Annotated in this window: 58 protein-coding genes, 4 tRNA genes and 3 pseudogenes (2 of these 65 only partly in view); 57 read left to right on the forward strand and 8 right to left on the reverse strand. The window is 56.4% G+C overall.

Annotated features, from left to right (window positions below):
* The 4 genes from AC0L8N_RS13260 to AC0L8N_RS13275 all read left to right on the forward strand — a co-directional run.
* Nucleotides 1-170: the 3' end of an NAD-dependent succinate-semialdehyde dehydrogenase gene (locus AC0L8N_RS13260; protein WP_473670157.1), read on the forward strand. It extends 1,288 nt beyond the left edge of the window; the window shows 170 of its 1,458 coding nt (coding positions 1,289-1,458); the start codon falls outside the window, past its left edge; it ends in the stop codon at nt 168-170.
* Between the two features lie 182 nt (nt 171-352).
* Nucleotides 353-1,804 carry an AlkA N-terminal domain-containing protein gene (locus AC0L8N_RS13265; RefSeq protein ID WP_473668157.1) on the forward strand — a complete coding sequence of 484 codons (1,452 nt, stop codon included), beginning with the start codon at nt 353-355 and terminating at the stop codon, nt 1,802-1,804.
* On the forward strand, nt 1,805-2,302 hold the full coding sequence (locus AC0L8N_RS13270; protein WP_473668158.1) for a methylated-DNA--[protein]-cysteine S-methyltransferase: 498 nt from the start codon (nt 1,805-1,807) through the stop codon (nt 2,300-2,302).
* A 226-nt stretch (nt 2,303-2,528) separates the two neighbouring features.
* Complete coding sequence (locus AC0L8N_RS13275) at nt 2,529-4,706, forward strand: TonB-dependent receptor (protein ID WP_473668159.1); 2,178 nt, start codon at nt 2,529-2,531, stop codon at nt 4,704-4,706.
* 117 nt (nt 4,707-4,823) lie between these two features.
* Here AC0L8N_RS13275 and AC0L8N_RS13280 read toward each other — a convergent pair whose 3' ends face one another.
* The 3 genes from AC0L8N_RS13280 to AC0L8N_RS13290 all read right to left on the reverse strand — a co-directional run bounded on the left by AC0L8N_RS13280 (nt 4,824) and on the right by AC0L8N_RS13290 (nt 8,067).
* Nucleotides 4,824-5,843 (reverse strand): NADP-dependent oxidoreductase, encoded by a 1,020-nt coding sequence (locus AC0L8N_RS13280; RefSeq protein WP_473668160.1) that lies wholly within the window; start codon nt 5,841-5,843, stop codon nt 4,824-4,826.
* A 72-nt stretch (nt 5,844-5,915) separates the two neighbouring features.
* Nucleotides 5,916-6,584 (reverse strand): pyridoxamine 5'-phosphate oxidase family protein, encoded by a 669-nt coding sequence (locus AC0L8N_RS13285; protein WP_473668161.1) that lies wholly within the window; start codon nt 6,582-6,584, stop codon nt 5,916-5,918.
* Nucleotides 6,585-6,600: 16 nt separating this feature from the next.
* On the reverse strand, nt 6,601-8,067 hold the full coding sequence (locus AC0L8N_RS13290) for an SLC13 family permease (RefSeq protein ID WP_473668162.1): 1,467 nt from the start codon (nt 8,065-8,067) through the stop codon (nt 6,601-6,603).
* A 506-nt stretch (nt 8,068-8,573) separates the two neighbouring features.
* On the opposite strand from AC0L8N_RS13290, the gene AC0L8N_RS13295 reads away from it, so the two are divergent.
* Together AC0L8N_RS13295 and AC0L8N_RS13300 are read left to right on the forward strand one after the other, a co-directional pair.
* Nucleotides 8,574-10,553 (forward strand): OPT family oligopeptide transporter, encoded by a 1,980-nt coding sequence (locus AC0L8N_RS13295; RefSeq protein WP_473668163.1) that lies wholly within the window; start codon nt 8,574-8,576, stop codon nt 10,551-10,553.
* Nucleotides 10,554-10,659: 106 nt separating this feature from the next.
* The gene (locus tag AC0L8N_RS13300) at nt 10,660-11,454 is read left to right on the forward strand and encodes a DUF4437 domain-containing protein (RefSeq protein ID WP_473668164.1); all 795 of its coding nucleotides are present in this window, start codon (nt 10,660-10,662) and stop codon (nt 11,452-11,454) included.
* Nucleotides 11,455-11,549: 95 nt separating this feature from the next.
* Here the strand turns inward: AC0L8N_RS13300 and AC0L8N_RS13305 are convergent, their stop codons facing one another.
* From AC0L8N_RS13305 to cmoA, 3 genes are all read right to left on the reverse strand, one after another.
* The gene (locus tag AC0L8N_RS13305; RefSeq protein ID WP_473668165.1) at nt 11,550-12,071 is read right to left on the reverse strand and encodes a GbsR/MarR family transcriptional regulator; all 522 of its coding nucleotides are present in this window, start codon (nt 12,069-12,071) and stop codon (nt 11,550-11,552) included.
* Nucleotides 12,072-12,156: 85 nt separating this feature from the next.
* A complete protein-coding gene (gene cmoB / locus AC0L8N_RS13310) occupies nt 12,157-13,122 on the reverse strand; it encodes a tRNA 5-methoxyuridine(34)/uridine 5-oxyacetic acid(34) synthase CmoB (protein WP_473668166.1) in 966 nt (321 codons plus the stop codon).
* Between the two features lie 6 nt (nt 13,123-13,128).
* Nucleotides 13,129-13,854: a carboxy-S-adenosyl-L-methionine synthase CmoA gene (gene cmoA, locus AC0L8N_RS13315; protein WP_473668167.1), complete on the reverse strand. Its 726-nt coding sequence runs from the start codon at nt 13,852-13,854 to the stop codon at nt 13,129-13,131.
* 144 nt (nt 13,855-13,998) lie between these two features.
* On the opposite strand from cmoA, the gene AC0L8N_RS13320 reads away from it, so the two are divergent.
* The 49 genes and pseudogenes from AC0L8N_RS13320 to AC0L8N_RS13560 form a co-directional block, all read left to right on the forward strand.
* Complete coding sequence (locus tag AC0L8N_RS13320; protein WP_473668168.1) at nt 13,999-14,511, forward strand: M15 family metallopeptidase; 513 nt, start codon at nt 13,999-14,001, stop codon at nt 14,509-14,511.
* 191 nt (nt 14,512-14,702) lie between these two features.
* Nucleotides 14,703-14,787, forward strand: a tRNA-Tyr gene (locus AC0L8N_RS13325).
* A 414-nt stretch (nt 14,788-15,201) separates the two neighbouring features.
* A tRNA-Gly gene (locus AC0L8N_RS13330) sits at nt 15,202-15,275 on the forward strand.
* A gap of 31 nt (nt 15,276-15,306) precedes the next feature.
* Nucleotides 15,307-15,381: transfer RNA gene (locus AC0L8N_RS13335), tRNA-Thr, on the forward strand.
* Between the two features lie 111 nt (nt 15,382-15,492).
* Nucleotides 15,493-16,683, forward strand: coding sequence for an elongation factor Tu (gene tuf / locus AC0L8N_RS13340; protein ID WP_473668170.1), 1,191 nt, complete (start codon nt 15,493-15,495; stop codon nt 16,681-16,683).
* 239 nt (nt 16,684-16,922) lie between these two features.
* A tRNA-Trp gene (locus AC0L8N_RS13345) sits at nt 16,923-16,998 on the forward strand.
* Nucleotides 16,999-17,131: 133 nt separating this feature from the next.
* Complete coding sequence (secE, locus tag AC0L8N_RS13350) at nt 17,132-17,512, forward strand: preprotein translocase subunit SecE (RefSeq protein ID WP_068613580.1); 381 nt, start codon at nt 17,132-17,134, stop codon at nt 17,510-17,512.
* Nucleotides 17,513-17,540: 28 nt separating this feature from the next.
* Complete coding sequence (gene nusG / locus AC0L8N_RS13355; RefSeq protein ID WP_473668171.1) at nt 17,541-18,074, forward strand: transcription termination/antitermination protein NusG; 534 nt, start codon at nt 17,541-17,543, stop codon at nt 18,072-18,074.
* Nucleotides 18,075-18,230: 156 nt separating this feature from the next.
* Nucleotides 18,231-18,665, forward strand: a complete 435-nt coding sequence (gene rplK, locus AC0L8N_RS13360) for a 50S ribosomal protein L11 (RefSeq protein WP_473668172.1) — start codon at nt 18,231-18,233, stop codon at nt 18,663-18,665.
* Nucleotides 18,665-19,360, forward strand: a complete 696-nt coding sequence (gene rplA / locus AC0L8N_RS13365) for a 50S ribosomal protein L1 (RefSeq protein ID WP_473668173.1) — start codon at nt 18,665-18,667, stop codon at nt 19,358-19,360. Before rplK ends, rplA begins: the two co-directional genes overlap by 1 nt.
* A 325-nt stretch (nt 19,361-19,685) precedes the next feature.
* Nucleotides 19,686-20,210, forward strand: a complete 525-nt coding sequence (rplJ, locus tag AC0L8N_RS13370; protein ID WP_473668174.1) for a 50S ribosomal protein L10 — start codon at nt 19,686-19,688, stop codon at nt 20,208-20,210.
* A 54-nt stretch (nt 20,211-20,264) separates the two neighbouring features.
* Nucleotides 20,265-20,642, forward strand: a complete 378-nt coding sequence (gene rplL / locus AC0L8N_RS13375; protein ID WP_473668175.1) for a 50S ribosomal protein L7/L12 — start codon at nt 20,265-20,267, stop codon at nt 20,640-20,642.
* A gap of 253 nt (nt 20,643-20,895) precedes the next feature.
* Nucleotides 20,896-24,975 (forward strand): DNA-directed RNA polymerase subunit beta, encoded by a 4,080-nt coding sequence (gene rpoB / locus AC0L8N_RS13380; protein WP_473668176.1) that lies wholly within the window; start codon nt 20,896-20,898, stop codon nt 24,973-24,975.
* A complete protein-coding gene (rpoC, locus tag AC0L8N_RS13385) occupies nt 24,975-29,237 on the forward strand; it encodes a DNA-directed RNA polymerase subunit beta' (protein WP_473668177.1) in 4,263 nt (1,420 codons plus the stop codon). Before rpoB ends, rpoC begins: the two co-directional genes overlap by 1 nt.
* 280 nt (nt 29,238-29,517) lie before the next feature.
* A complete protein-coding gene (gene rpsL, locus AC0L8N_RS13390) occupies nt 29,518-29,892 on the forward strand; it encodes a 30S ribosomal protein S12 (RefSeq protein WP_068618920.1) in 375 nt (124 codons plus the stop codon).
* A gap of 107 nt (nt 29,893-29,999) precedes the next feature.
* Complete coding sequence (rpsG, locus tag AC0L8N_RS13395) at nt 30,000-30,479, forward strand: 30S ribosomal protein S7 (protein WP_068613608.1); 480 nt, start codon at nt 30,000-30,002, stop codon at nt 30,477-30,479.
* Between the two features lie 37 nt (nt 30,480-30,516).
* Nucleotides 30,517-32,610: an elongation factor G gene (gene fusA, locus AC0L8N_RS13400; protein WP_473668178.1), complete on the forward strand. Its 2,094-nt coding sequence runs from the start codon at nt 30,517-30,519 to the stop codon at nt 32,608-32,610.
* A 65-nt stretch (nt 32,611-32,675) separates the two neighbouring features.
* Nucleotides 32,676-33,866: an elongation factor Tu gene (tuf, locus tag AC0L8N_RS13405; RefSeq protein WP_473668170.1), complete on the forward strand. Its 1,191-nt coding sequence runs from the start codon at nt 32,676-32,678 to the stop codon at nt 33,864-33,866.
* Between the two features lie 134 nt (nt 33,867-34,000).
* Entirely contained in the window at nt 34,001-34,315 is a 315-nt protein-coding gene (gene rpsJ / locus AC0L8N_RS13410; RefSeq protein ID WP_473668179.1) for a 30S ribosomal protein S10, read from the forward strand.
* Between the two features lie 627 nt (nt 34,316-34,942).
* Nucleotides 34,943-35,608: a 50S ribosomal protein L3 gene (gene rplC / locus AC0L8N_RS13415; protein WP_473668180.1), complete on the forward strand. Its 666-nt coding sequence runs from the start codon at nt 34,943-34,945 to the stop codon at nt 35,606-35,608.
* Nucleotides 35,608-36,210 carry a 50S ribosomal protein L4 gene (gene rplD, locus AC0L8N_RS13420; protein ID WP_473668181.1) on the forward strand — a complete coding sequence of 201 codons (603 nt, stop codon included), beginning with the start codon at nt 35,608-35,610 and terminating at the stop codon, nt 36,208-36,210. Before rplC ends, rplD begins: the two co-directional genes overlap by 1 nt.
* A complete protein-coding gene (gene rplW, locus AC0L8N_RS13425) occupies nt 36,207-36,515 on the forward strand; it encodes a 50S ribosomal protein L23 (RefSeq protein WP_473668182.1) in 309 nt (102 codons plus the stop codon). Before rplD ends, rplW begins: the two co-directional genes overlap by 4 nt.
* Before the next feature lie 34 nt (nt 36,516-36,549).
* The gene (gene rplB, locus AC0L8N_RS13430) at nt 36,550-37,380 is read left to right on the forward strand and encodes a 50S ribosomal protein L2 (protein WP_473668183.1); all 831 of its coding nucleotides are present in this window, start codon (nt 36,550-36,552) and stop codon (nt 37,378-37,380) included.
* Nucleotides 37,381-37,467: 87 nt separating this feature from the next.
* Entirely contained in the window at nt 37,468-37,737 is a 270-nt protein-coding gene (gene rpsS, locus AC0L8N_RS13435; protein WP_473668184.1) for a 30S ribosomal protein S19, read from the forward strand.
* A 9-nt stretch (nt 37,738-37,746) separates the two neighbouring features.
* Nucleotides 37,747-38,079: a 50S ribosomal protein L22 gene (gene rplV, locus AC0L8N_RS13440; protein WP_068613631.1), complete on the forward strand. Its 333-nt coding sequence runs from the start codon at nt 37,747-37,749 to the stop codon at nt 38,077-38,079.
* 24 nt (nt 38,080-38,103) lie between these two features.
* On the forward strand, nt 38,104-38,799 hold the full coding sequence (rpsC, locus tag AC0L8N_RS13445) for a 30S ribosomal protein S3 (RefSeq protein ID WP_473668185.1): 696 nt from the start codon (nt 38,104-38,106) through the stop codon (nt 38,797-38,799).
* Nucleotides 38,800-38,814: 15 nt separating this feature from the next.
* Nucleotides 38,815-39,228, forward strand: coding sequence for a 50S ribosomal protein L16 (gene rplP, locus AC0L8N_RS13450; protein ID WP_068613637.1), 414 nt, complete (start codon nt 38,815-38,817; stop codon nt 39,226-39,228).
* Nucleotides 39,228-39,431 carry a 50S ribosomal protein L29 gene (gene rpmC / locus AC0L8N_RS13455; protein ID WP_473668186.1) on the forward strand — a complete coding sequence of 68 codons (204 nt, stop codon included), beginning with the start codon at nt 39,228-39,230 and terminating at the stop codon, nt 39,429-39,431. The genes rplP and rpmC overlap by 1 nt, the downstream gene beginning before the upstream one ends.
* A complete protein-coding gene (gene rpsQ, locus AC0L8N_RS13460) occupies nt 39,428-39,712 on the forward strand; it encodes a 30S ribosomal protein S17 (RefSeq protein ID WP_068613643.1) in 285 nt (94 codons plus the stop codon). The genes rpmC and rpsQ overlap by 4 nt, the downstream gene beginning before the upstream one ends.
* A gap of 50 nt (nt 39,713-39,762) precedes the next feature.
* A complete protein-coding gene (gene rplN, locus AC0L8N_RS13465) occupies nt 39,763-40,131 on the forward strand; it encodes a 50S ribosomal protein L14 (protein ID WP_068613645.1) in 369 nt (122 codons plus the stop codon).
* A 28-nt stretch (nt 40,132-40,159) separates the two neighbouring features.
* Nucleotides 40,160-40,474: a 50S ribosomal protein L24 gene (rplX, locus tag AC0L8N_RS13470; protein ID WP_473668187.1), complete on the forward strand. Its 315-nt coding sequence runs from the start codon at nt 40,160-40,162 to the stop codon at nt 40,472-40,474.
* Nucleotides 40,475-40,536: 62 nt separating this feature from the next.
* On the forward strand, nt 40,537-41,076 hold the full coding sequence (gene rplE / locus AC0L8N_RS13475) for a 50S ribosomal protein L5 (RefSeq protein WP_473668189.1): 540 nt from the start codon (nt 40,537-40,539) through the stop codon (nt 41,074-41,076).
* 11 nt (nt 41,077-41,087) lie between these two features.
* On the forward strand, nt 41,088-41,393 hold the full coding sequence (gene rpsN, locus AC0L8N_RS13480; RefSeq protein ID WP_473668190.1) for a 30S ribosomal protein S14: 306 nt from the start codon (nt 41,088-41,090) through the stop codon (nt 41,391-41,393).
* Nucleotides 41,394-41,406: 13 nt separating this feature from the next.
* Nucleotides 41,407-41,802: a 30S ribosomal protein S8 gene (rpsH, locus tag AC0L8N_RS13485; RefSeq protein WP_473668191.1), complete on the forward strand. Its 396-nt coding sequence runs from the start codon at nt 41,407-41,409 to the stop codon at nt 41,800-41,802.
* 33 nt (nt 41,803-41,835) lie between these two features.
* Nucleotides 41,836-42,369, forward strand: a complete 534-nt coding sequence (gene rplF, locus AC0L8N_RS13490) for a 50S ribosomal protein L6 (RefSeq protein ID WP_473668192.1) — start codon at nt 41,836-41,838, stop codon at nt 42,367-42,369.
* A gap of 49 nt (nt 42,370-42,418) precedes the next feature.
* Entirely contained in the window at nt 42,419-42,772 is a 354-nt protein-coding gene (gene rplR, locus AC0L8N_RS13495) for a 50S ribosomal protein L18 (protein WP_473670159.1), read from the forward strand.
* 47 nt (nt 42,773-42,819) lie between these two features.
* Nucleotides 42,820-43,326, forward strand: coding sequence for a 30S ribosomal protein S5 (rpsE, locus tag AC0L8N_RS13500; RefSeq protein ID WP_473668193.1), 507 nt, complete (start codon nt 42,820-42,822; stop codon nt 43,324-43,326).
* Nucleotides 43,327-43,369: 43 nt separating this feature from the next.
* The gene (gene rpmD / locus AC0L8N_RS13505) at nt 43,370-43,558 is read left to right on the forward strand and encodes a 50S ribosomal protein L30 (RefSeq protein ID WP_068613668.1); all 189 of its coding nucleotides are present in this window, start codon (nt 43,370-43,372) and stop codon (nt 43,556-43,558) included.
* Between the two features lies 1 nt (nt 43,559).
* Nucleotides 43,560-43,994 carry a 50S ribosomal protein L15 gene (rplO, locus tag AC0L8N_RS13510; protein ID WP_473668194.1) on the forward strand — a complete coding sequence of 145 codons (435 nt, stop codon included), beginning with the start codon at nt 43,560-43,562 and terminating at the stop codon, nt 43,992-43,994.
* 20 nt (nt 43,995-44,014) lie between these two features.
* A complete protein-coding gene (secY, locus tag AC0L8N_RS13515; protein WP_473668195.1) occupies nt 44,015-45,379 on the forward strand; it encodes a preprotein translocase subunit SecY in 1,365 nt (454 codons plus the stop codon).
* A 27-nt stretch (nt 45,380-45,406) separates the two neighbouring features.
* The gene (gene rpmJ / locus AC0L8N_RS13520; protein WP_082989877.1) at nt 45,407-45,523 is read left to right on the forward strand and encodes a 50S ribosomal protein L36; all 117 of its coding nucleotides are present in this window, start codon (nt 45,407-45,409) and stop codon (nt 45,521-45,523) included.
* A gap of 16 nt (nt 45,524-45,539) precedes the next feature.
* Nucleotides 45,540-45,896, forward strand: coding sequence for a 30S ribosomal protein S13 (rpsM, locus tag AC0L8N_RS13525; protein ID WP_068613676.1), 357 nt, complete (start codon nt 45,540-45,542; stop codon nt 45,894-45,896).
* 97 nt (nt 45,897-45,993) lie between these two features.
* Nucleotides 45,994-46,377 (forward strand): 30S ribosomal protein S11, encoded by a 384-nt coding sequence (gene rpsK, locus AC0L8N_RS13530; RefSeq protein WP_068613679.1) that lies wholly within the window; start codon nt 45,994-45,996, stop codon nt 46,375-46,377.
* Nucleotides 46,378-46,388: 11 nt separating this feature from the next.
* Complete coding sequence (gene rpsD, locus AC0L8N_RS13535; RefSeq protein WP_473668197.1) at nt 46,389-47,009, forward strand: 30S ribosomal protein S4; 621 nt, start codon at nt 46,389-46,391, stop codon at nt 47,007-47,009.
* An 18-nt stretch (nt 47,010-47,027) separates the two neighbouring features.
* A pseudogene (locus AC0L8N_RS13540) lies at nt 47,028-48,028 on the forward strand (DNA-directed RNA polymerase subunit alpha).
* A gap of 75 nt (nt 48,029-48,103) precedes the next feature.
* Nucleotides 48,104-48,487, forward strand: coding sequence for a 50S ribosomal protein L17 (gene rplQ / locus AC0L8N_RS13545; RefSeq protein ID WP_473668198.1), 384 nt, complete (start codon nt 48,104-48,106; stop codon nt 48,485-48,487).
* Between the two features lie 295 nt (nt 48,488-48,782).
* Complete coding sequence (locus tag AC0L8N_RS13550) at nt 48,783-49,088, forward strand: hypothetical protein (RefSeq protein ID WP_473668199.1); 306 nt, start codon at nt 48,783-48,785, stop codon at nt 49,086-49,088.
* Between the two features lie 151 nt (nt 49,089-49,239).
* Nucleotides 49,240-50,085 (forward strand): SDR family NAD(P)-dependent oxidoreductase, encoded by an 846-nt coding sequence (locus AC0L8N_RS13555; protein ID WP_473668200.1) that lies wholly within the window; start codon nt 49,240-49,242, stop codon nt 50,083-50,085.
* Nucleotides 50,086-50,132: 47 nt separating this feature from the next.
* Nucleotides 50,133-50,351: pseudogene (locus tag AC0L8N_RS13560) on the forward strand (4a-hydroxytetrahydrobiopterin dehydratase); the annotation flags it as partial.
* On the opposite strand, the gene pepQ reads toward AC0L8N_RS13560, so the two are convergent.
* Complete coding sequence (gene pepQ / locus AC0L8N_RS13565) at nt 50,297-51,832, reverse strand: Xaa-Pro dipeptidase (RefSeq protein ID WP_473668202.1); 1,536 nt, start codon at nt 51,830-51,832, stop codon at nt 50,297-50,299. The pseudogene AC0L8N_RS13560 and the gene pepQ overlap by 55 nt on opposite strands.
* 184 nt (nt 51,833-52,016) lie before the next feature.
* Between pepQ and ggt the strand changes: the two are divergent.
* Nucleotides 52,017-53,730: pseudogene (gene ggt / locus AC0L8N_RS13570) on the forward strand (gamma-glutamyltransferase).
* 3 nt (nt 53,731-53,733) lie between these two features.
* A complete protein-coding gene (gene trpS / locus AC0L8N_RS13575) occupies nt 53,734-54,744 on the forward strand; it encodes a tryptophan--tRNA ligase (RefSeq protein WP_473668203.1) in 1,011 nt (336 codons plus the stop codon).
* Between the two features lie 24 nt (nt 54,745-54,768).
* On the opposite strand, the gene AC0L8N_RS13580 is transcribed toward trpS, so the two are convergent.
* Nucleotides 54,769-55,625 carry the 3' portion of an integron integrase gene (locus AC0L8N_RS13580; protein ID WP_473668204.1) on the reverse strand. Its footprint extends 145 nt past the window's final position, so only the last 857 of its 1,002 coding nucleotides appear in the window; the start codon falls outside the window, past its right edge — the gene reads right to left on this strand; its stop codon occupies nt 54,769-54,771.

The following is a 55,625-nucleotide window of genomic DNA, read 5'->3' on the forward strand; positions in this document are numbered from 1 at the left end:
GTGAAGGCCTGGAGTACGGAATAGTTGGTATTAATACGGGCATCATCTCCAACGAGACAGCGCCGTTCGGCGGAATCAAAGAATCGGGTCAGGGTCGTGAAGGTTCGAAGTACGGCCTGGATGATTACCTCGAAATGAAGTACCTGTGCATGGGTGGCGTGAGCCGCTGACTTAGTCGAACACCGCAGCGTTAGAAGCAGGCTTGTTGCGCCCGGTCACTCGCGTTGCGTGTGACCGGGTTGTTCGCTCGCGGTGTCTGCCCGCCTCGCACAGCCCGGTGTTGAGGTCCGATTCCGGCTAATTCGGTGTTCGCCGCCACGTATACTGCTCGCCACGATTCAGGAGTGGCCGTATGCACAGTGAGACTCTAGAACGCGCCCGACTCGCTCGCGATGCACGTTTCGACGGCCGCTTTTTTGTTGGCGTGCTGACGACCGGAATTTACTGCCGGCCTATCTGCCCGGCGGTCGCGCCGAAACGCGAGAACGTGCAGTTCTACCCCAGCGCGGCGGCAGCCGGCGAGGCCGGCTTTCGACCGTGTTTGCGTTGCCGTCCCGAGTGCTCGCCGGGTACCCCGGCATGGGCGGGTACCTCCACAACGGTCAGTCGCGGTCTGCGGTTGATTGATGGCGGGGCACTGGACGACGGCAATGTCGAGGTACTCGCGGCCAAACTCGGCGTAACGAGCCGGCACTTGCGTCGACTTTTTACGCAGCATGTTGGCGCTTCACCGCAGGCGGTCGCGCATACACGCCGTCTGCATTTCGCGAAGCGGCTGATTGACGAAACTGCGTTGCCCATGAGTGATGTTGCGATCGCAGCGGGCTACGGCAGTGTGCGTCGGTTTAATGCCGCCTTCCGCTCGACCTACGACCGGACGCCTCGTGAGCTGCGACAATCACGGACCGGAAAATCACCGCGTAGAGAGCGTGCAGGCCTCAATGTTCGGGTGCCGTACCGGTCTCCCTACAGCTGGACTGACGTATTGCGGTTCTATGGCATGCGTGCCATCCCAGGCGTGGAAGAGATTTCTGGTGAGGTTTATCGCCGCAGCCTGCGGCTGGGTGACGCTGAATGCATCATCGAATTGCAGGCACATGCCAGTGACGGTTTTCTATCGTTACAAATGCAGAACGTGCCTACTGAGCGCATCTACGAAGTAGTACAAAAGGTGCGCGATGTCTTCGACCTTGATGCGCCGATAGATGATATTCGTGCCGCGTTGTCGACCGACGATCGCTTGCGGGCATTGCTCAGTACGCAGGCGGGTGTTCGGGTTCCAGGTTGCTGGGATGGCTTCGAACTGGCCGTGCGCGCAATACTGGGCCAGCAAATTTCGGTCAAAGCGGCGACCACGTTGTCTGGTCGGGTCGCGAGTCGCTACGGTACGCCTCTGCGTGAGCCTGTTGGCAGTTTGACGCATATTTTCCCGGATGCTGCTCAGCTGGTTCGTGCCCGGTTCAACAACATTGGCATTGTGCAAAACAGGGCAGATACCTTGCGCCGGCTTGCCCGTGCGGTCCTCACTGAGGATGTCAGCTTCGACCCACTGCAGGACATGCAGAATTTTCACCAGCAGTTGACCGCCATCAAGGGCATTGGCGACTGGACGGCGCAGTACGTAATGATGCGAGCGTTGAAGAATCCGGACGCGTTTCCGGCGTCTGACCTCGGGCTCGTCAAGGCACTGTGTCCGGGAGAGCGGGTTAGTCCTGCTGCATTGTCGGCACGTGCGGAGCACTGGCGGCCCTGGCGCGCGTACGCAGCAATGCTGCTTTGGGGTTCGAGCAACAGTGGAGGCTGAATGATGTACTACTGCTACCTGACAACCCCGATTGGGGATTTACTGCTCGCGGGAGACGCTAAGGCACTACACGTCATTAGCTTTCCGGAAGGGCCGAAACGCCGCGACCCGGATCCGGAATGGATTTTTTGCGAATCGCCGTTTTCTGACGCTCGTACCCAGCTACTGGAGTATTTCAGCGGGACCCGCAAAGCCTTCGATCTGGCACTCGCACCGTCCGGTACTGACTTTCAGCTTGCTGTCCTCGCAGCGTTGCAGGCGATCCCCTACGGCGATACAGCAAGCTATGCCGACATTGCGCGCCGGGTCGGACGGCCCAAAGCCGTTAGGGCAGTCGGGGCAGCGAACGGGCGCAACCCCATTCCTATCGTGATTCCCTGTCACCGCGTCATAGGCAGCAACGGCAAACTCACCGGTTTCGGTGGCGGCCTGCCGGCAAAAGAAGCGCTTCTGCGCCTTGAACTGGAGCACAGCCAGTTTTCCCTGGTCACAACCTGAAAGTCGTGTTGCTTGACAGCAACAAATGTAGATTCTGGACTCGGTAGCTACTGGGAAAGCGGAACCGTTGTTGTTACATTACCCAATGAGTTTCAGGACCATACGTGCTTTCGGTAATACGAAACGGTAGCCGTTGGCACGGGGGAGCCAGTGTTGTGCTTGTACCCAAGCAGGGCTCGATATATCGAAAATGGATGGAGATCCACTTATGCAGATTCTTACCAGGATGAGTAAGGGAATATTGTTGACGGCGTTTGTCGTCGCCGCATTTCCTGCAACGGCGATCAGCCAGAATCGCACGGCTGATGCATTACTTGAAGAGATCATCGTTACCGGCACCAAGCGCGCTGGCGGCATCGATGTACAAGATGCCGGCGTTGCCATCACTGCTTACAACGAGACACAACTGGATGCGATGCACCTGCGTGATGTGCAGGCTATCGGTTATTCAGCGCCCAGCGTACAACTCGAAGATATTGGTACGGCACGTGGCACAGCTAACTTCTCCATTCGAGGGCTCGGTATTAACAGCTCGATTCCCTCCATCGATCCGACCGTGGGTGTTTTCGTCGATGGCATGTACCTCGGCATCAACGCTGGCGTCGTGCTCGATATTTTTGATCTGGAAGGCATCGAAGTATTGCGTGGACCGCAAGGTCTGCTGTTTGGCCGCAACGTAACTGGCGGCGCGGTCCTGCTCAGAACGACGAAGCCGAGCGACACCTTCCGCTTCAAGGGCAAGATGGCAATGGAGACCGGCGACAATATCTATGCCTCCGGCCTGGTTACCGGGCCGTTAAGTGATTCCTGGCGCGGCAAGTTTGCGCTGTACCGCAACCATGACAGCGGCTGGCATACGAATCTACTGACGGGTGAGGATCACGGCAAAGCAGAAACGACCATGGTTCGCGGCGGCCTTGAGTATTTGCCCAACGACATGATGAGTTTCCTGTTCCGAATGGAGCACGGTGAGGCGGAAGGTGATGGCCCGGCGTCGCAGAATGAAGGTCTGTTCGGAGATGACGGTTTCGGTTTTTCAATTGACGAGCCAGGTTACTACGACAATGAATGGAATCAATTTACCTTTGAGTCCACGTTTGACGTGAACGCCGGTGACGGCGAAATCGTCAACATCCTTGGCTGGCGCGAATACTCATCAATGACTTTGAGCGACATTGATTCGTCGCCGATCTTCCTGTTCCACGCACCAGCACGTACCGACCAGGATCAGTTTTCGAATGAATTGCGTTACTCCGGTTCGTACGACAATCTTTACGTGACAACCGGTGCCTATTTCTTCAAGCAGGATCTGCTCTACCTTGAGCGTCGGCTCATTCAGGGCGGTGCACTGGATATCACGGGTGGCGGCAATCAGGAATCCGAAACATTCGCGGTTTTCGCCTCTCTCGATGTGGTCCTGAATGACGTATTCACCCTGAACTTTGGCGGCCGCTATACGCGTGAGGAAAAGACGGCACGTATCGCGTCAATTCCGCTGAACCTGTGCACGATCGATGCGGGCTGTGCTGCCGCGGACCTCAATGATTCCCGCAGCTGGAAGAATTTTACGCCGAAAATCGGTATGCAGATCAAGCCAAATGACACGACTCAGTTGTACGGCTTCTGGACCAAGGGCTTCCGCAGCGGCGGTTACAACATGCGCCACACAGCGGTTGCCATTCCGAACCGGAGCTTCGACGAAGAAGAACAATCGTCGTTTGAAGTTGGCGTTAAGAAAGACTTTGCCGACGGTCGCGTGCGTTTGAACGCAGCGGCTTATCACAACACGATCGAGGACATGCAGCGCGAGGTTAACCTTACTGACCCGATCGTTGGTGTAGTGCAAATCATTCAAAACACGGCTGACGCGACAATTACTGGCATCGATATCGAAGCAAGCTTTGTGCTGTCCGATTCGTTGTTCCTGTCGACTTCCCTTGGGTATGTTGACGGTCAGTACGACGAAGTGAATTTCGACATATCCAGCGATGGCGTGATTGACAGCGGCGATCGGCAGCTGGAATTGCCGCGTCTTGCTCCGTGGTCCTATGGCGCGCAGCTGGTTTATACGCGTGATTATTCCTGGGGCAGTATGTCAATGCAGGCCAGCGGCTATCGTCGCGATACGGCTAAATACACGGACAACAACCGCGGTTCGTTGCGGGCCGCCGACATGTTTGATGCCAGTATCAATCTCGGCTTCAATGATGACCGCGTAACGTTGTCACTCTATGGCAAGAACCTGAAGGACGAGTCCACGATCGGTGGTGATACTCAGTTGCCGGGCAACTTCCCGGGCAGTCCGGGTTTCCCGGTACCGGGTCTGTCGGGCAACAAAGCGACGTTCTCGCCATTGAACAAAGGTCGCGTGTACGGTCTGGAAATTATCTACGACTACGAATAAGTGCGATTCGCAAAACAAAAAAGCCCCGGCTGGTCCGGGGCTTTTTTTATGCTCTGGGCTTACAATTCGTATATGGGCCGCATCCCAAGACGATCAATGCGTCGGGCAGGCTGCGCGCTACTCGGGATCCGCGAGGTGTACGATCTGCTTGCCTACGTTCTTGCCCTGCAATACGTCAATCAATGCCTGTGGCGCATTCTCGATACCTTCAGCCACGGTTTCCCGATAGTTCAGGCGACCTTCGGCCAGCCAGCCACTCGCTTTGCGTACGTACTCCATACAGGCATCGCGATCGTCACTGACAATGAAACCCTTAATCGTCAGCCGCCTTGCGATTATCAACATCATGCCGCGTGGACCCGGTTCCTGATGTTCATCGTTGTAGTTGGAAATCATCCCGCAAAGTGCAACGCGGCCAAAGTTACGCATGTTCCAGAGTGCGGCTTCGAAAATTTTCCCACCGACGTTTTCAAAATTGACGTCGATACCGTCCGGGCACATTCTGGCGATACTCTTGGCAATGTTGTCGCTGGTCTTGTAGTTGAACATCGCGTCATAACCAAAATCGCTTTCACACAATGCGATTTTTTCGTCTGAGCCGGCGCAGCCGGTTACGCGACAGCCGTGAATCTTGGCGAGTTGTCCGACGATACTGCCGACAGCACCTGAAGCTGCCGATACAAATACTGTGTCACCGGATTTCGCGGCGGCTGTCTTCATCAGACCGACCCAGGCGGTCATGCCGGGCATACCCAATATGCCGAGATGGTAGGAAAGTGGCACAGGGCCCTGCGTAACCTGGTGCAGTCCAGTGCCGTCTGAGATTGAGTAGTTTTCCCAGCCCAGCATGCCGCTGACAAAGTCGCCCTTTTCGAACGAATCATTGCGGCTTTCCATTACCTGGCCAACAGCGCCTGCTTGCAGAACTTCACCAATCTGAAATGCCGGCACGTAAGACTTTGTATCGTTCATGCGCCCGCGCATATACGGGTCCACTGACATGAACAGGTTGCGTACCAGCAATTCGCCCTCGGCAGGCTCTGTGACCGGAGCGTCGGTTAACGTGAAATTGTCCGCGCTTACCCAGCCGTCAGGTCGGCTGGCCAGGCGAATCTGGCGATTGATCATGTTAGCCATGGCAACGATGCTCCATGTGATGTGGTGAATGCGTACCGGCGTCTACTGTACCGCAGATGCCACGCGCATGGTTTATAGCTGCCGATTTTGCAGGGCAAGCACGGCGGGCGATGGCTTCGCACCAGGCTGCAGGCGTTCGTCGTTGATCAATTGTCCCAATGTCGAGACCAGCGGCAGAGTGCCTGCCCAGATGGGAATGTTGTAGTCGTCTTCCTCATCTTCCGCCAATCCGCTTGCCACCTTGGCGGCGGCGCTGTCGATCGACACGGCGATGACACCGGTCATCTTGACCTCGCGTTCGAGTGGCTCGCGCAGTTCATCCCAACGGCCCGGCGTCAGGTGTTCACTGATGCATTTCATTGCGTGCAACTTATCCTGCTTCGCTTCGACGAGCATGGGCTTGCCGTGCACCGTTACCGAACGATAATTCATCGACGAGTTAAACGCCGAGCGCGCCAGCACTATGCCGTCAACCAGGGTGACGTTGATGCAGACGCTACTGGTCTCGGCGAGCAAGCGGATCACTCGCGCTTTGCGCGCACCGTGCAGGTACAGCGTTTCTCCGTCACGAGCGTGAATCATGGGAACGATAACTGGCTGGCCGTCCTGAACGAATGCAGTGTGTGCGACCAGCCCGGTGTCCAGAATGCGGTGCACAAGCTCTCGATCGTAGCTCGCCTTGTCGCGCAACTGCCGGACTTTGTTTTGCTTGCCGACTGAGTAGTTGTCGTTTTGCGTCATGGCGGCCTCTCGCGAGTTAGTGAAGAAATTTTGGCGCCAGCGTCAGGGCAACGAGTGTTACCAACGCGATGCCTATGAGGTTGAGCGCGAAACCGGCGCGGACCATTTTGGGGATTGTGAGCAGCCCCGAGCCGAATACGATGGCATTGGGTGGTGTCGCAACAGGCAGCATAAATGCGCAACTGGCGGCAAATGTTACCGGTACCGCCAGGACCACCGGGTCAATGCCCGCCTCAATGGCAATGGCGCCAACCACGGGAAGGAAAGTAGCGGTCGTTGCGATATTGCTGGTGAGCTCGGTGAGGAAAATTATCAATGCTGCGACCAGCATGACCAGAATCGCGATAGGTAATGCGCCGAAGGCGTTGAGGCTGCTGCCGAGCCAGGCGGCGAGTCCGGTGCTGCTGAATGCGCCAGCAAGCGACAGTCCACCACCGAACAGCAGCAAAATGCTCCACGGCAACTTTTCGACGTGTAACCAACGTATGAGGAAGGGGTCGCTGCGATCGCCACTGGGTATCAGGAACAGGGCGACGGCGCCGGCCATGGCTATGCCCGAATCATCCAGCCCCGACAAAGCGGGCAGTTGAATGAGTAACGGTCGGAAAATCCAGGCCAGAGCGAGCACCAGGAAGACTATGCCGACGCGCTTTTCCGGCACAGAGATTTGTCCCATGTCGTCTTTCATCGCACGCAATGCAGCGCGGCCTTCGCCGGAGGTCTTGAAGTCAACGCGGAAGACCCAGCGCGTCAACGACAACCACGCCAGCGGCAGCAACAACGCACTCATCGGTATCCCCACCATCATCCAGCTCGCGAAGTCGATCGTTGTACCGTAGCTCTCCTGCATGAACGCGGCCATCAGTGCATTCGGCACGGTTCCCACCAACGTGGCCATGCCGCCTATCGAGGATGCGTAGGCAATACCCAGCAACAAGGCGTACTGAAAATCGTGGCGAGCCCGGTCGTCGAGGCTGCCGACAGTTGTGTGAATGACGCCGATGATGGACACAGCAATGGGCAGCATCATCATGGTTGTCGAGGTGTTCATCACCCACATGCTCAGCAATGCACTGGCAATCATAAAGCCGCCAATCAGAGAGCGGCCGTTGCCTCCCGCATGCTGCAAGATGGTCAGGGCTATTCGGCGATGCAGATTCCAGCGTTGCATAGCGAAGGCCACGATGAAGCCGCCGAGAAAAAGATAAATAACCTTGTTCGCGTACGGAGAGGACGTGGTTTGCATATCGGCTATGCCGAGCAGCGGGAACGCGACCAGCGGAAGCAGTGCGGTCACAGCGATTGGGACGGCCTCTGTTGCCCACCAAACGGCCATGAGCAATGCCATCGCGGCTGTTCGCCATGCCGCGATCGACAAGTCGCCTGGCGGGCTCGTGAGCAGAACGGTCAGAGCCAGTAAGGGGCCCAGGATGAGCCCTATCGTCTGGTGCGTACTCCGGCCATCTAACGCTGATTCACTCAATACCTTTCCCCCGGGCGTTCGTCTTGAAGCAGCGAAGCGTACCTTGCCCTTCGTCCGGGTACGAGTTTGGCTCGCGAGATCAGCGCGCGAAAGCGCAACGTGGCCCACATCTTGTGCAGCTATCGCAGTGGCCTACAAGATGTAGTAGCATCCCCGTCGTACCATACCGGTACGCACGGAGATGGAGTGTTATCAGGGCAGATCCGAGGTCACTGCAGGCAGGAATGCCAGTCAGGTTTTCGGTAGCGCGTTTCCTCTCAATTCACGCGACCGTCGCCGCTCCTGGAGTGGCAGCCGACTAGCGGTACATCGATTCGGCACTGTAGAACGGAGATTAATGCTGACGCACGGAGCGTCGCAGTGATCAGCATCCGCGCAGCGCCAGCCGGGTAACATCCGCGCTTCAATGCCGCCCAGTTTCTGGGCGGCTTTTTTATTGGTGAGCGCTGTGCCTGATGTAAGTGTTTTGTGTATCGTGTCCTTCCGGTCCCGGGAGGTTCAGGCGCATGAGCAGCACGCAGAAAAAAAGGGCGGGCCTGTCGCCGCTCGCCTACGTAGTGCCGACAGAAGGACAAGTGTACGAACCGTACGTACCGGCTGCCACGTCACTGCCGGAGCTGACACTAAAATCCGTATTGCTCGGCATCTTTTTTGGCATCGTTTTTGGTGCCGCGAATGCGTATCTCGGTCTGCGCGCGGGCCTGACCATCAGTACCTCTATTCCGGTCGCGGTGATGACTGTCGCTGCATTCAAGGCGTTGGAGTCGGCCGGCTACTCCGGCAATATCCTCGAAGCCAACTTGTCGCAAACCATCGGCTCGGCATCGAGCTCGCTGGCCAGTGGCGTGATCTTTACGTTACCGGCTTTGTTCCTGTGGGGGCTCGCGCCGGACTTGCTGCAAATGACCCTGTTGGCAATGTGCGGCGGGCTCGTCGGCATACTGTTCATGATTCCGTTACGCCGTTTGCTGATCAAGGGCGAACACGGTCGTCTGCCGTACCCGGAAGGAACGGCCTGCGCTGAAGTTCTGGTTGCGAACGAGGTGGGTGGCCAGAACGCGCGTTACGTGTTTTACGGGCTGGGACTTGGAGCGATGTTCAAGTTTCTGACCTCATGGCTGCAGGTCATTCCCGCGCACGTCGCCAGCAAAATACCGTTCCTGAAAAAGGGCGAACTCGGTTTGGATCTGTCGGCAGCGCTGTTCGGTGTCGGCTATATCCTCGGACCGCGCATCGCGACGGTGATGGTAGGCGGTGGCTTGCTCGCGTGGATCGTCATCATTCCGTCGATCAATGCCTGGGGTGAAGGCTTCTCGACGCCCGTGTTTCCGGAAACTGTGCGCTTGATTGCGGACATGAGTCCCGCTCAGCTCTGGACACGCTACGTTCGCTACATCGGCGCAGGGGCGGTTGCCACGGCCGGCATCATTACTCTGATTCGCAGTATTCCGGTAATGGTGCAGAGCTTTCGTGTAGGTACGCAGGAATTGCAGACCCGCTTGGGGGATGGCTCAGCACCGCCGCCTGTCGTGAGTCGTACGGACAGCGACTTGCCATTGAAGTTTGTTGGCCTCGGCTTGCTGGTTGTTGCAATGGTACTGGCGTTCGTACCTCAGGTGTTTGGCGATATCGGCGGTTTGCCGATCCGGCTGGTGGCGGCGGTTTGCGTCGTGGTGTTTGCCTTTTTCTTTGTGACCGTCGCGTCCCGGATTGTTGGACTGGTGGGTGTGACCAGCAACCCAACCAGCGGCATGACGATAGCCTCGTTGCTGGGCACAGCCGGTATATTTCTGGTCATGGGCTGGACTGACATGGCGGGTAAAGCCGGCGCGTTGACGGTCGGTTGTGTGGTTGCAATTGCCGCGTCCATCGCCGGTGATACGTCGCAGGATCTCAAGACTGGTTACTTGCTCGGCGCAACACCGCGCCGTCAGCAAATTGGTGAACTCATCGGCGTGCTGTCGTCTGCAACGTTCGTTTGCCTGTCAGTTCTGTTGCTGGCAAAGACCTTTACTTTTGGTGGTACGGAATTGCCCGCACCGCAGGCAACATTGATGAAGCTGGTTATCGAAGGCGTGCTGGATCAACAACTGCCCTGGGGCTTTGTCGGCATCGGAATAGGTATAGCGTTGCTGTGTGAATTGCTGAAGATTCCATCGCTGCCATTCGCCGTCGGTGTTTATCTGCCGGTCTCGACGATGACGCCATTATTCCTTGGCGGCTTGTTACGCGGTTATTTCGAACGTCGTGCGAAGTCCAAAGATATTGCGGCCGAACGTCGCGAGCGAGGCATCTTGCTCGGCAGTGGCTTCGTCGGCGGCGAAGGCTTGCTGGGCGTTGGCATCGCTGCTGTGGCGTTCGTGCAGAATCGCAAACCGGAGGGTATCGGCACGGAGTGGCTGGGTGCACCATGGTTTGCTGAAACCGTCGGCTTGATTGCGTTCGGGTTTTTCATCGCTGGCTTTGTGCACCTGATCCGGCGTTGAGTACGGCGGTTCGAAAGAGTTCGGCTGAATGGGAACTCGGTCGCAGTCAAATGGTGATGTACGCTGTCAGTATGCGTTAAGAAATTCTTGCAGGAGAGTAGTACCCATGCGCACATTGCTGGTTTGTTTGTCACTGGCGTTGGCAGGTTGCGCGGCAACCCGGCCACAGCTGCCGTACCCGGTATTCGTGCAGGCCGATGAATTGCCGGACGTGTTTCTGGCGGCATTGCCAGGGGTGCGTGCGAAGCAGTTCGCTGGCAACCCGCAAACGCGCCGGTCCAGCAATCGAATTGTCTTGCCGGCCAACTGGACCGGATCGAGTGGCGCATCACCGGGCAAGAGCCTTGAGTTGTACGTGCTGTACGGCGAAATGCGGATCGGCGACCTTACGCTCGAACCGGGCGGTTACGCCTGGTTCCCGCCCGGTTTCAGCGGTGCAAATCTAAGCTCAGCGTATGGCGCGGAAGTCCTGTACTTTCTCGACGACGCCAACCCGCAGAACGAGTACAAATCGCCGATTATCTACAGCAGCGAAGTGGTGACCTGGCAGCCACTGTCCGCGGCGCCGGAAGATCGTGGCTTGATGGTTAAGGAGATGCGTCGCGACCCGGGCAGCGGTTCGCGTACCTGGCTGTTGCAGGTGCAACCTGAGGCCCGCACAACCTGGCAGCGTCGTGAGCGCGTTCTTGAGGGCTATCTGATTTCCGGCCGTTATGAGGGCAGCGAGTGCTATGGCGGCAAACCGGTCAAGGGTATTTATACCGAAGGCGGCTACTTTCACCGCCCTGCCAACACAGTGCATGGCGGTCCTGAAGAACGCGCCCTTGAAACGTCCATCTGGTTGATGCGCGTAAAAGGTGACAGCGAGCCAGTGCGTGTCGGCGAATGTGCGCTCCCGTAGGGCAGGCGTCAACGACTAAAGTGATCGTTTGTCTGCAATGTTCGGGACATCGAAGAAATCGCGACCAGCTTGCGGCGTGTGCGACTAGCGGTCGCCTATTTCACGAACTTCGTAATACCGACGCCGAGTTTCATCAACTTGGTCAACGTTGATGACGGCACTTCGTGGATTTTTTCGTACCAGTCGCTCGTGCCTTCAACGAAATTCAGCATATTGCGGATGCGTTCTTTGGTCGCCGGGTCGGTCTCAGCTTCCGCGTCAACGTCTTCTGCACACTTGCGCAACATGGTGAGTGTTGGGTTAAGTTCGCGTTCCTTGCGCTGATGGATAATGACGCGGAACAAGTCCCAAACGTCATGCAGTGATTCGAAGTAATCCCGTCGGTCACCCAGAACATGGGTCATCTTGACCAGGCCGTAGCTCTGCAATTCGCGGATGCTGGTGCTGACATTGGAGCGAGCTACCGACAGCAGTTCGACAATCTCGTCGGCCCGCAACGGCTGCGGCGATAAATAGAGCAGGGCCTGAATCTGCGCAACAGTGCGGTTGGTGCCCCAACGGGTACCCATTTCTCCCCAATGGAGTACGTATTTTTCAATGGCCGGCGACATTTGCATTTCGTTCACTCGTTTCTGACCAGACAGAATGATTAGAAGTATACGCCGATACTGTCGGAGTGAAACAGGGTGCCGATCCGGCGTTTTACGGGTTGTGGGCGATCAGTGTGGCCCGGAGGGGCGCCGGCCAGCCTTCGACGGTAAGATTCGGGTCGTCAGGGTTCAGCGCTTCACGTAACGATTCGAACGGCATCCAATCACTGGTGCGTTGTTCGTCAACGGTTGTGGCGGTGAGGTCAACGCAGTGCACGTCACGCAAGCCGGTACGTTTGAGCCAGACGGTTAATTCACTGACGGTTGGCAGCATCCAGACATTGCGCATGCGCGCATAACGATCGGGCGGGGTGCGGGCGTAAGTACCGTCACCCGGCAATACCAGGGTCTCGAGAACAAGCTCGCCGCCTTGACGCAGTTGTCCGCGCAGTTCGCGCAGGTGATCAATCGGCGAGCGCCGGTGATACAGGACGCCCATTGAAAACACGGTGTCGAATGCACCGCTGGCCGGTAGCTCTTCGCACCCCAGCGGCAAGACGTGCACGGGCAACGGCGGGAGAAAATGCCGCAATGCCTGAAATTGCATAACGAACAGCAATGTAGGGTCTGCGCCGATGACACAGCGAGCGCCGGCGCCGTACATTCGCAGCGCGTAGTAGCCATTGCCGCAGCCGACGTCCAGAACCGCGCGACCAGCCAGCGGGCTGATCGAAGGCTCGACCCGGGACCACTTCAGATCAGAGCGCCATTCACAATCCACGATCAGGCCGCCTATGTCGAAAGGACCTTTGCGCCAAGGCTGAAGTTGGCGCAACTGTTTTTCGGTAAGGGTTCGTTCTGGCTGCGGCAATTGCCGGTCGAGCAGTCGGACGGTGCCAGAATCGAGTGTCGAATTGCCTGGCGTTACTGCTGGCAGGCCAGCTACGGCATCCAGCCAGGCGGGCATATCACCATGCGCTGTCTCGCCAAGGCGGGCACCGAGCAATGGCTCCAGCACTTCTGACCAGTCTGCGAGGCCCAGCTCGGCGAGGTCATTGAACAGTTGCTGCTTGTTCATCGTCGCCTAGCGGACCGCAACAAAGGACACAAAATTAAACCAGCGTAGCCACACGCCGGCACGCCGAAAGCCCGCGCTCTGCAGGCGTTCCAGGTGGCTGGCAACTGTATCCGGGATCAGCACGTTCTCTATGGCAGCGCGCTTGCGTGCTATCTCGAGCTCGCTGTAGGCGTTCTGGAGTTTGAAGTCGTGGTGCAAGTCGATAAGCATGGCATCGAATTCCGGGTCTTCATGGGTAACTTTCTCTGACAGAACCAGCACGCCGTCATTGCGCATGCCGCTGGCGATGCGTGCAATCAGCGTGGCACGCTCAGCTGCAGGAATGAACTGCAGGGTGTAATTCAATACAACCATCGAAGCGTTCTCTATCGGCGTTTTGCGCAAATCAGCCTCAACAACCTCCACCGGGGTTGGGGCATCGTCAGCATCGACGATACTTCGGCAGTGCTCGATCATCGCGGGCGCATTGTCGACGGCAACGATCCTGCAATCAGGTGCCGTTATGCCGTGGCGTATCGCGAGCGTTGCGGCACCCAGTGAGCAGCCGAGGTCGTAACAGGTGGTGCCAGGTTGCACGGCGCGGCGTGCCAGCCCGTTAATGGCCTCAATAGTCTGCGCATAGCCGGGAATAGAGCGGCGCAACATATCCGGAAATACACTGGCGACCGCGTCGTTGAACTCGAAAGAGCCACTGGTTGCGGTCTTGCTGGTGTAGAGGGTGTCTCGGGACATAACGGAACCGGTCAAAGCTGGAAGGGGCCGCATTGTAGTCGTGCTTGAGCAGGGCTGCATACGCCGATTCGACGATCACTGCGGTTGCCGGGTCGGTTGAATGTGGGACAATCCGCGGCTTCTGTCCAACATACAGGTACTACGATGCTGTCAGATGATCAGCGTTCACTCCACGAGGAGCTCGGTATTCCCGCGGCTTATGGCAGCGATGGCCGCCCGCCTTACCACGCGGATGCTGGCGAGCTGATCGACGTGGGCCCCAATCTCCTTGGCCGGATGCAGCAGCTGACCCCGGCCGCTGCGGCGCAATGGACGGCAATGGTAGCTGCCGCGGCCGCCGCAGGGGTTCGCCTGCTGATGGTGTCCGGGTTTCGCAGTTTTGATTATCAGGCGGAGCTGATCCGGAACAAGCTGGCGGCGGGGCAGGATATCGTCGAGGTATTACGGGTCAATGCAGCGCCGGGTTTCAGCGAGCACCACAGCGGCCGCGCCATCGACATCGCCACGCCTGGCAGCCGGCCGCTGACTGCTGCCTTCGAAGATACGGAAGCCTTTGTTTGGCTTCAGAAAAATGCTGCAGAATTCGGCTTTTCGATGAGCTACCCGCGCGACAATAAGGACGGTTTTGTCTACGAACCCTGGCATTGGGCCATGTAAAGCAGCGGCGCCAGGGCGGGTCTTTGTTCGCGAGCATTTCTTCATTCGTGGGCGATACTTGACTTCCCGACCCCAGTCAGGAAAATGCGCCGCCCGCGACAGGCTTAAGCGTCGCACTGAAAGGCCGGCAACTCAGGACTTTCTGTTGACAGGCCGGCGTCAGGATTAGACAATGCCCGGCTTGTGTGCGCGGAGGGGTACTCAAGCGGTCAACGAGGGCAGACTGTAAATCTGCTGGCTATGCCTACGTAGGTTCGAATCCTACCCCCTCCACCAGAACAGAATTGAAGCCGGTGGTGGTGGTAGCGAGCAAGGCGAGGCGCGAACCGCAAGTACTGGCAAACAGAGACAGCAGAAATGCTGCGAAAGGCAAGGTTAAGTGAGTCGGAATGACCGATCTGCGAAGCCTTTGCGAGATTGAGCGATTTCCTGGCAAGGATTACAGAGCTAACGATTTCCAGAATTCGGATGGTTGGATCAGAGACTTCCGGATTTTTTTTGTGCGTGGTGAAAATCAGAGTGTGGCCCCGACGGCGTAGCGATACGTCGTTTTTTTGCTGCACCTGAAACGCAATGAACAAAAGTGCGAGCCGGGACTTGCGTCCGATCGAAAGATGGCGGGGCGCAGACAGGCGGGTACAGGTTTTCATGGGTGGCAATCAATAGTTGCTTGCTCGAACAGAACGAAGTGCGGGTGTAGTTCAACGGTAGAACCTCAGCCTTCCAAGCTGATGATGTGGGTTCGATTCCCATCACCCGCTCCAGTTAGGGTGGGCGGCAGGGCTGCCAGAGTACGCCCACATAGCTCAGGGGTAGAGCACTTCCTTGGTAAGGAAGAGGTCCCCGGTTCAAATCCGGGTGTGGGCTCCAGTTACAACTGGGCGCAAGAGCGGGAACAGTTAAACAATCGGCGATGGTGCCGTCCGGGATTGGCCAGGAGTTCTGGCGAAAAAAATCTAAAAATTCACGAGAGTTAAGGACATGTCGAAAGCAAAATTTGAGCGTAACAAGCCCCACGTAAACGTAGGCACGATTGGTCACGTAGATCATGGCAAGACGACGTTGACGGCGGCGCTGACGAAAGTAATGGCAGAGACTTACGGTGGTGAAGTTTCAGCCTACGATCAGATTGACAATGCTCCTGAGGAGCGTGAGCGCGGTATTACGATTGCGACGGCGCACGTTGAGTACGAGAGTGAGAACCGTCATTACGCGCACGTTGACTGCCCGGGACACGCGGATTACGTGAAGAACATGATCACGGGTGCGGCGCAGATGGACGGCGCAATCCTGGTGGTAAGCGCGGCTGACGGCCCGATGCCGCAGACCCGCGAGCACATCCTTCTGGCCCGCCAGGTAGGCGTGCCGTACATCGTGGTTTACCTGAACAAGGCTGACCAGGTTGATGACGAAGAGCTGCTGGAGCTGGTTGAGATGGAAGTGCGTGATCTTCTGTCGACCTACGAGTTCCCGGGCGACGACACCCCGATCGTCACGGGTTCAGCGCTGAAGGCCTTCGAAGGCGACGCGTCTGACATCGGTGTACCGTCGGTGGTTAAGCTGGTTGAAGCGATGGACAGCTACATTCCGCAGCCAGAGCGTGCGATTGACGGCGATTTCCTGATGCCGGTGGAGGACGTGTTCTCTATCTCGGGTCGAGGCACGGTAGTCACCGGTCGAATCGAGCGCGGCATCGTGAAAGTGGGTGATGAAATCGCGATCGTAGGTATCAAGGACACGTTGAAGACGACCTGCACAGGCGTTGAGATGTTCCGCAAGCTGCTTGACCAGGGTCAGGCAGGCGACAACGTGGGCGTTCTGTTGCGCGGCACGAAGCGCGAAGAAGTGGAGCGCGGTCAGGTACTGGCGAAGCCAGGCTCGATCACGCCGCACACCAAGTTCGAAGCTGAGGTCTACATTCTGAGCAAGGACGAGGGCGGTCGCCACACGCCGTTCTTCAAGGGCTATCGTCCGCAGTTTTACTTCCGTACGACGGACGTAACGGGCGCGTGCGAACTGCCGGAAGGCACCGAGATGGTGATGCCGGGCGACAACGTGCAGATGGTCGTTGAGCTGATTGCCCCGATCGCAATGGAAGACGGGCTGCGATTTGCAATCCGCGAAGGTGGCCGTACGGTCGGCGCCGGTGTGGTTGCTAAAGTTATTGAGTAATGGATAAAGGCAGCAGGTTCTGAAAAGAGCCTGCTGCCGCTTATTCCGGAGTAAGGACCTGCTCTTACCAAGTTCTGGCCGGCCCGAGAGGGAATTGGTTTCGGTTTGTGAGGGTAGGGCGCGAAATTTGGATCGGACTGCGTGTCGCGTAGGAACTGCAACGCGTTTACGGGGTCGGAGCGCAACCAACAGTTTTTAAGGTGCGGGTAGAGCGTTGGGATTGGCACCTTGTTGACACTAGGCCAGTAGCTCAATTGGCAGAGCGGCGGTCTCCAAAACCGCAGGTTGGGGGTTCGATTCCCTCCTGGCCTGCCATTAGGCAGGCGGACAAATGTGCGCTTGCAGAAACCGAAAAGCCGGGCGCGTATGCGTACCGGCTTTGATGCTGGCAACAGTGCGAATTGGCTGACCGCGGGTTAGCTGTTTAACGATGTAAACGACGGACAACATGGCAACTACGACCGAAACAAGTCAGAGCGGCGCACTGGACATAGTCAAACTGCTGATTGCAGCCTTTGTGCTGGTTGGCGGTTTGTTTGCCTACTACTACTACGTCGACATGTCGCTGCCGCTGCGGGTACTGATGGTACTGGCAGGTGTTGCAGCAGGCATCGGCATTGCAATGACCAGTGCGCAGGGACGGCGGCTAAGTGCTTTCGTCCAAGGCTCGCGCATTGAAATTCGCAAAGTCATCTGGCCTACACGGACGGAAACGACGCAAACCGCGATTGCTGTCTTCGTGTTTACGCTGGTAATGGCCCTGTTCTTCTGGGGTCTCGATTCATTCCTGTTGTGGCTGACGCGTACGCTCGTCGGCTCAACGACCTGATCGATTGGATTCCGAAGAGGTAAGCGCGGTGGCGTTACGCTGGTATATCGTTCATGCCTACTCGAATTTCGAGCACAAGGTGAAGTCGTCACTTGAAGAGCGCGTCAAGATGGCGGGCCTCGAGCACAAGTTTGGCGACATACTGGTGCCGACCGAAGAAGTGGTCGAAATGCGCGAGGGCAACAAGCGTCGCAGCGAGCGCAAGTTCTTCCCGGGCTACGTGCTGGTGCAGATGGAGATGGACGACGAAACCTGGCACCTCGTGAAAGAGGTTCCGAAAGTTTTGGGCTTCATCGGCGGCTCGAGCGATCGGCCTGCACCCATTTCGCAAAAAGAGGCTGACAATATCCTGCAGCGTGTGCAGGAAGGCGTTGATAAGCCGCGGCCGAAGGTTCTGTTTGAGCCGGGTGAAGTTGTTCGCGTCATTGATGGTCCGTTTAACGACTTCAGTGGTGTCGTTGAAAAAGTGAATTATGAAAAGAGTCGCCTGCAGGTTGCAGTGCAGATTCTCGGTCGTTCGACACCCGTCGAGCTTGATTTCGGTCAGGTTGAGAAGGGCTGACACGGTTACGAGGCGCTTCTGCTGGCCTCATTAAGAATGCAGCGGAACCGGCAAGTAGTCGGTGACAGTTAAGAATCAGGGTCGCGGCAGTTACTGCCCGACAACCAGAAACTACGAGGAGCCCTAACAAGGCGTTTGCACTCGAGGAGTAATTTAATGGCTAAGAAAGTAACTGGCTATATCAAGCTGCAGGTTCCTGCAGGCCAGGCAAACCCGAGTCCGCCCGTCGGCCCCGCACTGGGTCAGCACGGCGTGAACATCATGGAATTCTGTAAGGCATTCAATGCCGAGACTCAGAGTATTGAGCAGGGGCTGCCTATTCCTGTTGTGATCACTGTTTACAGTGACCGCAGCTTTACGTTCATTACCAAGACGCCGCCGGCAGCTGTGCTGCTGCGCAAGGCCGCAGGTATCAAGAAAGGCTCCGGTACACCGAACACCACCAAGGTGGGTAAGGTCAGCCGTGCGCAGCTTGAAGAAATTGCGACCACGAAAATGCCCGATCTTACGGCCGCCGACATGGACGCGGCTGTACGGACTGTTGCAGGCACTGCCCGCAGCATGGGTATTGATGTAGAGGGAGTGAACTGATGGCTGGCGTAAGCAAGCGCAAGAAATTGGCGCGTGAAAAAGTATCAGCAACCACCGTATACCCGTTGGCGGATGCGCTGGCACTGGTCAAAGAACTGGCTTCTGCCAAGTTTGCTGAAAGTATTGATGTTGCCGTGAATCTCGGCGTTGATCCGCGTAAATCGGATCAGGTTGTACGTGGTTCGACGGTACTGCCACACGGCACAGGCAAGACGGTACGGGTCGCTGTATTTGCTCAGGGCGAAAATGCCGAGAAAGCGAAAGCAGCTGGCGCCGATATCGTTGGATTTGACGATCTCGCCGCTACCGTCAAGGGCGGCGAATTGAACTTTGACGTTGTCATTGCTACGCCGGACGCTATGCGCGTTGTAGGCCAGCTTGGCCAGATTCTCGGCCCGCGTGGACTGATGCCCAACCCGAAAGTTGGCACTGTTACAGCAGACGTCGAAACAGCCGTGAAGAATGCCAAAGCAGGTCAGGTGCGTTACCGCACGGACAAGGCCGGCATTATCCATTGCCCGATCGGCCGTGCTGATTTTGACGTGGCGTCGCTCACGGGCAACCTGCATGCGTTGCTGGCGGACCTGCGCAAGGCCAAGCCGGCATCAGCAAAAGGTGTTTACGTTAAACGACTCACCGTGTCCTCGACCATGGGGCCGGGTGTGTCAGTAGATCAGGCAACGGTAGACGCGTAAGCCTGAAATTGAGTTTGCCCTCCCGCTGACAGCAAGTGGCGAGTGGGTAAATGGCCGGGCAACCGGCCATCGTCGAAGACCGTAGGTGAATGGTGTGAAAACCACTCTTAATTGACAAACGGCCTACGCAGATGGTGATACCTGAATCAGAGCAATCTTGAGGACGGTCACCGTTATCGACACCCGGGACGGTTTCTGCAGCAGTTATGCAGGCCATCCCAACGGCCAACAAGCTGGTGCGCCTTTGGCGTGACTGGTGAGAAAGCCGGAAAAGGGCGGATGAGATTTTTCATCCGATTGTGTGACCGTAAGCCAGGAGAAATTCATGGCACTGAGACTCGAAGACAAGAAAGCATTTGTCAAAGAGGTAAATGCGGTTGCGGTTGACTCTATTACCGCTGTTGCAGCGGAGTACAGAGGGTTGACTGTTTCTGAGATGACAGCACTGCGCGCAGAAGCACGCAATGCTGGCGTGTACATGCGTGTCGTCAAAAACACGCTGGCTCGCCGCGCCATCCAGGGCACCGAGTTCGAGTGTATGCAAGACACACTCAAGGGCCCGTTGCTGCTTGCATTTTCCAAAGAGGATCCGGGTGCCGCTGCCAGGATAATTAAGGACTTCGCGAAAAAACACGAAGCACTTAAAGCGGTTTCGTTGTCTGCCGGTGGGCAGTTGTTGGAAGCGAGCGAGCTGTCAAAGCTTGCCGAACTGCCAACGCTGGACCAGGCACGCGCGATGCTGCTGGGCGTCTTTATGGCTCCTATGTCCAAACTGGTACGGACCTTGGTCGAACCACCTGCAATGGTCGCGCGGACACTGTCCGCACGCGCTGCGCAGGAATCGGCCTGAGAAACGGATCGATATCCTATTTAACTGATTCAGGATTTATTGAGGTATTTAGAAATGGCATTGTCCAACGCAGATTTGCTCAAAGAATTGAGCGCCAAGCCCATCATGGAAGTGGTCGAGCTCGTCAAGATGCTCGAAGAAGAGTGGGGCGTTTCGGCCGCAGCTCCGGTTGCCGTTGCAGCAGCAGCGGGTGGTGGTGAAGCTGCCGCCGTTGAAGAGAAGACCGAGTTTGACGTGGTACTGGCAAGCTTCGGCAGCAACAAGGTTGCTGTTATTAAGGCTGTTCGCGCCATCACCGGTCTTGGTCTGAAGGAAGCGAAAGACGCTGTTGAAGGCGCGCCTTCAACCGTTAAGGAAGGCGCATCGAAAGACGACGCCGAAAACTTCAAGAAGCAGCTTGAAGAAGCCGGCGCTACCGTCGAGCTTAAGTAAATCGACCACGTGGAATTTATCCGCGGGTCGGCAGGCAGCCGGCGGGGAAACCCGCCCGGCTGCTTGTTCGTGTCTGCGTCTTTTGCAGGCACAACGATAGTGCGCAAAGCAGGCGCGTAAGCGCGTCTGTCAGGTAAGACCGCGGCTGCCGGTGTGCAGTAGTTTGACCAACTTTGAAATTTGGAAGTGACTGGCCGTGAAGGCGCCAGGACGGCAAAAGTCAGCTGCTTCCTTTAGTTAAGGGTAACCTCGAATGGCCTATTCATTCACTGAGAAAAAGCGCATCCGCAAGGATTTCGGCAAGCGGCCCACGATTCTGAACGTGCCGTACCTGCTGTCGATCCAGCTGGATTCTTACGCGAAATTCCTGCAGGTGAACTGCGAAGTGGACGAGCGTCTGGACGCTGGTTTGCATGCGGCATTCCAGACGGTATTTCCGATTGTCAGTTACTCGGGCAACGCGGCGCTGGAATACGTGAGCTATCGCCTTGGCGATCCGGTATTCGACGTCAAGGAATGCCAGATGCGCGGCCTGACGTACGCGGCGCCGATTCGAGTGAAAGTTCGACTGGTTATTTATGATAAGGAAGCGAGTGGCACGCCGAAGCCGGTGAAAGACATTCGTGAGCAGGAAGTGTATCTCGGCGAAATGCCGTTGATGACCGATCACGGTACTTTCGTGATCAACGGTACCGAGCGCGTTATTGTTTCGCAGCTGCACCGTTCTCCCGGCGTGTTTTTCGATCACGACAAGGGCAAGACACACTCTTCGGGCAAGCTGTTGTTCTCGGCCCGGATCATTCCGTACCGTGGTTCCTGGCTCGATTTCGAATTCGATCCGAAAGACAGCGTATTCGCTCGTATCGACCGTCGCCGCAAATTGCCGGTCACGATCATCATGCGTGCACTCGGTCTGACCAACGAAGAAATGCTGGACCTGTTCTTCGACACTAATGACTTCTACCTGTCCGACAAAGAAATTCGCATGGGCCTCGTGCCCGAGCGGCTGCGTGGCGAAACCGCCATTTTCGACATCAAGCTGGGTCGCAAGCTGATCGTTGAAGAAGGTCGCCGCATAACCGCGAAGCACGTTCGTGAAATGGAGAGCTCGAAAGTCACCGATCTGGTTGTGCCTGCTGAATACCTTGAAGGCAAGGTGTTGGCACATGACGTGGTCGATACGGAGACTGGCGAATTGCTGGCCTCTGCGAATGACGATCTGACGCCAGAACTTATCGAGGCATTGATTGCGGCAGGCGTCGAACACATACGTACGCTGTACGTGAACGACCTCGATCACGGCGCTTATATTTCCAATACGCTGAAGATTGATCCTTCAACCACGCGTCTTGAAGCGCTGGTTGAGATTTATCGCATGATGCGTCCCGGTGAGCCACCTACCAAAGAAGCTGCCGAAAACCTGTTCCAGAATTTGTTCTTCAATGCCGATCGCTACGATCTGTCGTCAGTAGGTCGAATGAAGTTCAATCGCCGTGTCGGCCGGGATACCTCGGAAGGCAGCGGTGTACTGGACAAAGACGACATCCTCGATGTGTTGAAGACGCTGGTCGACATCCGCAACGGCCATGGCAATGTCGATGACATCGATCACCTTGGCAACCGCCGTGTGCGTAGTGTCGGCGAGATGGCTGAAAACGCTTTCCGCGTTGGCCTTGTGCGCGTAGAGCGTGCGGTCAAGGAGCGTCTGACTCAGGCCGAGACTGAAGGTCTGATGCCGCAGGAAATGATTAACGCCAAGCCGGTTGCGGCAGCCGTTAAAGAGTTCTTCGGTTCCAGTCAGCTTTCGCAGTTCATGGATCAGAACAACCCGTTATCGGAAGTCACTCACAAACGCCGCGTATCGGCGCTTGGGCCGGGTGGTTTGACGCGTGAACGTGCAGGCTTCGAAGTGCGCGACGTGCACCCGACGCATTACGGTCGCGTCTGCCCAATTGAAACACCTGAAGGACCGAATATTGGTCTGATCAACTCGCTGGCTGTATACGCCCGCACGAACGACTATGGCTTTCTCGAAACGCCTTACCGTAAAGTTAAAGACGGCAGTGCGACGACAGATATCGAATACCTGTCGGCTATTGAAGAGAGCAACTTCGTCATCGCTCAGGCGAATGCCGAGCTCGATGAGAAAGGGCGATTCACCGAAGAGCTGGTTTCCGTTCGTCATCAGAACGAATTCTCACTCGCCAATCCATCGACCATTGAGTATATGGACGTCAGTCCGCGCCAGATCGTTTCGGTTGCGGCGTCGCTGATTCCGTTCCTTGAGCACGATGACGCCAACCGCGCATTGATGGGCTCGAACATGCAACGCCAGGCGGTTCCCACACTGCGTTCCGAGGCACCATTGGTTGGTACCGGCATGGAACGCGCTGTCGCCGTCGACTCCGGCGTAACGGTCGTTGCGAAACGTGGCGGTATCGTTGATTCCGTCGATGCGTCGCGCATCGTTGTGCGGGTCAATGATGACGAGGCCGGCGCATTTGAGTCCGGTGTCGATATTTACAACCTGACGAAGTACACGCGCTCAAACCAGAACACCTGTATCAACCAACGGCCGCTGGTTGGCGCCGGCAACAAGATTGCCGCGGGTGACGTTCTGGCTGACGGTCCGTCAACCAACCTCGGTGAACTGGCGCTTGGGCAGAATCTGCTGGTCGCGTTCATGCCGTGGAACGGCTACAACTTCGAGGATTCGATCCTTATCTCGGAGCGCGTCGTTCAGGAAGATCGCTTCACGACGATCCATATCGAAGAGCTGTCTTGTGTTGCTCGCGACACGAAACTGGGCTCTGAAGACATAACGTCCGATATTCCAAACGTCGGCGATTCAGCGCTTGCGAAGCTGGACGAGTCCGGTATCGCGTACATCGGTGCAGAAGTGAAGTCTGGCGATATTCTGGTCGGTAAAGTGACGCCGAAGGGCGAGACTCAGCTGACTCCGGAAGAGAAGCTGCTGCGTGCCATTTTCGGCGAGAAAGCGTCCGACGTGAAAGACACGTCATTGCGCGTTCCGCCAGGCATGGATGGCACGGTTATCGACGTTCGCGTCTTTACCCGCGATGGCGTTGATAAAGACGCCCGTGCACTGTCCATTGAAAAATCCGAGCTCGAGAGTGTTCGCAAGGATCTCGACGACACGCTGCGCATCCTTGAAGAGGATATTTTCCAGCGCGTCGAGCGGATGATTACTGGCAAGGTTGCTCAAGGTGGCCCGAACAAACTGGCCGCTGGCAGCAAAATTACCAAAGCCTACCTCGACGAAGTGCCGCGCGAGCAGTGGTTCGAAGTTCGTCTGAAGAATGACGAAGCCAACGAACAGCTCGAACGTTACGCCGAGCGTCTGAAGATGCAGGCAGCCGAGTTCGACCGTCGCTACGATGAGAAGAAAGCCAAGATAACGGCTGGCGACGATCTGGCACCGGGTGTGCTGAAGATGGTCAAGGTTTACCTTGCTGTTAAGCGCCGCATCCAGCCGGGCGACAAGATGGCTGGCCGTCACGGTAACAAGGGTGTGATTTCAACCATCGTTCCGGTCGAGGATATGCCGTATTCGAAAGACGGCACACCGGTAGACATCGTACTGAACCCGCTTGGTGTACCGTCACGCATGAACGTTGGTCAGGTGCTGGAAACGCATCTTGGCTGGGCAGCGAAAGGCCTTGGTAACAAGATCGGCCGCATGCTTCGCGCGCAAGAGTCGATCGTCAAGTTGCGTGGCTTCCTGGATGATATCTACAACAAGATCGGTGGCCGCAACGAAGACCTCGATTCGTTCTCTGACGCCGAGATCATGGAGTTGTGCCGCAACCTGACCAGCGGCGTACCAACCGCAACGCCGGTATTCGACGGTGCCAATGAAGAAGAGATCAAGCAGCTTCTGGTACTGGCGGACTTGCCGGAAACCGGACAGACGCGCCTGATCGATGGCCGAACGGGTAACTCCTTCGACCGCGAAACCACGGTGGGTTACATGTACATGCTGAAGCTCAACCACTTGGTGGATGACAAGATGCATGCGCGCTCCACTGGCCCGTACAGCCTCGTTACTCAGCAACCGCTGGGTGGTAAAGCGCAGTTCGGTGGCCAGCGCTTCGGTGAGATGGAGGTCTGGGCACTCGAAGCCTACGGCGCCGCCTACACCCTGCAGGAGATGCTGACCGTCAAGTCCGATGACGTGCAGGGCCGTACCAAGATGTATAAGAACATCGTTGACGGTGAGCACGAAATGGATGCCGGCATGCCTGAGTCCTTTAACGTACTTGTTAAAGAGATTCGCTCGCTGGGAATCAACATTGAACTGGAAACAGACTAATGAAAGATCTTCTGAAGCTTTTCAAGTACCAGAATCCCGTTGATGACTTCGATGCAATTCGCATCGGCCTCGCATCACCGGACATGATTCGTTCCTGGTCTTTTGGCGAGGTCAAAAAACCCGAAACGATCAACTACCGCACCTTCAAACCGGAGCGTGATGGTCTGTTCTGCGCGAAAATCTTTGGCCCGATCAAAGATTACGAATGCCTGTGCGGCAAGTACAAGCGCCTGAAGCATCGCGGTGTAGTCTGTGAAAAGTGTGGCGTTGAAGTCACCCAGACCAAGGTTCGTCGTGAGCGCATGGCGCATATCGATCTGGCCAGCCCCGTTGCACACATCTGGTTTCTGAAATCATTGCCGTCGCGTATCGGTCTCATGCTGGACATGACCTTGCGCGAAATTGAACGGGTACTGTATTTCGAAGCGTTTGTGGTTATCGAGCCTGGCATGACGCCGCTCGAGCGTGGCCAGCTCATGACCGACGAAATGTACCTCGATGCCATCGAGCAGTACGGCGACGAGTTCGATGCCCGCATGGGTGCCGAGGCCGTACGCGAGATGCTGATGACGATCGATCTGCAGCGCGAGATGCTGCAGGTACGTGAAGACATGGGTGCGACGCGTTCAGAGACCAAGATCAAGCGGCTTTCCAAGCGCCTGAAATTGGTGGAATCGTTCATCGAGTCAGGCAACAAGCCTGAGTGGATGGTCCTGACCGTGTTACCGGTACTGCCGCCCGATCTGCGCCCGCTGGTGCCGCTCGACGGTGGTCGTTTCGCGACCTCCGATCTGAACGATCTGTACCGTCGCGTCATCAACCGTAACAACCGCCTGCGTCGCCTGCTGGAACTCAATGCGCCGGACATCATCGTGCGCAACGAAAAACGCATGCTGCAGGAATCGGTTGACGCGCTGCTCGATAACGGCCGTCGCGGTCGCGCCATTACCGGTACGAACAAGCGTCCGCTGAAATCACTGGCAGACATGATCAAAGGCAAGCAGGGCCGCTTCCGCCAGAACCTGCTTGGCAAGCGTGTCGATTACTCCGGCCGTTCGGTCATCGTGGTTGGCCCGACGCTGCGCCTGCACCAGTGCGGTCTGCCGAAGAAAATGGCGCTTGAGCTCTTCAAACCGTTTATTTTCTCCAAGCTGCAACTGCGTGGCGAAGCAACGACCATCAAAGCGGCGAAGCGCCTTGTTGAGCGCGAAGGTCCGGAAGTCTGGGACATCCTTGAAGAGGTCATTCGGGAACATCCGGTCATGCTTAACCGCGCGCCGACCCTGCACCGTCTTGGCATTCAGGCGTTCGAGCCGGTTCTGATTGAAGGTAAGGCTATCCAGCTGCACCCGCTGGTCTGTACTGCGTTCAACGCTGACTTTGACGGCGACCAAATGGCCGTGCACGTACCGTTGTCTATCGAAGCGCAGCTGGAAGCGCGCGCGTTGATGATGGCATCGAACAATATTCTGTCACCGGCTAACGGCGATCCGATCATCGTGCCATCGCAGGACGTTGTACTGGGTCTGTATTACATGACCCGCAACAAAGTGAATGCGAACGGCGAGGGCATGTTGTTCTCAGACGTCGACGAAGCCCGTCGTGCGTACGAGAACGGTGTGGTCGAACTGCAGGCGCGCGTCAAAGTACGCGTACCGATGCACGAGTTGGACAGCGAAGGTGAAGTCGCCTCGCGGGTCGAGATCGTTGAAACCACCGTCGGTCGTGCGTTGTTGTCAACGCTGTTGCCGAAGGGGCTGTCATTCGACGTCATCAATCGTGACATGACGAAGAAAGCGATCTCCAACACGATCAATGCTTGCTACCGCAACCTCGGCCTGAAAAAGACCGTCGTGTTCGCGGATCGCCTGATGTACACGGGTTTCCGGTTCGCAACGATCGCGGGTATTTCAATCGGCGTAAACGACATGGTTGTGCCGGAATCGAAAGAATCGATTTTGGCGAGCGCTGAAGCCGAAGTGAAAGAGATTCAGGATCAGTATTCGTCCGGTCTCGTCACCGAGGGTGAGCGTTACAACAAGGTCGTCGATATTTGGTCGCGTACGAATGACCAGATTGCCAAGGCGATGATGGACAAGCTCGGCTCTGAGACCGTCATCGACTCCAAGGGCGATGAAGTTGACCAGGAATCGTTTAACTCGATTTACATGATGGCCGACTCCGGTGCTCGTGGTTCTGCCGCGCAGATTCGTCAGCTCGCTGGTATGCGAGGCCTGATGGCCAAGCCGGATGGCTCGATCATCGAGACGCCAATTACGGCTAACTTCCGCGAGGGTCTGGACGTACTGCAGTACTTCATCTCGACTCACGGCGCTCGTAAGGGTCTGGCTGATACCGCACTGAAAACCGCGAACTCGGGTTACCTGACCCGTCGTCTGGTCGACGTTGCCCAGGATCTGGTGGTGACTGAGGTTGATTGCGGAACTCAGCAAGGCGTGTCGATGTCGCCGTTGGTTGAAGGCGGCGACGTTGTAGAACCCTTGCGCGAACGCGTACTGGGTCGTGTCGTTGCGCAGGCAGTGCTTATTCCGGGCACTGACAAAGTTGCATTCGACGCTGGCACCATGCTGGATGAAGCCGCTGTTTCGCGCCTTGAAGACCTGTCTATCGATCAGGTCTGGGTACGTTCGCCGATTACCTGTGAAATTCGCTACGGCGTTTGTGCACAGTGCTACGGTCGCGACCTGGCCCGCGGTACTCGCATTAACATCGGCGAGGCTGTCGGTGTTATCGCGGCACAGTCGATTGGTGAGCCGGGCACACAGCTGACCATGCGTACCTTCCATATTGGTGGTGCGGCATCTCGTTCGGCAGCGGTCAACTCGATCGAAATCAAGAACAACGGCATCGTCAAGCTCAACAACATCAAGACCGTCGTGAACAAGGACAGCCACCTTGTGGCTGTATCCCGTTCCGGTGAGATCTCGGTTATCAACGAGCACGGTCGTGAGCGTGAGCGCTACAAGGTGCCTTACGGTGCAACCATTACGGCGCAGGACAGTGACAAAGTCACCCAGGGCCAGGTTGTCGCAAACTGGGATCCGCATACTCACCCGGTTGTCACCGAGGTGTCAGGCTACCTGCACTTTGAAGACTTTGAAGACGGCATCACCGTTAGCGAGCAGATCGACGAATTCACCGGTCTGACCAGCATCGTGGTACTCGATCCGAAAGCGCGTGGCGGCAGTGGCAAGGACTTGCGTCCAGTTGCCAAGCTGGTCAACTCGGAAGGTGTCGAGCTTTGCTTTGCCAACACGGACATTCCGGCGGTTTACGCTTTGCCGGCCGGCGCGATTATCTCGATGTCCGACGGTGCCGAGGTTCAGGTTGGTGACGTCATCGCACGTATCCCGCAGGCGTCTTCGAAGACCCGTGACATCACCGGTGGTTTGCCGCGTGTTGCCGACTTGTTCGAAGCCAGAAAGCCGAAAGAACCGGCAATCATGGCGGAGTACTCGGGTACGGTCAGCTTCGGCAAGGAAACCAAGGGCAAGCGTCGTCTCGTTATTACGGACGAAGCGGGCGAGAGTCATGAGGAGCTGATTCCGAAGTGGCGCCATCTGAACGTGTTTGAGGGTGAGCAGGTCGCGGCCGGTGAAGTTATTGCCGACGGCGAACCGAACCCGCATGACATACTCAGGCTGCGTGGCGTCGAAGAGCTGTCCGATTACCTCGTACGCGAGATTCAGGACGTTTACCGGCTACAGGGCGTGAAAATCAACGACAAGCACATCGAGGTGATTATTCGCCAGATGCTCAGAAAAGTGCTGGTCGTCGATCCGGGTGAAAGCAGCTTCTTGCGCGCGGAACAGCTCGACAAGGCGCGTGCGCTGGAAGTTCAGGAGCAGCTTGCCGCTCAGAACAAAGACAACCTGACCTACGAGCCGATGTTGCTGGGTATTACCAAGGCATCGCTGGCGACCGAATCCTTTATTTCCGCAGCCTCGTTCCAGGAAACGACCCGCGTGCTCACAGAAGCCGCTGTTCGGGGACTGAAAGACGATCTGCGCGGCCTGAAGGAGAACGTCATTGTCGGTCGCCTGATACCGGCCGGTACCGGTTTCGCGCACCACGCCGAGCGGCGCCGGACGCGCGAACAGGATTTCGCCGACCAGTTGAAAGAGCTTGAAGACAAGGGTGTGGCTGCAGTGGCGGAAGCTGCCGCAGCGGACGCGGCGGCGGCAGAAGCCGATGGCAGCGAGAGTGAGGCGGCGTCCGAGGAAACCTCGGCAGCCGAATAGCAGGACCGTGTGGCCTGCCAGCAGCGGAACGCTGTCGGCAGGCCGCTTGACACCTGCTCGCGGGCATCAATACAATGCCCGCCCTTACTCAAACGGGCCCGCTGCCGGCGGGCCCTATGTTTACGGGCGTGAACGACGCAAGATCCTGATCTTTTTGGGGTTCAGCGCGGCCACGCCGGCCTTGCAGGTCGCCGGGTAACAGGGCGGGCTGCGGGCTGTTGTGCGTGAAACGGCACATGATGACTATCTTTTAATAGACGACAGAGAAGAGACAAGGCCTATGGCCACTACAAATCAACTAGTTCGCAACCCGCGTTCGGTCAAAGCGGCAAAAAGCGGTGTACCAGCGCTTGAGGGCTGCCCTCAGAAGCGTGGCGTATGTACCCGTGTTTACACCACGACGCCGAAGAAACCTAACTCGGCCATGCGCAAAGTGGCTCGTGTTCGCCTGACCAATGGTTTTGAAGTCACCAGTTACATCGGTGGTGAAGGCCATAACCTGCAAGAGCACTCGGTCGTGCTGATTCGCGGCGGTCGTGTAAAAGATCTGCCGGGTGTGCGTTATCACACTGTTCGCGGCACGCTCGATTGCGCTGGCGTTGGCGACCGTCGTCAAGGCCGTTCCAAGTACGGCGCGAAGCGGCCCAAGTCGTAGTTCTTGTTGCGGGCCGTCTGTACGACGGACTGCGACGAGCAACACGCTGACCCAAGGCCAAGACTAATCCTCCCCGGGCTGGTTCCCGGGCACGAAAGAGACTAACCATGTCAAGAAGAACACAGGCCCCGAAACGCCACATCCTGCCGGACCCCAAGTACGGTAGTGACCTGCTTGCCAAGTTCATGAACATGATCATGAATGACGGTAAAAAGTCGGTCGCTGAGCGCATTATTTATGGCGCATTGGACCGTATTACCGAAAAGGCAGCGGCGGATGCCGACAAGCCGCTGGAAGTTCTGGAGCTCGCGCTCGAGAACGTCAAGCCTGTGGTCGAGGTAAAATCTCGCCGCGTTGGTGGTGCTACCTACCAGGTGCCCATCGAAGTTCGTCCGGCTCGTCGCCAGACACTGGCTATGCGTTGGGTTATCGAAGCCGCGCGCAAGCGCAGCGAGAAGTCCATGGCGCATCGACTGGCTCATGAACTGATGGAAGCAGCAGAGAATCGCGGCACCGCGGTGAAGAAGAAAGAAGACACGCACCGTATGGCCGAGGCAAACAAGGCGTTTTCGCACTACCGTTGGTAGTCGCTGACCCGTATCTGTCTTTTCCAGGTTTATTCCCGTGCCCCGCACAACTCCTATCGATCGTTATCGCAACATCGGCATCATGGCTCACATTGATGCGGGCAAAACGACAACGACCGAGCGGGTACTGTTCTACACCGGCGTATCGCACAAGATAGGTGAGGTTCATGATGGCGCTGCCGTTATGGACTGGATGGAGCAGGAGCAGGAACGCGGGATTACGATTACCTCCGCGGCGACCACCTGCTTCTGGCAGGGAATGGATAAGCAGTTCGAACAGCACCGCATCAATATTATTGATACGCCGGGGCACGTTGATTTCACGATTGAAGTTGAACGCAGTCTGCGGGTGCTTGACGGTGCTGTGACCGTACTGTGTTCGGTTGGCGGTGTTGAGCCGCAAACGGAAACGGTCTGGCGGCAGGGTAATAAGTACCACGTTCCGCGCATGATCTTTGTGAACAAGATGGATCGTGCCGGCGCGGATTTTCTGCGGGTGGTGGAGCAAGTCAAGGCGCGGCTCGGCGCAAACCCAGTGCCGGTGCAGTTGCCGATCGGCGCTGAAGAGAACTTCGAGGGCGTCGTCGACCTGATCCGCATGCAGGCTATTTACTGGGACGCGGACAACATGGGCATGACCTATGAGGCGCGGGAAATTCCGGAGTCGCTGCAAGCGGCGGCCAATGAATGGCGTGGACGCATGGTCGAGGCAGCGGCCGAGGGTTCTGAGGTACTGCTTGAGAAGTACCTCGGCGACGGTGAGTTGTCGGAAGACGAGATACGCCTGGGCTTGCGCACGCGCACGCTGAAGAACGAAATTGTGCCGACCTTGTGCGGTTCGGCATTTAAGAACAAGGGCGTGCAAGCAATGCTCGACGCGGTCGTCCACTTCATGCCGTCACCGGCGGATGTACCCGCGATCACGGGCTTGCTTGAGGACGAAACGGAAGGCGAACGGCACCCGGACGACAAAGAACCGTTTGCGGCGCTGGCGTTCAAGATTGCTACCGACTCGTTTGTCGGCAACCTGACGTTCTTCCGGGTTTACTCCGGGGTGCTGAGTTCGGGCGATACGATTTACAACCCGATCAAGGGCAAGAAGGAGCGCATCGGCCGAATTTTGCAGATGCACTCCAACGATAGGCAGGAGATCAAGGAAGTGCGGGCTGGAGACATCGCCGCTGCCGTTGGTCTTAAAGACGTTACAACCGGCGACACGCTGACCGACCCGAAGGCGATTATTACGCTCGAACGCATGGAGTTCCCGGAACCGGTGATCTCTGTAGCGGTTGAGCCGCGCACGACGGCTGACCAGGAAAAAATGGGCGTTGCGCTGCAGAAGCTGGCTAAAGAGGATCCGTCATTTCGGGTTCATACCGACGAAGAATCGGGCCAGACGATTATTTCCGGCATGGGCGAGCTGCATCTCGACATCATCGTTGATCGGATGAAGCGCGAGTTCAAGGTTGATGCCAATGTCGGCAAGCCACAGGTGGCTTACCGCGAGACCATTCGCAAGACGGTCGAGCAGGAAGGCAAGTTTGTGCGCCAGTCCGGCGGTCGTGGTCAGTACGGTCACGTATTCCTGCGCATCGAGCCGCAGGAAGTCGGGGCAGGCTACGAATTCGTCAATGCGATCGTTGGCGGGGTAGTGCCGCGGGAGTACATCGGCGCCGTCGATAAAGGCGTGCGCGAACAAATGGAAAACGGCGTTATAGCTGGTTACCCACTGGTGGATTGTAAAGTTACTTTGTACGACGGTTCTTATCACGACGTTGACTCCAGCGAAATGGCGTTTAAGATCGCTGGCTCCATGGGGTTTCGTGACGGTGCGTTGAATGCAAGTCCGGTACTGCTTGAGCCGGTCATGAAGGTGGAAGTCGTCACGCCGGAAGATTACATGGGCGACGTTATGGGCGACCTGAGCCGTCGCCGCGGCGTGCCGCAGGGCATGGATGACTCGCCTTCAGGCAAGGTTATTCGCGCCGAAGTGCCGCTGGCCGAGATGTTCGGATACGCGACCGACCTGCGCTCAATGAGCCAGGGGCGGGCCGTGTATACCATGGAATTTGAGAAATACGCCGAGGTGCCGAACAACGTCGCCGAATCGGTCCTTAGAAAGGCAAGTTGATTGCGCGACGATTCGTCGTTATGCGTACATGAATTCAAAGAAAACTCAGGAATTGGGATTTAGTTATGTCCAAAGCAAAGTTTGAAAGAAACAAGCCCCACGTAAACGTAGGCACGATTGGTCACGTAGATCATGGCAAGACGACGTTGACGGCGGCGCTGACGAAAGTAATGGCAGAGACTTACGGTGGTGAAGTTTCAGCCTACGATCAGATTGACAATGCTCCTGAGGAGCGTGAGCGCGGTATTACGATTGCGACGGCGCACGTTGAGTACGAGAGTGAGAACCGTCATTACGCGCACGTTGACTGCCCGGGACACGCGGATTACGTGAAGAACATGATCACGGGTGCGGCGCAGATGGACGGCGCAATCCTGGTGGTAAGCGCGGCTGACGGCCCGATGCCGCAGACCCGCGAGCACATCCTTCTGGCCCGCCAGGTAGGCGTGCCGTACATCGTGGTTTACCTGAACAAGGCTGACCAGGTTGATGACGAAGAGCTGCTGGAGCTGGTTGAGATGGAAGTGCGTGATCTTCTGTCGACCTACGAGTTCCCGGGCGACGACACCCCGATCGTCACGGGTTCAGCGCTGAAGGCCTTCGAAGGCGACGCGTCTGACATCGGTGTACCGTCGGTGGTTAAGCTGGTTGAAGCGATGGACAGCTACATTCCGCAGCCAGAGCGTGCGATTGACGGCGATTTCCTGATGCCGGTGGAGGACGTGTTCTCTATCTCGGGTCGAGGCACGGTAGTCACCGGTCGAATCGAGCGCGGCATCGTGAAAGTGGGTGATGAAATCGCGATCGTAGGTATCAAGGACACGTTGAAGACGACCTGCACAGGCGTTGAGATGTTCCGCAAGCTGCTTGACCAGGGTCAGGCAGGCGACAACGTGGGCGTTCTGTTGCGCGGCACGAAGCGCGAAGAAGTGGAGCGCGGTCAGGTACTGGCGAAGCCAGGCTCGATCACGCCGCACACCAAGTTCGAAGCTGAGGTCTACATTCTGAGCAAGGACGAGGGCGGTCGCCACACGCCGTTCTTCAAGGGCTATCGTCCGCAGTTTTACTTCCGTACGACGGACGTAACGGGCGCGTGCGAACTGCCGGAAGGCACCGAGATGGTGATGCCGGGCGACAACGTGCAGATGGTCGTTGAGCTGATTGCCCCGATCGCAATGGAAGACGGGCTGCGATTTGCAATCCGCGAAGGTGGCCGTACGGTCGGCGCCGGTGTGGTTGCTAAAGTTATTGAGTAATGCACGAAGGCGTCAGGCTCTAAGCAGAGCCTGACGCCAACTGCTTTAAAGCTGGAATTTTCACCAGGCGAAGCAGAACGCAAACAACCATTTCCAACGCCGCTGGTGGCGCTGGATCAAGAGAACTTAGAGACATGGCTACTAACCAAAACATCAGAATCCGGCTGAAAGCGTTCGATCATCGCCTGATTGACAACTCTGCCCGCGAAATCGTGGACACGGCGAAGCGCACTGGCGCGACCGTTAAAGGCCCGATTCCGCTGCCGATGAAAATGGAGCGTTTCACGATCCTGATTTCACCGCACGTGAACAAAGACGCGCGGGATCAGTACGAGATCCGCACCCACAAGCGCTTGATGGACATCATGGATCCGACGGACAAGACCGTTGATGCGTTGATGAAGCTTGAGTTGCCAGCGGGCGTCGACGTTCAAATAAAACTGAATTAGTTTCGACTGGGTAATGTACCAGTCCTCCCTTTGGGAGGCTGGTGAATACCGGGTTCGGTGGGTCGTGCTGGATAGAGAGCTACGGCGGACTGAGTCATAACGGTCAGATTTTCAAGCTTCTCAGACTGGCGATTGCACGCTTAATCGGGTGTTCTTGCTGGTCGGTTCTGTCAGACATAGGCATAACCATCACGCAGTAAAATGTGGGGCAGGGCTTTTATTTCTCGCCCCGCAGTAAGTCAGCCAATTTGTGACCCGAAAGGCCTTGCTAAGCAAAGCAACGTGGGTATAATGGCTGGCTCGACTGGGCTTGGCCGCTCCGGGAATGGGCCAGGTTCAAAAAAAGCGTCACACGGTCTCGACCTTGTGGCGCTTAATGTTAGGTCGCCAGATAACCCGACGGCGTACTCGGCAAATCCCGGGCAGCCGGTCTAGTACCGGATTCAGGGTCAGCTCCAGAGCATCGAATCCAAGGATTCGCGCGACAGCTGGCCCTTTCGTGTGTTTGAGAGATACGCGAAAAGGCAGTTACGGCCAATCGAAGTCGTAACGGTGAAGATAATTGTAGATAGCGAAAACCGTTTATTAGAGGCGCTGACCAATCGAAGTCGGTGCGAGGTTTTAGAAATGACAATGGGTATTGTTGGCCGCAAAAGCGGCATGACACGTATCTTTACGGAAGACGGTGTTTCCATACCGGTAACCGTGATTGAAGCGCAACCGAACCGCATCACCCAGGTGAAGTCTGTGGATGTCGATGGTTATTCTGCATTGCAGGTAACCGCTGGCAGCCGTCGTGCATCCCGGGTACGTAAGTCTGCTGCAGGCCACTTCGCCGCTGCGAAGGTTGAGGCTGGCGATATCGTGACTGAATTCCGTCTGGACGGTACAGAAGGCGAATTCGCGCTGGGCGGCGAGCTCAAAGTGGATATGTTCGAGGCGGGCCAGAAGGTCGACGTCATCGGCACCACGATTGGTAAGGGCTTTGCCGGCACCATCAAGCGCCACAATTTCAGCATGCAGGATGCTACCCACGGTAACTCGCTGTCGCATCGTGCGCCGGGTTCCATTGGTCAAAACCAGACTCCAGGTCGCGTATTCAAAGGCAAGAAGATGGCTGGCCACATGGGTAACGTTCGCCGCACCGCACAGAGCCTTGAAGTGGTTCGCGTTGATGCGGAACGAAACCTGTTGTTGATCAAGGGCGCTGTCCCGGGTCACGCAGGCGGCAAGGTTATCGTTCAGCCGGCCGTCAAGTTCAAGAACAAGAGCAAGAACAAGGGAGCTGCATAATGAAGTTGAAGATGCAGGATAGCGGCTCCGTAGAAGTGGCTGATGCAGCGTTTGGCGTTGGGTATAACGAGGCACTTATTCACCAGGTAGTAACCGCATTTCTGGCTGGCGCGCGTGCCGGTACTAAAGCGCAGAAGAATCGCGCGGCAGTACGTGGTGGTGGCGCGAAGCCTTGGCGGCAGAAAGGCACCGGCCGTGCCCGTGCCGGTACGATTCGCAGCCCGATTTTCGTGGGTGGTGGTCGTGCATTTGCTGCGGTACCGCGGGATCACAGCAAGAAAGTGAATCGCAAGATGTACCGTGCTGCATTGCGCTCGGTCTTCTCTGAGCTGGTTCGCCAGGATCGGCTCGTTGTAACCGAAGAGATTCGGCTGGATGCGCCAAAGACCAAAGACATGGTCGCCTTGCTGAAAAAGCATGACGTCGACAACGTGTTGGTGGTTAACGAGGCGTTTGACGAGAACGTATTTTTGTCTGTACGTAACTTGCCGAACGTTGGCATCTGCGATGCGGGCTCAATCGACCCGGTTGTGTTGTTGCGTTTCGAAAAGGTGCTGATTACGCTGCCGGCGCTGAAGCTGATTGAGGAGCGTTTGTCATGAGTCAGGCCTTACATCAAGAACGGCTGATGACGATTATCAAAGGTCCGCATCTCTCAGAGAAGAGCACCATCGTCGCTGAAGCGAGCAACCAGATCGTATTTCGTGTTCGTACGGATGCGAACAAAGCTGAGATCAAGAAAGCCGTCGAGCTGTTGTTCGAGGTTACTGTCGACAACGTCACCGTTGTGAACGTGCGCGGCAAAACTAAGCGTCACGGTCAGTCTTCGGGTCGTCGCTCGAGCTGGAAAAAAGCGTACGTGAAGCTGGCCGAAGGCAGTCAAATTGACTTCCTGGGCACCGAGTAAAGGTCGCTACGCGAAAAGGACACGGTAAAGAATCATGCCATTACATAAATCAAAACCGACATCGGCTGGTCGTCGCTTCCAAGTAGCGGTCAAGACGCCTGGTCTTCATAAGGGCAAGCCGCATGCGGCGTTGCTTGAGAAGAAGTCCAAGTCCGGTGGTCGTAATAACAACGGTCGCATTACGGTGCGCCATCACGGTGGTGGTCATAAGCAGCACTACCGTGTAATCGACTTTAAGCGTGACAAAGATGGAATCCCAGGTGTTGTAGAACGACTGGAATACGATCCGAATCGCAGCGCGCACATTGCGTTGATCAAGTACGCAGATGGCGAGCGCCGGTACATCCTGGCCGCTAAGCATCTGGAGCAAGGTACACCGGTTTCAAGCGGCGAAGATGCGCCGATCAAACCTGGCAATGCATTGTCACTGAAGAGCATTCCGGTTGGTACAACGGTGCACAACATTGAAATGAAGCCTGGCAAGGGTGGTCAGATTGCCCGCTCTGCCGGTGCCGGCGCGCAGCTGGCAGCTCGTGAAGGCGCTTACGCCACCTTGCGTTTGCGTTCCGGTGAAACACGTCGTGTGCACATTGATTGCCGTGCAACGGTAGGCGAAGTCGGACACGGCGAACATAACCTGCGCAAGCTCGGTAAGGCCGGTGCGAAACGCTGGCGCGGTGTACGACCGACGGTTCGTGGTGTTGCTATGAACCCGGTTGATCATCCGCACGGTGGTGGTGAAGGCCGCACCTCGGGTGGTCGTCACCCGGTGAGCCCGTGGGGTACGCCGACCAAGGGTTACAAGACACGTTCGAACAAGCGCACCGACAACATGATTATTCGTCGTCGGAAACGTAAGAAGTAGTCCCGTAAGAATTAAGTAAATCCAGCTACTAGCCAGGTTCAGATTTGGAAGTGCTGGGACAACGGAAATGACAGGAGCTGGTATCAAATGCCACGTTCAGTAAGGAAAGGCCCGTTCGTTGATGGGCATCTGGCCAAGAAAGTGACGGAAGCGTCGGCCAAGAATGACCGTCGCCCGATCAAGACCTGGTCGCGTCGATCAATGGTGCTGCCGGATATGGTTGGCCTGACGATCGCTGTGCATAACGGACGTCAGCATGTACCTATCCTGATTTCGGAAAACATGGTTGGTCACAAACTGGGTGAGTTCGCGGTAACGCGTACCTTTAAAGGTCACTCCGGCGACCGTAAGACCTAAGGAACTGAGATGTTAGTTGCAGCAACACTTCGATACGCACGCATTTCGCCACAGAAATGTCGCCTTATGGCTGACGCAATCCGTGGCAAGAGCGTTGATGAGGCAATCAGAACCCTCACGTTTACGCCGAAGAAAAGTGCGCAGATCGTGAAGAAGGTGCTCGAGTCGGCAATTGCCAACGCCGAGCACAATCATGGCGCTGATATTGATGAGCTTAAGGTCGCGACCATTGAAGTAAATGAAGCGCCCTCGCTCCGTCGCTACCGTGCTCGTGCGAAGGGTCGTGGCGCGCGCATTATCAAGCGCAACAGTCACATTACTATTCGCGTCGGCGACGAATAACGCGGGAATAAGCGAGAGAATCGTATGGGTCAGAAAGTACATCCAACAGGTATTCGACTTGGCATCGTCAAGGATTGGGCGTCCAAGTGGTACGCCGATTCCAAGACGTTCCCGGAATACATCAGCTCCGATCACAAGGTACGTGAGTACGTTAAGCAGAAGCTTAAGGATGCATCGGTAAGCCGTATTGCGATTGAACGTCCGGCGAAGAAGTTGAACATCACTATCTTCACTGCACGTCCAGGTATCGTCATCGGTAAGAAAGGCGAGGACATCGAGAAGCTGCGTGCAGAAGTGTCTTCACTGATCGGTATGAACGTCAATGATGTGCGTATCAATATCAATGAAGTTCGCAAGCCTGAAATGGATGCGCAACTCGTAGCAGAAGGCATTGCTCAGCAGTTGGAACGTCGCGTGATGTTTCGTCGTGCGATGAAGCGAGCTGTAACAAATACGATGCGTGTTGGTGCCGAGGGCATCAAAGTGAAAGTTGGTGGCCGTTTGAACGGTGCGGAAATAGCACGTTCAGAATGGTATCGCGAAGGTCGGGTACCGCTGCACACGCTGCGTGCGGACATCGACTACGGTTTTGCTGAGGCCCGTACAACGTACGGAATCATCGGCGTGAAAGTCTGGATATTCAAAGGCGAAGTCTTTGATAAGCCGGTTCCCGCTGCTGCACCTGCTGAAAAGCAGGAAGCTGCCGCTGGCGCTAGCTAAGCTCAGGACGGAACAATGTTACAGCCCAAGAGAACAAAATTCAGGAAGCAGATGAAAGGCCGCAATCGCGGTCTTGCGCAGCGCGGCAGCGACGTATCGTTCGGTACGTATGGTCTGAAAGCGACAGAGCGCGGTCGTCTGACGGCTAGGCAAATTGAAGCGGCACGTCGTGCAATGACGCGTCACATCAAGCGCGGTGGCAAGATCTGGATCCGGGTTTTCCCGGACAAGCCGATCACCAAAAAGCCGCTGGAAGTACGCCAGGGTAAAGGTAAGGGTAACGTCGAATACTGGGTCTGCCAGATCCAGCCAGGACGTGTCCTGTATGAGATGGAAGGTGTGACGGAAGAGATTGCGCGCGAGGCGTTTCGCCTGGCTGCCGCTAAGCTGCCGTTCCCGACCACGTTTGTTACGCGGACGGTGATGTGATGATAGCCAGCGAATTGCGTTCGAAGTCAGTAGTTGAACTTCAGGAAGAACTGGTCGCGTTGCGTCGCGAACAATTCAATCTGCGTATGCAGCAGTCGACCGGGCAGCTCAATCAGAATCATGAGCACGGCCGGGTTCGCAAAGACATAGCGCGCGTCAAGACGATCATCAACGAATTGTCGCGCCAAGGTGAGCAGAAATGAGTGAAGCAGCGAAGCCAGCTGACGCAAAGATCAAGCGGACGGTTACCGGCCGCGTTGTCAGCAACAAGATGGACAAGACAGTTTCCGTCTACATCGAACGCGTGATCAAGCACGAGACCTACGGCAAATACATCCGCCGCAGCTCGAAAGTGCTGGCGCACGATGAGTCGAATGACTGCAACGAAGGCGATCGGGTCGCAATCAGTGAGTGCCGCCCAATGTCCAAGCGTAAAGCCTGGCAGGTCGTAAATATTATTGAACGTGCTGTGCAAGACAAATAGCGCGCTCCAGTAAATACGTATTAATAAAGTTTGATTGACGGAATACAGCCATGATTCAGATGCAGACAGTTCTGGATGCCGCCGATAACTCGGGTGCACGACGCGTGCAGTGCATCAAGGTGCTGGGCGGATCAAAACGCCGCTACGCTGCCGTTGGCGATGTGATCAAAGTCAGTGTTAAAGACGCGATCCCACGCGGCAAAGTGAAAAAAGGCGAGGTCTACAACGCCGTCGTCGTACGTACCCGTAAGGGTGTGCGGCGTTCGGATGGCTCTCTGATTCGATTCGACGGCAATGCAGCAGTGCTGCTGAATGCACGCCTCGAACCGATTGGTACTCGCATCTTCGGCCCGGTGACTCGCGAACTGCGAACCAGCCGGTTCATGAAGATCATCTCACTGGCGCCGGAAGTGCTGTAAGCGCTTAAGCGAATAAGGTCAGGAACAGATGAACAAGATTAAGAAAGGCGACGAAGTTATCGTCACTACAGGTAAGGACAAGGGCCGTCGTGGCACCGTCCTTCAGGTATTTGCGGACGATCGGCTGCTGGTTGAGGGCATTAACGTCGCCAAGAAGCACCAGAAGGGTAATCCGAATATGGGTGTTGAGGGTGGCATTGTCGATAAGACCATGCCGATCAATATTTCGAACGTTCTGGTGTTTAACCCGAAGACGAAGAAAGGCGAACGCGTCGGCTTCAAGGTTACGGACGGCGAAAAAGTCCGGGTATTCCGCAAGAGCGGCGAACCGGTAGACCTTTAAGAACGCCAACGAACAGTGTCATGCGAACTTAATTAGTGAGTTCGCACCAGGTGGATTTAGAAATGGCCAGATTGCAGGAACAGTACAAAGCAGAGTTGCACGATCAGATCCAGAAGAAGCTGGGTGTTGAGAATGCAATGGAAGTGCCGCGGATCACGAAGATCACGCTGAACATGGGCGTGGGCGAAGCTGTGGCCGACAAGAAGATTCTTGATAACGCGGTCAGAGACATGGAAATGATTGCCGGGCAGAAGGCGGTTCGTACGCTGGCTCGCAAATCCGTGGCTGGCTTCAAGATTCGCGACGGTTACCCGATTGGTTGCAAGGTAACCCTGCGCCGCGAACGTATGTACGAGTTCCTTGATCGTCTGGTGAACATTGCCATTCCGCGTATCCGCGATTTCCGGGGTCTTAACCCGAAGTCGTTTGATCGTCAGGGTAACTACAGCATGGGTGTTTCCGAGCAGATTATTTTCCCGGAAATCAATTACGACCAGATTGACGCAATCCGCGGTATGGATATCACGATATCCACCACGGCACGTAATCCGGCGGAAGGACGGGCGCTGCTTGAAGCGTTCAACTTCCCCTTCAAGAAGTAAGAGACGGAACTATGGCGAAGAAGTCCATGATCATGCGCGAGCTGAAGCGAGAAAAGCTTGCTGCACGCTACGCGAAGAAACGCGCTGCCTTGAAAGAAACGATTCGTAGTCCGAAGACGAGCGATGACGAACGTGCCGCGGCTCAAACGAAACTGAATGCGTTGCCACGTGATTCGAGTTCCAGCCGTAAGCGTAATCGTTGTTCGATCACCGGCCGACCGCACGGCGTTTATCGCAAGTTCGGCCTCGGGCGAAACAAGCTGCGTGAAGCAGCAATGAAAGGTGAAATTCCGGGCCTGACCAAGGCGAGTTGGTAGGCGGAGATAGAAAATGAGTATGACTGATCCCATTTCTGACATGTTGACCCGTATTCGTAACGGTCAGCATGCCCGCAAGACCAGCGTCTCTATGCCTGGTTCCAAAGCGAAAGCTGCTTTGGCCAAGGTGTTACAGGACGAAGGTTATATAGGCAAGTTCAGCGACGAAGGCGAAGCAGCCAGCAGAACGCTGACGATTGAGCTTAAGTATTTTGAAGGCTCGCCTGTGATTGAGCGCATTCAACGCGTCAGTAAGCCCGGCTTGCGGATATTCCGCGGCAAAGAAGATCTGCCGAAGGTTATTGGCGGTCTGGGTGTTGCCATCGTATCGACTTCGGCCGGCATGATGAGTGATCGCGAGGCGCGTGCCAAAGGTATCGGCGGTGAGGTGATGTGCGTCGTTTCCTGATGCATGTCACACGCTGAATAACGAGTTACGACTATGTCCAGAATTGCAAAATATCCCGTTGATCTGCCGAAAGGCGTGGAGTTCAACTTGAGCGGCACGACCGTTACCGTCAAAGGCGGTAAAGGAAGTCTGTCGATGGAACTGAACTCGGAAGTTGAGTTGGTTCAGGAAGGTAGCCAGGTTACGGCGAAGCCACGATCTGGTTCGCGTTTCGCGGTAGCCATGTCCGGCACCGTGCGCGCGCTACTGGCGAACATGACCCACGGGGTATCGGAAGGCTTTGAGAAAAAGCTGGAGTTGGTGGGTGTTGGTTATCGTGCAGCCGCGCAGGGCAAGAAACTGAACCTGACGCTTGGCTTTTCGCACCCGGTTGAATACCCGGTGCCAGAGGGCATCACCATCGAAACGCCGAGCCAGACCGAAGTATTGGTCAAAGGTGCAGACAAACAACAGGTAGGCCAGGTGGCTGCCGAGATTCGACGCTTCCGTCCGCCGGAGCCTTACAAAGGCAAGGGTGTCCGCTACGCTGATGAGCGCGTAGTGATGAAGGAAGCGAAGAAGAAATAAGGCGCTGTAAGCAGCTGTCTTTCAAAAAACGGACGAGAACGTCATGAAACTGGACAAGAAGCAAAATCGTCAGCGTCGTGCCCGCAAGGTACGCGCTCGCATCGCGGAGTTGGCTGTCAATCGCCTGACCGTGCACCGTACACCGCGGCATATTTATGCTCAGGTTATCGGGCCGGATGGCGGCACGGTACTGGCTGCCGCATCGACGGTGGAGCAGGACGTACGCAAGAATACCAAGAGCACCGGCAACACTGAGGCTGCTGCTATCGTAGGCGCGCGCATCGCAGAGAAAGCGAAGGCCGCCGGTATTGACACGGTTGCATTTGATCGCTCCGGGTTCCGCTATCACGGTCGCGTTAAAGCGCTGGCCGATGCGGCACGCGAAGCTGGACTGAAATTCTAAGAGATTAAGGATTGTTGGTAACCGCGAAGGCGGGCCGGGACAACACTATGGCAAGAAACGATCAAAATCAGAGTTCTGACGACCTTTTGGAAAAACTGGTCACCGTTAATCGCGTAGCGAAGGTGGTCAAGGGTGGTCGTCAGTTCGGTTTCACCGCGCTGACCGTGGTTGGTGATGGCAACGGCCGTGTAGGTTTCGGCTACGGCAAGGCACGCGAAGTGCCGATCGCAATTCAGAAAGCGATGCAGTCAGCCAGAAAAGACATGATCAAGGTCAACCTGAACGGCGACACGCTGCAGTACGCGAAGAAAGGCCGCCACGGTGCGACCTACGTGTACATGCAACCTGCCTCGGAAGGTACTGGCGTAATTGCCGGTGGTGCGATGCGCGCTGTATTTGAGTGCGCCGGTGTTCGCAACGTGCTTGCCAAGAGTTACGGCTCGCGCAACCCGATCAACGTAGTACGCGCAACGATCAGTGCGTTAAAAGAGATACATTCGCCGCGATCAATCGCGGCCAAACGCGGCAAGAAGGTAAAAGAGATCCTGGCCTGATATTTGGCTGCCGCTCGGATAGATTTTTAAACGGATTAGAACGATGGCGAACCCCAAGCAATTGAAAGTGACGCTCACGAAAAGCCGGTTTGGCCGGTTGAAGAGCCACAGAGCGTGTGTCGCTGGTCTAGGCCTGCGCAAGATTCGTCAGAGCGTGACCGTGTTGGATACGCCTGAGAATCGCGGGATGATCAATAAGGTTTCGTACCTCGTATCAGTTGAGGAAGTGTGACATGCGTCTGAACGACATTAGCCCGGCAAAGGGTTCCAAGCCTGTAGGCAAACGCCTGGGCCGTGGACATTCCGCAGGCCAGGGTAAGACCTCCGGCCGAGGCGTCAAAGGTCAGCACGCGCGTTCCGGCGGCTACCACAAGGTTGGCTTCGAAGGCGGCCAGATGCCTTTGCAGCGTCGTTTGCCGAAGGTTGGCTTTAACTCGCGGATGGCGGCTAATACCGCGGAGCTGCGTTTGCACGAGCTCGCGCTGGTGAAAGACGACGTCGTTGACATGGACGCGCTGAAGAAAGCAGGCCTGGTGCCGGCTCGGGTGACCAAAGTCAAAGTAATTTTGTCAGGCAAGATTGAAAAAGCAGTCAAGACTCAGGGTCTGGCTGTTACCAAAGGTGCCCGCGCTGCGATTGAAGCAGCTGGCGGCAGCATCGAAGCTTAAGCGAAGACACGAGAACTGTAATGGCCAAGAAGCCGACCACTAACAATCAGGCAGCCGCGGCGAAATCCGCAGGAAAACTGGGCGAGCTCAAGTCTCGGCTGGCATTCCTCGTGGGCGCACTGATTGTCTTCCGCGCGGGTACTTTCATACCTGTACCGGGTGTGGATCCGGCCGCACTGGCGTCGTTCTTTGATCAGCAAGCCGGCAATATGCTCGCGCTGTTCAATATGTTCTCGGGTGGTGCGCTGGCGCGCTTCGGCATTTTCGCGCTCGGCATCATGCCGTATATTTCGGCCTCGATTATCATGCAGATGGCGAGCATGATCGTGCCGTCCCTGCAGCAGCTGCGTAAAGAGGGCGAGTCCGGTAAGCGGATGATTACCCAGTACACGCGCTATGGCACGGTCGGACTGTCGATGTTCCAGTCGGTAGCTGCTGCGTCCTGGCTGCAGAGTCAACCGGGGGTCGTGGTTAACCCGGGCATGGCGTTCCTTATTACCGCGTGTATCACGCTGGTAACCGGCACGATGTTCCTGATGTGGCTCGGTGAGCAGATCACGGAACGCGGTGTGGGTAACGGTATTTCGATGATCATTCTTGCTGGTATCGTCGCGGGCTTGCCTGCTGCGGTTGCCGGAACGGCTGAGCTGGTTCGCAGCGGCCAGATGTCATCGATTACGGCTATCCTGTTATTGCTTGGCGGCATCGCGGTCACGATTTTCGTGGTCTACATGGAACGTGCGCAACGGCGCATTACTGTGAATTACGCAAGGCGGCAACAGGGGCGCAAGATGTTCGCCGCGCAAAGCACGCACTTGCCGTTCAAGATCAACATGTCGGGTGTTATTCCGCCGATTTTCGCGTCCAGTATCCTGTTATTCCCTGCCACCATCGCACAGTTCTTTGGTCAGGCGGCGGAGCCTAATGCGGCACAACGCGCATTGCAGACTCTCGGTGCCAATCTCGGACCGGGTCAGCCGATTTACGTGCTGCTGTACGGCGCGATGATTATTTTCTTCTGCTTCTTTTATACGGCGCTGGTCTTCAACTCGAAGGACACGGCGGACAATTTGAAGAAGTCAGGAGCATTTGTTCCGGGTATCCGGCCAGGTGCACAAACAGCTGAATACATTGATCGGGTGCTGACGCGCCTGACATTCTGGGGCGCCTTGTACGTTGCTGGCGTTTGCTTGTTACCGGAGATATTCCGGATGTTCTACCCGAGCATTCCGTTCAACTTTGGTGGTACGTCGCTCCTGATTTTGGTTGTCGTAACAATGGATTTCATGTCGCAGATGCAAGCTCATGCAATGAGTCATCAGTACGAGGGCATGATGCAAAAGGCCAATCTGCGGAACTACGGTCGCAGTGGTTCGGTTCGCTGATTCGTCGGCGGTATTGGGAGAGCGCTCATGAAAGTTAGAGCATCAGTTAAGAAAATGTGCAGAAACTGTAAGGTCATTCGCCGCAACGGTGTTGTACGAGTGATCTGTACGTCAGACGCTCGTCATAAGCAGCGTCAGGGCTAACAGAAAGGTAACTCAAGTGGCTCGTATAGCAGGCATAAACATACCGCTGAATAAGCACGTCGTGATCGCATTGACGTCTATTTACGGAATTGGCAGAACGCGCGCGAAGCAGATTTGCAACGCAGCGGGTGTTGCTCCCGAAACGCAAGTTAAAGACCTTGCGGAACCGGAAGTTGCAAAGATTCGTGACGCCGTTGGACATTTTGAAGTCGAGGGTGATCTTCGTCGTGAAACATCGATGAATATCAAGCGCTTGATGGATCTCGGTTGTTACCGTGGCATTCGTCATCGCCGTGGACTTCCGTTACGTGGCCAGCGTACCCGGACCAATGCGCGTACCCGTAAGGGCCCGCGTCGTCCGATCAAGCGATAAGGTTTTTTTAATTCCCGTACCGCTGCCGGCGTACGTGGCTTACAAACCGTAAGTCAGGGCTGGCGCAGGCATAGGGAAGAACAGAGCATTTATAGACATGGCAGATACGAAAACTAAGAAGAAGGTTAAAAAGCATGTGCTCGACGCAATCGCGCACATTCATGCTTCCTTCAATAACACGATCATTACGATCACCGATCGGCAGGGCAATGCGCTTTCCTGGGCGACGGCTGGTGGCTGTGGTTTTCGTGGCTCTCGTAAGTCGACACCGTTTGCTGCACAGGTAGCCTCTGAGAAGGCTGGTCGTGCTGCATTGGAATTCGGTGTGAAGAACGTCGACGTTCGAGTACGTGGGCCAGGTCCAGGTCGCGAATCCGCAGTGCGAGCTTTGAACTCGCTCGGTTTTCGCATTCAGAGCATCGAGGATGTAACCCCGATTCCGCATAACGGCTGTCGTCCGCCGAAAAAACGCCGCGTGTAGAGGCTTAGGTAATGGCAAGATATCTCGGACCAAAATGTAAACTGTCGCGCCGCGAAGGCACGGATCTGTTTCTTAAGAGCGGCATACGTCCGCTCGAGTCGAAGTGCAAGCTGGACGTCCCGCCTGGCGGCGCCGCTCAGCGTCGACCGCGCCTGTCGGACTACGGTCTGCAGCTGCGTGAGAAGCAGAAACTGCGTCGCATGTACGGTGTACTTGAGCGACAGTTCCGCAACTACTACAAGAAAGCCGCCCGTTTGAAGGGTTCGACAGGTGAAAACCTGTTGAGTCTGCTCGAAGGTCGTCTGGACAACGTCGTCTACCGGATGGGTTTTGCGTCAACACGCGCAGAAGCTCGTCAACTCGTAAGCCATAAAGGCATCGAAGTTAACGGTCAGGTGGTCAATATTCCTTCGCTGCAACTGAATGCTGGTGACACCATCGGAATTCGTGAGAAAGCGAAGAAGCAACTTCGCATCCAAAGCGCGCTCGAAATTTCCGGTCAGGTCGGTTTGCCTGATTGGGTCGATGTGGATGTGAAGAAGATGGCAGGTGTACTGAAATCGTTGCCGGCGCGGGAAGATATCCTGCCGGACATCAACGAGAACCTGGTCGTCGAGCTGTACTCGAAATAGTCAGGAGGGTAGTAACCCATGCAGGGATCTGTGAACGAATTTTGAAACCGCGCGTTGTAAAAGTCACGCCGGTGGACAAGTTGCACGCCAAAGTGACGATCGAGCCGTTTGAACGCGGTTACGGTCATACACTGGGCAATGCGCTGCGCCGAATTCTGCTCTCGTCTATGCCAGGAGCAGCAATTGTTGAAGCCGAGATTGAGGGCGTACTCCATGAGTACACCAGCATCGAGGGCGTCCAGGAGGACGTAGTCGACATTTTGCTGAACCTCAAGCAGGTCGCTGTGCAGATGCACAATCGGGAAACCGCTGAACTGCGTATCTCGAAGAAAGGCCCTGGCACGGTAACTGGCGCTGATATTCAACTCGATCATGACGTTGAAATCATGAATCCGGATATCGTGATCGCTACCCTGACGAAAGAAGGGCAGCTGAACGTGATCCTGAAAGTCGAGCGTGGCCGCGGCTACCGTCCGGCTACCCAGCGTCCGGCCTTCGAAGAACAGACTGGCCCGATTGGTCGGCTCATGCTGGATGCGTCGTTCAGCCCGGTACACCGGGTTACCTACGACGTTGAAGCGGCACGCGTTGAACAGCGTACCGACCTCGACAAGCTGATCATCGACATCGAGACCAACGGTACGATTGATCCGGAAGAAGCAATTCGCCGCGCCGGCAGCATTCTCAAAGACCAGTTGTCTGTCTTTGTTGATCTGCAGGGTCAGGAAGAAGGCACCGGTGCAACCGCTGAAAATCAGGTTGACCCGATCCTGCTGCGTCCGGTCGACGAACTTGAACTGACCGTACGTTCCGCGAACTGCCTGAAAGCCGAGAACATCATGTACATCGGTGATCTCGTTCAGCGCACAGAAGTTGAATTGCTGCGTACGCCGAACCTGGGCAAGAAGTCGCTGACAGAGATCAAGGAAGTACTGGAGGGCCACGGTTTGGGTCTCGGTATGCGCCTTGAAAGCTGGCCGCCGGCAAGCCTGCGTCCGGAGCACGACCTAGCGGTTTAAGCCCGTACGGTTGGATCATTGTTAATACAGTCGGAGCAGGTTTTCCTGCTCCTCGAAATTTGAAAGGCCCACGCCATGCGTCACAGAAAATCCGGTCGTAAACTCGGCCGCAACAGCTCTCATCGCAAAGCCATGTTTCGCAACATGGCGGCGTCGCTGCTGCGTCACGAAACGATCAAGACCACCCTGCCGAAAGCCAAAGAGCTGCGTCGGGTTGTAGAGCCGCTGATTACGCTCGCCAAGGAAGACGGCGTTGCGAATCGTCGTCTTGCGTTCGATCGACTGCGCGACAAGGAAGTTGTCGGTAAATTGTTCACGGATCTCGGTCCGCGATTCAAGGCGCGTCCTGGCGGTTACCTGCGTATTCTGAAAACCGGGCCGCGGCCGGGCGATGCGGCGCCGATGGCGATCGTACAGCTGGTCGATAAGCCGGTTACAGAGACCGGTGGCGACGAATAGTCGCTGCGACAAAAACACTTAAGAGCCGGGCATGGCCCGGCTTTTTTGTGCCTGCCGGAAACCGATGGCTGTTGCCAAATCGTGTTCGGCGCGCGCCTGCATGCCCAAGTGTTTGACATAAGAGCAGGACAAGGTGGCCCAGTAGCCTGTTCGCTGCTCCGACAACAGGCTCATACCTTGTTGAAAAAGAAAGGAAAAATCAGTTCCTGTAAACGGTGTGAATAACCGCACAGCATGCGCCGCACGCCTTCGTTACGGTTTGGACCTATTTGTTTCAAGCGACAAGGGCAGTGGCATGAGCAAGGACTTCAATGAGTGCGTGGTGTTGGGCAAGGACGCGTTTGACCCTGACGCCGTTTTTCTCGATGACATAGTCGACGACGAAGTACTGCCTTATCTCAGTCTCGCCGTCGACGGGTTGACTGATCGACTGGACGCAAGGAGCGGCAAGCTTGAGATGCGTCCGACCGATATAGCCGCCAATGATGTGATCAAGCCGTCCACCGCCTATCCGACCTCAGGTTTTGATCCGGAGCAGCTCGAGGTATACGGCTGGGAATCTTCGCTGTGGCGGAAGGTCATGGGCTACATCGGTTTCTAGTTCGCTGCCAGTATTTCTTTTCCACGCTCCCGTTGCCGGCTGTTGCAAATTGCCAGGCTGACAGCCTGAGTCAGCTGGCCACCCCGCCCAAGAGCTGAGCACGAGCAATGGAGACGGTATGCTGACCCGGAAAATTGGGTAGACTCTGCTCGTGGACGAATCCAACCCTTTCAGAAACAAGACGGTCATCATCACCGGTGGCTCGGCCGGCGTTGGCGCGGCTGTCGCCCGCCGCCTTGCGAAGCTTGGCGCGAATCTTGTGCTGGTTGCGAGAAACAAAAAAAACCTCGAGGTCATCGCGGAGGAACTGCGCCCGCAAACACGGGTGTTGCTTGTTGCGATGGACGTCTGCGATCCGGATGCCTGCGTTAATTTGTTCAAGAAAGCCGAGTACGAGTTCGAGTCGATTCACTTCCTGATCAACAATGCCGGCTACCACGCACGCGGGCCCTTGCTTCGGCAGACCCCGGATGACCTCGCGCAGATGATCGATGTGAATATCAAAGCACCGATTCTGCTGTGCCGCGCCGCCATTCCTTATCTTGAGAAGGCAGGTGGCGGCGCTATCGTAAACGTTGCGTCGCTTGCGGGTCGATTGCCATTGGCCAACGCCGCAACTTATTCGGCCAGCAAGTTTGCTTTGCGTGCATTTACATTTGGGCTTGGCGAGGAGTTGGCAGGAACCGGGATCAAGGTCGCGGCGGTGTCGCCCGGTCCTATCGATACCGGTTTTATTATGGACAACATCGACAATGTCGCCGACATCACCTTTTCACAGCCGCTAAGTACCGCGGATGAAGTGGCTGTCGAGATTCTGAAGCTCGCCGTTAATGACAAGCGCGAGCGATCCATGCCGCCGGCCAGCGGCTTGCTGACCCACGTTAATTACCTGTTCCCCGGTCTGGCCCGTCTGTTGCGGCCGTTGATGGAGCGCCGCGGCCGAGCCGTGAAGCGACAACTCAAAGAACAGATGCGGGCGAAAGCCGACAACGACTGAATACGCAATGCTCTTCAGCAAGGCGAAAGAATCCAACGGAGTACCCCATGGTTGAAAAGCTAAGTGATACGGATATTCATGCGCGGCTGCGTGACCTGCCTGGCTGGTCGTTGCATGACGGAAAGTTAACTCGGGAATTTCACTTCGCCAACTTTGTTGAGGCGTTTGGCTTCATGACCCGGGTTGCAATGGTGGCGGAGAAATCCAACCATCATCCCGAATGGTTCAACGTGTACAACAAGGTCAGGGTGCAGCTGACGACGCACGAGGCCAAAGGCATTTCCGAACGCGACTTTGCCCTTGCGGCAACGATGGACGAGCTTGCTCCGTAGCCGCGGACGCAGGTAACAGCCCGCGACCTGGGTACCAGCTGTCTTTGGGTTGCTAGCAAGCGCAGGGCTAATCTAAGACCAGCGAACGCGTCACGGGTCAGGTTTTCTGCGCCGTCGGCAAGTACCCGTACGTTGTCTTCAATGCGAATGCCACCGAACTTCTGCAGCCATTCGACTCGTTCCTGATTAACCATTTTGTGCGCCGGCGTGCCGACGAGGTTCTGCTGCAACATGTCAATGGCGTACAAGCCGGGTTCAATCGTCAGAACCTGATCGACTTCCAGTGTGCGGGTAAGGCGCAGGAACGGGTGGCCGCTGGGGCGGTCAATGGTATTGCCGTGCTCGTCGGCCATGAAGCCGCCGACATCGTGAACCTGCAGGCCGAGAAAATGCCCGAGTCCGTGCGGATAGAACGCGGACGTGACGCCACTTTCTATTAATGCCTCGACACTGCCGGTCGCGAAATTCAGTTCCGTGAGCAGCGCCGCAATTCGTCGATGCGTCTCGATATGGAGCTGGGCATAGTTGACGCCGGCACGTACCTCGGCAACGAGACCTTGCTGAAGCTCGTCCATGCGGCCGATCAGATCGGCGAATTCTTCATCCGCATAGGCGTAGGTACGTGTGATGTCGGAGGCATATCCATTAACGGTGGCCCCCGCGTCTATCAAGAACGAATGCAGTTCTTTGGGCACTTCGCGTGACTGGTGCTGGTAGTGCAGTACCGCGCCGTTTTCATTCAGTGCAATGATGTTGCCGTAGGGCAGCTCCCGTTCGGTGTGGGAAACGGCCCGGCAGTAATCGAGATGAATGTCGAACTCGGATTTGCCGGCACGAAATGCACGTTCTGCAGCACGATGCCCGCGCGCACCGCGGCGGGATGCGGCACGCAGGCAATCGAGTTCATAGGCGGTTTTACAGGCGCGTGAGTAATGCAGGTGATTCAGCGCCGACGTTGGGTTAACCCGTTCGATATTCTGGGCCTGACTGGCCTCGCCGATTTCGCCAATGAGTATGCACTTCTGGCGCGCAAGCGGCAGGTGCTTGCCGATGTCATCCAGGTCATGAACGATGCGGATGTCGAAGTGCTCGGTCCAGTAGCCCTGCGGTGCGGCAGGTGGCGTATGCCAGTAGTCTTTTTCCTGGTAGTAAATCAGCACCGGCTTTTCCCCGGGCGTGTACACGAGGTAGCAGTAGGGCGTTGCCGCCAACGGCAACCAGGAAGCGAAATGCGGGTTAACGGCAAACGGGTAGGTGTAGTCGTCGAGGAAGCGCAGCTTCGGCGCGCCTGAAAAAATGACCGCGTGACTGCCGCCGGAAACGTCCAGTGCAAGGTCGTGCCGACGCGCGAGTTCCTGAACATGCCCCGCATAGTGGGTCGCCATCCGGGTACTATTGGTTTCGTTGGTATCCATGTGCCGAATCATACCCGCAGGTATGGCAGTTTGCGCGGTCGTCTCAGCCCGGAAGGTGGGTTCGCGGCGTGCCCTGGGGGCGGCGCGCGGGCAGTTTCAATCCCCGGTCAATCTAGGCATCATTCAGGCCTCCTTCGAAGACTGTTAGTGCGGGCGGGTCTCAACGAACGATCGCCGGGCTGACTTGAAACGGAGTCCGGTAATGAACCGTTTAACGTTGCTAGCAGGAATCCTGATCATGAGTACGGCGTCGCACGGATTCGATCGCACGAGTGGCGCACCTTTCGCGTCCCGCTCCGAGGTTATTGCGCCTCACGGCATGGCGGCGACGAGCCAGCCGTTGGCAACGCAGGTTGCGTTGGACGTGCTCAAGGCAGGCGGTAGTGCAATCGACGCGGCCATTGCGGCCAACGCGGTGCTCGGTCTGGTTGAGCCAGACTGGTTGCGGAATCGGCGGAGACCTGTTCGCGATCGTTTGGGATGCGGAGCACCGCGAGCTGACCGGCTTGAACGCGTCAGGGCGATCACCACAGAGTCTGGGCATCGAGCACTTTCGGGATCAGGGCTTATCCGGCGTGCCGTACCTTGGCCCGTTGTCGGTGAGTGTGCCGGGTGCGGTGGACGGCTGGTACGCATTGCACGGCCGTTATGGACGTTTGCCGATGGCGAAGTTGCTCGAGCCAGCAATTGCCTACGCCGAAGACGGCTTTCCGGTTACCGAGGTGATCGCCAGCCTGTGGGCGGACGGCGTCAAGAGCAGAGCAGAGTACCCGGGTGTTGCCGAGACCTTCATGCCCAACGGGCGGGCGCCGGCCAAGGGCGAGGTGTTCCGCAACCCGCGATTGGCTGCGACGTACCGGCAGATCGCCGAGGGTGGCCGTGACGCGTTCTACAAAGGTGACATTGCCCGCAAGATCGGCTCGTACATGCAGAAGCACGGCGGCTTTTTGAGTTATGAAGACCTGGCCGCCCACGAGTCGGACTGGGTTACGCCGGTCTCCACGAACTACCGCGGATATGACGTTTTCGAATTGCCGCCGAACGGGCAGGGCATTGCGGCACTGCAGTTGCTGAATATTCTGGAAGGCTACGACCTCGCCGCAATGGGTTTCGGCAGCGCCGAGTACGTACACACGTTTGTAGAAGCGAAAAAGCTGGTGTACGAAGACCGTGCGAAGTTTTACGCGGACCCGGCATTCTACAATACACCTGTTGAACAACTGTTGTCGAAACAATACGCGGCCGAGCGGCGCAAACTGATTGCGGCGGATAAAGCGGCAAGCACTTATCCGGCCGGCGATATCGCGATTGAACATGGCGATACAATTTACCTGTCGGTGGCTGACAGTGACGGCAACATGGTGTCACTGATACAGAGCAACTATGCAGGCCTGGGTTCGGGCATGGCGCCGGGAGACCTTGGCTTCATGTTGCAGAACCGCGGTGCGTTGTTCAGCCTGGACCCGCAGCATGCAAACGTTTATGAACCTGGCAAACGGCCGTTCCATACAATTATTCCAGCGTTCGTGATGAAAGACGGTGAGCCGTTCATGACCTTGGGTGTAATGGGTGGTTCGATCCAGCCGCAGGGGCACGCGCAGATACTGATTAACATGATCGACTTCGGTATGAACCTGCAGGAAGCTGGAGACGCGGCACGTATCCGGCACACGGGATCGTCACAGCCGACGGACAGCGTCATGACTGACGGTGGGCGTGTCTACCTGGAAAGCGGGATTGGCGAAGCAACACGGCACAAACTGCGAAAATTTGGGCATGACGTTACGGACCGCCAGGGCGACTTCGGCGGGTATCAGGCGATCATGTGGGATGCAAAGGAGCGCGTGTACTATGGCGCATCGGAATCACGTAAAGACGGACAGGCAGCTGGCTACTAATTTATGACTCAGGACATTTACCTCACCGGCATTACCACAACCGGCACACCGCACATCGGCAACTACGTCGGTGCGATACGACCGGGCATTGCGGCAAGCAAAGATCCGTCGAAGCAGAATTACTATTTCCTCGCCGACATGCACGCGCTGGCGAAAGCCGAAGATCCGGAGAAAATCGCCCGCTCTACGCTGGAGATTGCGGCGTCCTGGCTGGCACTCGGGTTGGATACATCGAATGCGGTTTTTTATCGGCAATCGGATATCCCTGAGATTCCGCAGCTAAGCTGGATGCTGACCTGCATGACGGCCAAGGGCTTGATGAACCGCGCGCACTCCTACAAAGCAGCGGTACAGGCAAACGAAGAGAACGGCAGCAACGACCCGGACAAGGGCGTAACAATGGCGCTCTACAGCTACCCGATTCTGATGGCGGCGGATATCCTGATGTTCAAGTCGACCAAGGTTCCGGTCGGCCGTGATCAAAAACAACACGTGGAGATGGCCCGCGATATCGCGGGTCGCTTCAATCATCATTACGGCGAAACGTTCGTGTTACCGGAGGCGGTGATAGACGACAACACGGCGACCTTGGCCGGGCTTGACGGTCGCAAGATGAGCAAGAGTTATAACAATACGATTCCACTATTCGCGGAAGAGAAGAAGCTCAGAAAGCTGATCATGAAGATCAAGACGAACAGTCTTGAGCCCGGTGAGCCGAAAGAGACCGAAGGTTCTACGTTGTTCGAAATCTACAATGCGTTTGCCTCCAGCAGCGAAGTCAGCGAAGTAGAAACGTTGTATGCGAACGGCATAGCCTGGGGCGAGATGAAGCAGAAACTGTTCGAATACATTAACGAGCACATCAAGCCGGCGCGCGAAGAGTATCAACGACTCATAGACGACCCGGCGGTTATAGAGCAGGAACTTCAGAAAGGGGCGGAGCGTGCACGTGAACTGTCGGTGCCGTACCTGGAGCAGATTCGCCATGCGGTCGGCATACGCAAACTCGGTTGATATGCACGGCGTAGTTCGGCCGGGCTATCGAGACGTTGGGTAGGCCGAAACATCGGCGAGGATAGAACCCAGTAAATCAGCAGGACTGCGCACGGCACGGCCGCCGCGCTTCAATACGTGTGTGTACACCATGGTAGTTTTGACGCTCGCATGGCCGAGCAACTCCTGCACTGTGCGAATATCGTAACCGACCTCGATGAGGTGAGTGGCAAACGAATGCCGAAAGGTATGGCAACTGACGCGCTTGTTCAGGTCAACGTTCTGCACGGCAATTTTAACCGCTCGGGTCAATACAGACGGGTGCAGGTGATGACGCCGGTGCCCGTTGTTGGAAGTGATGAACGCGTAACGGCTTGCCGGAAACAGGAACTGCCATTTCCATTCACGCGATGCAGACGTGTACTTGCGTTGAATCGCGGATGGTAACGACACACCCGGCATGTCGCGATCAAGGTCCTGTTGATGCACGCTGCGCAACCATTCCAGGTGCCGTCGCAGATGCGGAACGAGTGTCTCGGGTAACATGGTGCGGCGGTCTTTCGCGCCCTTGCCATCGCGCACCGTAATCTGCAGGTACTCAAAATCGAGGTCCTGTACCCGTAAGCGCAGACACTCGGTTTGCCGCAAGCCACTGCCGTACAACAGGCTGGCCATTAGCCAATGCCGCCCCGTCATCGCTTGCAAGATACGCGCGACTTCCGTCTGCGACAGAACAATGGGAACCCGCACTGGCCGACGCGCCCGGACCATCTCGTCCATCCACGGCAGTTCAATCGAAAGGACTTTCTTGTAGAGGAAAAGAATAGAGCTAAGTGCTTGATTTTGCGTGGAAGCAGCCACGTGACCGTGCGTTGCCAGATGGCTCAGAAACGCCTGGATTT

Source organism: Woeseia sp. D3-10 (assembly GCF_055809415.1).

What these genes read in the sequence shown, in the direction of transcription:
- AC0L8N_RS13265 (WP_473668157.1), top strand. Translation starts at nt 353, where the DNA reads ATGCACAGTGAGACTCTAGAACGCGCCCGACTCGCTCGCGATGCACGT.
- AC0L8N_RS13270 (WP_473668158.1), top strand. Translation starts at nt 1,805, where the DNA reads ATGATGTACTACTGCTACCTGACAACCCCGATTGGGGATTTACTGCTC.
- AC0L8N_RS13275 (WP_473668159.1), top strand. Translation starts at nt 2,529, where the DNA reads ATGAGTAAGGGAATATTGTTGACGGCGTTTGTCGTCGCCGCATTTCCT.
- AC0L8N_RS13280 (WP_473668160.1), bottom strand. Translation starts at nt 5,843, where the DNA reads ATGGCTAACATGATCAATCGCCAGATTCGCCTGGCCAGCCGACCTGAC.
- AC0L8N_RS13285 (WP_473668161.1), bottom strand. Translation starts at nt 6,584, where the DNA reads ATGACGCAAAACGACAACTACTCAGTCGGCAAGCAAAACAAAGTCCGG.
- AC0L8N_RS13295 (WP_473668163.1), top strand. Translation starts at nt 8,574, where the DNA reads ATGAGCAGCACGCAGAAAAAAAGGGCGGGCCTGTCGCCGCTCGCCTAC.
- AC0L8N_RS13300 (WP_473668164.1), top strand. Translation starts at nt 10,660, where the DNA reads ATGCGCACATTGCTGGTTTGTTTGTCACTGGCGTTGGCAGGTTGCGCG.
- AC0L8N_RS13305 (WP_473668165.1), bottom strand. Translation starts at nt 12,071, where the DNA reads ATGCAAATGTCGCCGGCCATTGAAAAATACGTACTCCATTGGGGAGAA.
- cmoB (WP_473668166.1), bottom strand. Translation starts at nt 13,122, where the DNA reads ATGAACAAGCAGCAACTGTTCAATGACCTCGCCGAGCTGGGCCTCGCA.
- cmoA (WP_473668167.1), bottom strand. Translation starts at nt 13,854, where the DNA reads ATGTCCCGAGACACCCTCTACACCAGCAAGACCGCAACCAGTGGCTCT.
- AC0L8N_RS13320 (WP_473668168.1), top strand. Translation starts at nt 13,999, where the DNA reads ATGCTGTCAGATGATCAGCGTTCACTCCACGAGGAGCTCGGTATTCCC.
- tuf (WP_473668170.1), top strand. Translation starts at nt 15,493, where the DNA reads ATGTCGAAAGCAAAATTTGAGCGTAACAAGCCCCACGTAAACGTAGGC.
- secE (WP_068613580.1), top strand. Translation starts at nt 17,132, where the DNA reads ATGGCAACTACGACCGAAACAAGTCAGAGCGGCGCACTGGACATAGTC.
- rplK (WP_473668172.1), top strand. Translation starts at nt 18,231, where the DNA reads ATGGCTAAGAAAGTAACTGGCTATATCAAGCTGCAGGTTCCTGCAGGC.
- rplA (WP_473668173.1), top strand. Translation starts at nt 18,665, where the DNA reads ATGGCTGGCGTAAGCAAGCGCAAGAAATTGGCGCGTGAAAAAGTATCA.
- rplJ (WP_473668174.1), top strand. Translation starts at nt 19,686, where the DNA reads ATGGCACTGAGACTCGAAGACAAGAAAGCATTTGTCAAAGAGGTAAAT.
- rplL (WP_473668175.1), top strand. Translation starts at nt 20,265, where the DNA reads ATGGCATTGTCCAACGCAGATTTGCTCAAAGAATTGAGCGCCAAGCCC.
- rpoB (WP_473668176.1), top strand. Translation starts at nt 20,896, where the DNA reads ATGGCCTATTCATTCACTGAGAAAAAGCGCATCCGCAAGGATTTCGGC.
- rpoC (WP_473668177.1), top strand. Translation starts at nt 24,975, where the DNA reads ATGAAAGATCTTCTGAAGCTTTTCAAGTACCAGAATCCCGTTGATGAC.
- rpsL (WP_068618920.1), top strand. Translation starts at nt 29,518, where the DNA reads ATGGCCACTACAAATCAACTAGTTCGCAACCCGCGTTCGGTCAAAGCG.
- rpsG (WP_068613608.1), top strand. Translation starts at nt 30,000, where the DNA reads ATGTCAAGAAGAACACAGGCCCCGAAACGCCACATCCTGCCGGACCCC.
- tuf (WP_473668170.1), top strand. Translation starts at nt 32,676, where the DNA reads ATGTCCAAAGCAAAGTTTGAAAGAAACAAGCCCCACGTAAACGTAGGC.
- rpsJ (WP_473668179.1), top strand. Translation starts at nt 34,001, where the DNA reads ATGGCTACTAACCAAAACATCAGAATCCGGCTGAAAGCGTTCGATCAT.
- rplC (WP_473668180.1), top strand. Translation starts at nt 34,943, where the DNA reads ATGACAATGGGTATTGTTGGCCGCAAAAGCGGCATGACACGTATCTTT.
- rplD (WP_473668181.1), top strand. Translation starts at nt 35,608, where the DNA reads ATGAAGTTGAAGATGCAGGATAGCGGCTCCGTAGAAGTGGCTGATGCA.
- rplW (WP_473668182.1), top strand. Translation starts at nt 36,207, where the DNA reads ATGAGTCAGGCCTTACATCAAGAACGGCTGATGACGATTATCAAAGGT.
- rplB (WP_473668183.1), top strand. Translation starts at nt 36,550, where the DNA reads ATGCCATTACATAAATCAAAACCGACATCGGCTGGTCGTCGCTTCCAA.
- rpsS (WP_473668184.1), top strand. Translation starts at nt 37,468, where the DNA reads ATGCCACGTTCAGTAAGGAAAGGCCCGTTCGTTGATGGGCATCTGGCC.
- rplV (WP_068613631.1), top strand. Translation starts at nt 37,747, where the DNA reads ATGTTAGTTGCAGCAACACTTCGATACGCACGCATTTCGCCACAGAAA.
- rpsC (WP_473668185.1), top strand. Translation starts at nt 38,104, where the DNA reads ATGGGTCAGAAAGTACATCCAACAGGTATTCGACTTGGCATCGTCAAG.
- rplP (WP_068613637.1), top strand. Translation starts at nt 38,815, where the DNA reads ATGTTACAGCCCAAGAGAACAAAATTCAGGAAGCAGATGAAAGGCCGC.
- rpmC (WP_473668186.1), top strand. Translation starts at nt 39,228, where the DNA reads ATGATAGCCAGCGAATTGCGTTCGAAGTCAGTAGTTGAACTTCAGGAA.
- rpsQ (WP_068613643.1), top strand. Translation starts at nt 39,428, where the DNA reads ATGAGTGAAGCAGCGAAGCCAGCTGACGCAAAGATCAAGCGGACGGTT.
- rplN (WP_068613645.1), top strand. Translation starts at nt 39,763, where the DNA reads ATGATTCAGATGCAGACAGTTCTGGATGCCGCCGATAACTCGGGTGCA.
- rplX (WP_473668187.1), top strand. Translation starts at nt 40,160, where the DNA reads ATGAACAAGATTAAGAAAGGCGACGAAGTTATCGTCACTACAGGTAAG.
- rplE (WP_473668189.1), top strand. Translation starts at nt 40,537, where the DNA reads ATGGCCAGATTGCAGGAACAGTACAAAGCAGAGTTGCACGATCAGATC.
- rpsN (WP_473668190.1), top strand. Translation starts at nt 41,088, where the DNA reads ATGGCGAAGAAGTCCATGATCATGCGCGAGCTGAAGCGAGAAAAGCTT.
- rpsH (WP_473668191.1), top strand. Translation starts at nt 41,407, where the DNA reads ATGAGTATGACTGATCCCATTTCTGACATGTTGACCCGTATTCGTAAC.
- rplF (WP_473668192.1), top strand. Translation starts at nt 41,836, where the DNA reads ATGTCCAGAATTGCAAAATATCCCGTTGATCTGCCGAAAGGCGTGGAG.
- rpsE (WP_473668193.1), top strand. Translation starts at nt 42,820, where the DNA reads ATGGCAAGAAACGATCAAAATCAGAGTTCTGACGACCTTTTGGAAAAA.
- rpmD (WP_068613668.1), top strand. Translation starts at nt 43,370, where the DNA reads ATGGCGAACCCCAAGCAATTGAAAGTGACGCTCACGAAAAGCCGGTTT.
- rplO (WP_473668194.1), top strand. Translation starts at nt 43,560, where the DNA reads ATGCGTCTGAACGACATTAGCCCGGCAAAGGGTTCCAAGCCTGTAGGC.
- secY (WP_473668195.1), top strand. Translation starts at nt 44,015, where the DNA reads ATGGCCAAGAAGCCGACCACTAACAATCAGGCAGCCGCGGCGAAATCC.
- rpmJ (WP_082989877.1), top strand. Translation starts at nt 45,407, where the DNA reads ATGAAAGTTAGAGCATCAGTTAAGAAAATGTGCAGAAACTGTAAGGTC.
- rpsK (WP_068613679.1), top strand. Translation starts at nt 45,994, where the DNA reads ATGGCAGATACGAAAACTAAGAAGAAGGTTAAAAAGCATGTGCTCGAC.
- rpsD (WP_473668197.1), top strand. Translation starts at nt 46,389, where the DNA reads ATGGCAAGATATCTCGGACCAAAATGTAAACTGTCGCGCCGCGAAGGC.
- rplQ (WP_473668198.1), top strand. Translation starts at nt 48,104, where the DNA reads ATGCGTCACAGAAAATCCGGTCGTAAACTCGGCCGCAACAGCTCTCAT.
- AC0L8N_RS13550 (WP_473668199.1), top strand. Translation starts at nt 48,783, where the DNA reads ATGAGCAAGGACTTCAATGAGTGCGTGGTGTTGGGCAAGGACGCGTTT.
- pepQ (WP_473668202.1), bottom strand. Translation starts at nt 51,832, where the DNA reads ATGGATACCAACGAAACCAATAGTACCCGGATGGCGACCCACTATGCG.
- trpS (WP_473668203.1), top strand. Translation starts at nt 53,734, where the DNA reads ATGACTCAGGACATTTACCTCACCGGCATTACCACAACCGGCACACCG.